Genomic DNA, 56127 nt, shown 5'->3' with positions numbered 1-56127 from the left:
AGTCAACGATGGTTTTGGAAGATAAAACGACTGAAATAAGTAAAGAGCCCGAAAATCCACGTCCGATGTTAGTAGCATTTGGCAATAAATTTTTAAATTTCAATTCATTAAAAGAGCGGAATCAATCCGTAAAAGAATATATGACAGAAAAATGCCAAGAAGAGAATGGTATTAATGTGGATTTAGATGCTAAATTTCGCAGTGTAGGAAAAATTGTCAAAGTGTTTCAAGATACAAATAGTGAAAAGCAATATGCATTATTGGGTGAAGAAGATAGTCGTGGCGTGAAAAATGAAGTTCTATTTGTTGTTCAACTGATTGAAGAAGAGGGTCAATATAAAATTGACAATTTTCGCTATGAACAACTTCATGTACATTAAGTTCTTAATTTAAACAATTTTTATGTTCATTTATTTTCTATAACCAAAACGTTGACGGACGTTTAAGCGTACGTTATAATCAGGGGTGAATAAATAAAAAAGGATGTGAACATAATGGAAGTCACTACACCGACAAATGCTCGTAATAATATTTATGGGTTGATTAGGCACGTTGTTTCTGATAATCAACCTGTAGAAATTATCAATACAAAAAATGAGGATGAGAGTGTCGTTATGATCAGTAAATCTGATTGGAATGCTATTCAAGAAACATTATATTTACAAAATACAGGGGTTCTTGATCAAATTAAACGTCACGAAAATGAAGGCACAGAAGAGCTAGGTGAAATTGATTGGGATTCACTATAGAGATTAAGAAAAATGCCAAAAAGGATTTACCAAAATTGAAATCAGCTGGATTGCATAAAAAATTTGATGAACTGATTCAAGTGATTCGAGAAAATCCTTTTCAAACTCCACCACCATATGAAAAATTAGTTGGTGTTCCATATTATTCAAGAAGAATTAATATACAGCACCGATTAGTTTATAGCGTAGATATAAAAGAAAATGTGGTAGTTATCCTTTCTGTTTGGTCACATTATGAACGTGGATTGAATTAGAAAGATATATTAACAACATAGAACTTAAAGAAAGAGGAAAAGGAGGAAAAACGACAAGAACAATTCATTGCAAAAGAAAAAGTACAAGATCACGATTTAGAGTTAGAAAAAATTGAATAGAAAAGGGTACGCCTTTTCTAAGGAGGGGCGTATCCGCTCCTCCTTCTTTTATCTTTATGGGAGGGAAACTATGAATTATCAAAAGTACAAAGAATTAGGAAACTTATTCAAGGAGACATTCCAAACGGTTGTTTCTGATAAGAACAATTTATTTGATTTTTTTAATCAGGTTCAGATGTTTCATAAATACGATATTTATGAGCAAATATTTATTTACGGACAGAAGTCGAATGCTACCCATATCGCTGATTTTGATACGTGGAAAAAATTAGGACGATTTGTTAAAAAAGGAGAAAAATCCATTGCTGTTCTTAGCCAGTCAACAGGGAAAATAAATATAAAACATTATTTTGATTTTTCTCAAACAGATGGAAAGGAACTTGATTTTCCAGATTATACATTAGAAAAGAATGATTGGAATCTTTTAGTTAGCCAAGAGATAGAAGATTTAATTGATGAAATAGTTGATTTTACTGAAGAACCAGATATTCGTAGACTATCTATAGAAATTGGGTTATTCTTGGCAAAAAATAAGAGTATTGGTTCTGAAGTGATTGATATAACTGAACAAGAATTCACTATGTTACAAAGTTTACCTAACTTTTTTAAAGTAATGAATTATGCAAATGAAGTAAACCGACTAATTAGCAAAGAAATTTTAGTTTATAAAAGAGAAAGGATGAATGAACATGAGTTTAAAATATTACGAGAACGAGACAGGACAACTGATACCAGAAGTCGAGTATCCCAATTATCCACTGGGGAGATTCGGGAAAATAGCCGTAGCCAAATTACAGGAAGAGAATCCAGTAGAGTATCAAATCAAACTAGTCGAGGGCGATTTAATGAAGTGGGGACACGAGATCAACAAAAAAGTGTGGAACAGAGTAAGCGAATTGACAGAAGCATTGGAAGAAACCAATCCACTGACACCAGCTCAACAAGCGAATTTCGAGGAAGCGTCGAAGATACGAATGCAATTTCGGGAACAAGCAATCGAACTCGCAATGAGCGAGATTCTATAGATGGAAAATCCAATTCAGATATAAAAGACTTTGAAGAAAAACAATCTTCGGAGTCTTTTTTTGTTGAAAAAAATCCTGATTACGAAGAAATTACTCCGGATTTTACAGAGGAAGAACTAAACAACATATTGAGACGTGGATCAGGCGTTGAAGGTGGAAAAATACGTATTTACCATTTATACCAACGAACTCTCTCCAAAAAGGAAAGAGTTTCTTTTTTAAAAGAAGAATATGGTTGGTCAGGTTCTACTCTAGATATTCAGGGTTCTTCTTTTTCGATGATGGATTGTCGTCCAGGCAAGGGAATTACGGTAATTAAGAAAATCAATAATGAAGACTATGAACGTGTAATGAAATGGTCAGAGGTTGAGGAACGTATCGGTTTGTTAATTCGTCAAAATGAGTATCTAACTGAAGAAGAACTTAAACTTGTGCAATCAAAGAAAGAAGAATCAGTTAAAGAAGCGTTAAGTCAAATGGATACTGAAGCAGAGGAATTAACGCTATTTGATTTAGAAGAGATAGAAACAGAGGAAAAACCTGTTGTAACTGAAGGATATGGAACTGAAGTCGCATTTATTCCGAAAATAGAAGCTAAAAAAGAGATAATCAATCATGGTAAAACAATATTTGAACAAATTTATCGGAATAAAACAAATGGTTTTTCTTTTGAAAATATAGATGTTACTCAATTTTATCCAAGTAAAGCAAGAGAAAAAATCAAAGCTAATCTTGAAGCGATTCGGTTATCGAAAGAAATTAGTCAGACACCTGGGCGAATAACTACTGACAAAGAACGAAAAATTCTTGCTAAATATGTTGGTTGGGGTGGTTTGGCTGCGATTTTTGATGAACGTGATGATCAATATTTAAGTGAACGAAACCAATTAAAAGTGTTGTTATCTGCAGAAGATTACCGAGCAGCTAGAGAAAGCGTATTGACTGCTTATTATACTGATCCACGTATTATCCAAGCAATCTACAAAAAAATTGAAGCCATGGGCTTTAAAGGGGGTACAATTTTAGATCCTTCGACAGGAACAGGGAATTTCTTTTCTGCTATGCCAAAAACAATAAGAGAAAATTCTACGCTTTATGGAGTGGAATTAGATCCAATCACTGGCAAGATTGCGCAACAATTACACCCTGATGCCAACATTGAGATTACAGGGTTTGAAAAGACTCCGTTAAATAAGAATAAATTCGACTTAGTGATTAGTAATATTCCTTTTGATAATTTCAAAATTGAAGATACTAACTATTCTAGAAAATATTCGATTCACGATTACTTTATCAAAAAAGCCCTTGATAGCGTAAAAGAAGGCGGAATTGTGGCGGTTATTACGTCGATGTCGACAATGGATAAATCAGATTCTTCTATTAGACGTGAATATGCCGAAAAAGCTGATTTATTAGGTGCGGTTCGCTTACCAAGCAATGCCTTTAAGAAAATTGCAGGAACAGATGTGGTGACAGATATTCTTTTCTTCCAGAAAAACTCCGAGCGAGAATTAAAGTATTCTCCAAGTTGGGTCTTTGATGGCACAGATCCAGAAATACCAGAAGTGATAATGAATAATTACTTTATTCGTCATAAAGAGATGGTCTTAGGTGATTTAGCTATCAAGAATTTCAGAGGTCAAACGTTAACTGTCAAACCACGTGAAGGAAATTTAATTGATCATTTAAATCAAGCTTTCTTGAATTTTGATGGTCAATTAACTATTTCAACGGAAACAGAAATGATTGATTTAGTTTCTGTAGAAAAAGAAGGGTTAGAGAAAGAAATTCCAATGTTCAATTATGGAGTCATTGGTGACGAAATTTTTTTCAATGATGCAGGAGAATTAGAAAAGTATACGGGTTCTAAAAAGTCCATAGAACAAATGAAAAAATTGATTGAAATTAAAGAAGCTTTGCTTTCTGTCATTGAGTTACAACGAAATACAGAATATACACAGGAAGAATTACAAGCTTCTTTAAATCAGCTTAATGCTTGTTATGATGAATTTGTAGCTACCTATGATTCGATCAATAAAACAGGTAAAATATTTGATCGTGATGAATATTATCCGTTGTTAAAGTCAATCGAAGAAGTTCAGGAAGACGGTACAGTTCGAAAGGGAGATATCTTCTTTCGTGCGACGATTCGAAAAATAGAAGAAATTACTCAAGTGGAAACAGCCCAAGAAGCTTTACAATTATCAATCAATCGTCAAATGAAAGTGGATCTTGATTATATGGTCTCTATTTATCCAAAAGATAAAGAAATAATCATTGACGAATTAGAGGATTCAATTTTTATCAATCCCACGAAGTATCAAGGAGATATTTATGGTGATGTTTGGGAAACACGTGAAGAATATCTCAGTGGAGATGTGAAACAGAAATTAGCAGAAGCAAAATTGGCGATTGAATCGTATCCAGAAATTTTCCAAAAAAATATTTCGGCATTGGAACAATCACAACCAACACCACTAAAAGCTGGAGATATTGACTATTCATTAGGAGCTACATGGATTCCAACTGAAATTTATCAATCGTTTATGTATGAATTATTTGAAACGCCTCAATACATGCAGAGAAATGGAATTATTCAACTAGAGTATGATTCCTATGCTTCTAAGTATTTTATTCGTGGAAAAAGTAGAGACGAAAATGCGTTAACAACTAATAAATATGGAACAAAACGAGCAAATGCGTATTTGATTTTGGAAAATAGTTTAAATCTTTTAAAAGTGGAAGTACGAGATCGAGTGATTGATGATGACGGTAAGAAACGATACGAACTCAATCCAAAAGAAACGATGTATGCACGTACGAAACAAGAAGAGCTACAAGAAACCTTTAAAAGTTGGGTAATGAATCATAGTGAGGTATTGGAAGAATTACATGCAATCTATGAAGAACGGTTCAATCGAATTGTGCCGAGGACTTATGATGGCAGCCAACTAGAATTTCCTGGTCTGAATCAAAAAATCACCTTACGTCCTGCACAACAAAATGTGGTTGCTCGTATCTTACATGAAGGAAGAGCGTTAATGGCACATTCTGTAGGTGCAGGAAAAACACTTTCCATGATTACAGCAGGAATGATGATGAAAGAACATGGACTAATCAAGAAACCATTGTACGTTGTGCCTAATCATTTAGTGGGAGATTTTGGGACAGAATTATTGCGCTTTTATCCTGCCAAAAAAGTATTGATTACCACAAAAAAAGATTTTGAGAAAAGCAAACGCAAAGAGTTTGTTTCTCGAATTGCCGTAGGAGAATATGATGCAGTTATTATCGGTCATAGTCAATTTGAAAAAATCACGCTTTCTCCAGAGCGACAAAAGAAAATGTTGCAAGAAGAAATTGATCGAGTTTCTGAAGCAGTGGCGGAATATCAAATGAATAATGAAGAAGAATCTTGGTCAATCAAACAGATGATTTCTTTTGAAAAACGATTAAACGAAAGACTTGAGAAATTAAATAAACAAGACAAGAAAGACCACATGATTTATTTTGAAGATTTAGGAGTGGACTTCTTATTTGTCGACGAGGCACATGTTTATAAGAACCTTTATTCTTATACGAAATTATCCAATGTGGCAGGAGTGAATGCTTCCAATAGTTTACGTGCCAGTGATATGGAAATGAAGGTCAAATATCTGTTAGAAGAAAATAATCAACGAGGGGTTGTTTTTGCGACAGGGACACCTATTTCTAATTCGATGTCTGAAATGTTTACGATGCAGAAATATCTTCAGCCAGATGTATTAGAAGCATATGGTGTCAGTCATTTCGACGCATGGGCGTCAACTTTTGGCGAGATTATTTCTTCTTTAGAGATTACTCCTGAAGGTAGTGGTTATCAAATGAAAAATCGCTTTGCCAAATTCCATAACTTGCCTGAACTGATGAACATGTTCAACTTGGTTGCGGATATTCAAACGCCTGATATGTTGAAACTTCCTGTGCCTGAAGTAAAAACAGGAAAAGCTCAAATCGTTGTTACTGAGCCAATTCCATATCAAAAAGATAAAGTCGAAGAATTAGGGAATCGGGCAATGGCGATACGAGAAAGAAAAGTGACTCCAGACGTCGATAATATGTTGAAGATCACGAATGAAGCCAAACTTATGGCTTTAGATCCACGTTTGCTTGAAGATTATGATCCAGAAAAATATGATTCTGAAGATTTGAAGAAAACAAAACTGGCTACTTGTGCCAATAAAGTATTTGCGATCTGGAAGGAAACGAAAAACACGCATTCTACACAAATGATTTTCTCTGACTCTGGTACTCCAACTCCTAAAAAATTTAATGTTTACGATGAAATGAAATGGTTGTTGGTGGATAAAGGAATCCCTGAAGAAGAAATTGTATTTATCCATGATGCGAAAAATGACAAGCAACGAGAAGAGATGTTTGAGAAAATGAGAAAAGGCTCGATTCGCATTATGTTGGGAAGCACAAGTAAGGTTGGGACAGGAACGAATGTCCAAAACAAATTAATTGCGGCACACCACATTGATTGTCCTTGGCGTCCTTCAGATATCCAACAACGTGATGGAAGAATCATTCGACAAGGCAATGAAAATAAAGAAATTCAAATCTTCCGTTATGTGACCAAAGGAACATTTGATAGCTTTTTGTGGCAGATCCAGGAACAAAAGCAAACGTATATCTCTCAAGTGATGTCTGGTAAAGCTATTTCTCGAAGTGTTGATGAATTGTCTGAAACGGTACTAGATGCCTCAGAAGTTAAGGCATTAGCAACAGGTAATCCATTGATTGCAGAGAAGATGAAACTGGATAATGAGATTAGTCGTTTGCGGATGTTGCAATCTGCTTTCTTAAATGAACAAGAGAGTCTAAAAAGAAAGGTAGAGCAAAACTATCCGAAAAAAATACAAGAAATAAAACAATCAATCACTCAATTAGAAAAAGATATCGAATTGTCAAAACAACATTCCAGTAATGAATTTCAAGTTCAATTAATGAACATGACTTATGATTCTCGAACGGAAGCTACGCAAAAACTTGAACAGTTGTGTCAAGCTTATAACCGTTCTGAAGAATTTATAGAAGTGGGTGCGTATCAAGGTTTTAGTATTTTCTTAAAACGTAGTGAAATGCAATATGGACAGCTTGAAATGAAGTTGCAGTCTGAAGGTGGACGATATACAACGTTGATTGATCCACAAGCAGGTATTGGCATGGTTCGTCGAATTGAAAATGTTGTCCAAAAATTGCCTGAACAGGTATTAGAAAAACAAGAACAACTAAAGGAAACAGAAGAAAAGTTAGAAATAGCTAAAAAACAACTTGGTCAGCCCTTCCCTCAAGAAGAGGAATTGAAAGAGAAGGTAGCAGAACAAACTCGAATTAATACAGAAATCGAATGTTCACTAAGTAAAAAGACAGATAGGCATTCAACAGATGAAGAAATTATGGAAGACGAAGAAACGAACTACTCTATCGAGGAAAGTAGTGAAGAAGAAATAATGGGAATGTAAATGTATAAAAAGAAGACTGTATTATTTACAGTCTTCTTTTTTATGCATTCTTCTTCTTGTTTTTCCATATTCGATCATTTCTGACTTTAGATATAGTTTGAAGGTAGTTCGTCCATTTTTTTGTTTTGAAAAGAATGGTCGAACGACAGAGTTAAGTTTTGCAGTTGTATCAAAGCTTGCTTGAGTCTGTTGTGTATATATTGGTGCTTCGTCTTTTGTCAGTAAGTTGTCTTGTAAATATTCTCTCAATAATTCAGGATTTTTATCTAAAATATCATAAAATTCTTCTTTTTTCATTGTAGCACCCCCTGTATTCTCTAGAAAAAAGTATACTTTATAAGGTTAAAAAAATCAATCTAACTATTTATAAAGTTAACTTTATAAAGTATAATAAAAATATAAGTTAGTAAGATAATATAAAAATAAAAAGGAGAAAAAGTCCATGAAAGAAAGCTATTCAATAAAAGAAATCTTAAGCAAACTAGAAGCTACAGAAGACGGAATATTGTTGATTCCAAACTCGGATGTAGCAATTGTCGACGAACGTGATTTGGAGGTCTTTGAACTTCCGGAATCATTAGAAACTTCAAAAGTTATCTGTTTTTGGACGACAGATGAAATTAGAAATTATTTTAGTATTACGGATAATAGAATTATCTGGTTTGATAATTTTCTAAGCGAAAGTGCAACAGTTTTTGAAGGGAACGTAAAAGAAGAAATTGAAATTGTGATTGATGAAAGAACATTTGAGCCTAAAATTTTATCCAAAAATATCAAAGAATACGAAGATTTAAATTTTTATCAGGAGACAGGGATAGATCAAACCTTCGAGCTTTGAATTAGTTAAAAAGAAGTATTATGACAAGAAATTTCCCTTCTTGTCATAATATAAAGGAGGAAAATAATTTATGAAAAACTACAAAAAAATCAGTTTAATTTTTGTTTTATATTTAGCTGTTTTTTTCTCAGCAATTCGTATGGATGATTATTTATTTGACGGAAATTTGAATCAGGAGCTATCGACACTAAAAAGGCAACATAAAATTGATGATTTTGAAATAAAAAAATCTACTCAAAGCTTTGTGAAAAAGAAATACTCCATGCAACTTTCATATTCTTCAGAGGATACTCATACTTATCCTCGAACAATTGAACTCATTCGATCCCCATTTTCGAGTCGAAAAGTTTCTATTGAGTTTGAAAAATAGATGAAAGGAGAATATTTATGTTTTCAAATCGAGAGTGTTTTTGGGGAATAGATCTAATCCCCGTTGATCAATTTAATCAGCAATATTGTTGGCCGCCTACTTATATCAAATATGATTGTTCAGAGTTAGCTAAACATATGAAATATGTGAAAGAGAATCATTTTTATGATACGTATGTTTGGGAATGCTCAAAGTGCAGAAAAAGATATGCTTTGGTAAAAGGAACGACACATTTTGAAGAAATAAAAACAGAAGGAGAGTAGCTTTGAAAAGAATTATTTCAGGTATTGTCGTATTTATTGGTGCGATAGGTATTGGAATTGGTGTATTTCAACCGCAAGAAGTGAAGCAAATCACTTCGATGATCGATCAAACATTTAACAAATTATCTGATGAAGAAGATGAACAGTTTTCAAATCAAATAGAAGTAAAAAATCAGAATAAGCCAACTTTTTCTTCTAAAGACTTGTCTTTAGATAAGGGGAATTGGCAAGTATTTTCTGATTTAGATTCGCTAAATCGAGTAGGTGAAGCGAATACGATGTTACACAAAAGTATGATGCCGACTGAAGAAAGGGAACGGTTATATATCAAGCCAACAGGCTGGAAACAAAAGAAGATGAAAAATGGCGATTATTTATATAACCGCTGCCATTTGATTGGTTACCAGTTGACTGGAGAAAATAATAATCCAAGAAATCTAATGACAGGTACACGCTCATTCAACACTCCTGCAATGGTGGAATATGAAAATAAAGTGGCAGAGTATTTACGAAGAACAGGAAATCATGTTCGCTATCGAGTGAGACCAGATTTTCGAGGAAATGAACTGGTCGCTAGAGGTGTACAAATGGAAGCCCAAAGTATAGAAGATAATGGAATTTCTTTCAATGTTTATATTCATAACACGCAGGAAGGCTATGTCATTGATTATCAAACAGGAAATTCTAGGGTTCAAAATTAATCAAGGGCGTAAAAATAGAGGTTACTTCCGCAAAAAGTAACCTCCGAACAATAAAAAAACTACGCCCCATTCTAACAAGATAATGGAGAGAAATCAAGATGAAGAAAATAATTAGCTTTTTATCCATGGAATGGAAAATTATTTTGTCTGCAGGGACAATGATTTACTTATTTTGTTCGTGGGATGTATATGTTGTAGAAGAACTACCGAGAAATTGTAAGAAGTCATTGGAAAATCTTCAGATAAAATATGTAAAATAATAAAAAAGATAGGGACTGCTTAGTGATGAAGTTTTAAGCAATACCTATCTTTTTCATTTGACATATAGATGTTATACTCAAGACGTAGTAAGTTTACGATAGCATTTTTTGTCTGTTTCTAAAGCAATTTTAGAGGTTATGTTTATACATAGTTTTTTCATAGTATATCATTGGAGAAATTGCCAATATAAGAAGTCAATATATTAAATGAAGAGGAAGTGAACTAGTTGTTAGTAGAAGCTGTTCATGTTCAACCAGCACATGGAAGGATAAATGATTCTGTCTACTTAAAAAATAAGATATTTACTTTTCGTGTAGCTGAAAAATTAGAAAAAGAGATTCAAAAGGGAATGCTTGTGTATTCTAAAGATGGTCAATTGGTTTATGTAAAAAATATAATTACAGGTAGATCTGAAGAAGAAGAAAATGAGTATACTGCGATCATTAGTAAAATCTTTAACGAAAATTCTGGCATTCTTCCTGTGCGAAAAGGAGAAGGAGTGCCTAAAATACGATTCATAAATAAAAAGACAATTTTTGAAGGGCTATTTTTGGAGTTAAAAGATAAGACTTTACACAAAACCAAACAAAAGGTTTATTTTAAAGCACCACAAACTGTCTATAAGAAAATTGGCATAGGAGATATTGTGATCTTTTCTGTTAAAGGTAAAAAGTACCATGTATTAATTATTCAAGTCTATAAACCGACAGAATTGAATAAAGAAGTAACTTTCACTCAACCGAAATTTAAACCATTTTTTTTGAAAAAAGTTGCGAAAGGGTTCAAAAAGACAGACTATATCACTATACCAAAGGAAGAGAATATTGTAACTTCTAATCAAAAGAAACAAGAAAATCGTAAACGTCCATTTATAATAAGAAAAACAAGTAAATAAGAAGTTATAGCTATAAACGAATATTTAATTTGTGCATTTGAGGTAGAAATGCTATAATACAATTGCGAAATGTGAAGATTTTGTACAATAGAAGCACAAAGACAAGCCTACTGCGAATAGGCTTGTCTTTTTTTCATTCGTTGCGACTCCGAATGTGTGGGTTAGCGACAACTTGCTCAATTATCGTCTTTCTCATCTAACCAATGAGAAACTAGCTCAATGACTATCCCAACAAAAGTTGGTGCGATAATTAATGTGAAGATTTTGTCTAACAATAGAAGCACCCCCTTTGGGGGCAAGTTGCCAAAAAAAGTATAACATTAAAATATTGGATGTACAAAAGTAGCTTAGAGTCCAATAGAGTATACCTTGTTGGACTTTTTGTGTGTTCGTGTGTCATTTTTCTAGATAAATGGCATAAATTTTCAGCGCTAAGTGACAAAAGCAACTAATTTTTCATGATAGATTTTTAAATGTCTCAATCTATCTCCAAAATTAGTTGCTTTTGTAGCTATAGTTGACTATAAATATGACAAATAATTAGAAAAAACTGTGCCAATTAAATATAAAAATGATAAAAAATGACAGGCTACTTTTCCTACTGTACATTATGTCACCTAATTATTAATATAACATAGTTATCTATTTAGAAACAACTATACCTTTATAACAGAAATGTAAGTTGTTTTGATAGCAGAACATATTGACAAACCTATACCTTTCATTATATGATTTTTATAAAGAAAACGTTTTCTGTTTGTTTTTCTATAACAGGGGGAAGTTCTATGAAAAAATTTACTTTAGGAGTAGCTTTGTTAACTATCGGGTCAATTGTTTTATCGTCAACTACTATAGTTTATGCTTCAGAAAATTCCCAAGTGGTATCATTAAACGAAAACAATACCACTGAAAATGTAGTTATTGAGTATACTGAAGATGGTATGGTCGTAACTAAATATGAGGATGGTTATAGTGCGAAAGATTTTGCAAATTCTTCAGATATCATGACAAGAGCTGCAGTTGCAAGATGGGGCAAAAAGGAATATACAAATATTGCTGTAACCACTGGAGTAGCTGCTAATGCTATTAATGCTGCCTTTTGGGCAGGAGGAAAAGCTAGTACTGCTATGTTTGGTATTCCAGGTTGGGCAATTGGGGGCTTGTTAACAGGTGCAAGTTGGACTAAAAAAGGTGCTTCTCCAGGAAATGCAGTTGCAAAAGTATGGGACAAAAATGGTAATGGCTGGATTGGATTTTATTACCAAAGAGGATATAATGCAGCGGGAAGAGTTGTAGCTACTAGATATTCAACGTTATAAGTTAAGGAGTGATGTTTTTGATACCTAAATCATTAAAATCATTTACTAAAAAGAATCCACAAATAGCTACTATTCGTATTTTTATATTTGCTATAGCTGTTGCTATAATTGTTAATATGCTAAGTGGAGGGCAATTATACAAATCTGGTTTATTTTTAGTGTTAATTTTAGTTGTCTTAGACATAATAAAGTCTAAAAAAAAATAAATTGATATATCTTATAAAAATAGGATTGTTTGAATATTACAAAGTAACAATTTCACCGAAGGTGAAACAAGCGAAACTTTACAAAAAGTGGCTAGCATTTTGCTAGCCTCAGACTGTAGACAAAAAGGAGTTGGCAATTAAGCCACTCCTTTTTGTCTACAGTCTGAACCACCCTTCAAAAGGGTGGGCTATAAGCCCTTAACTGCTAGATAAATGGCATAAATTTTCAGCGCTAAGTGACAAAAGCAACTAATTTTTCATGATAGATTTTTAAATATCTCAATCTATCTCCAAAATTAGTTGCTTTTGTAGCTATAGTTGACTATAAATATGACAAATAATTAGAAAAAACTGTGCCAATTAAATATAAAAATGACATTGGTTCTATAATGGACAATTAAATTGAGCAATATTAAAAGTAGAATAGAATTATTAGTGAGTTTAGGGTAACATACACATTGGGGGAGAAATCATTTAGAAAAAGGAGTTTGGCAATGAGTCATTCGTGCACGTTAGATTCATTTATTTCAATGTATAATTCTAAAAATTCAGATTTTAGAGATTCTTTTTTGAAATTAATAAATAATTCTGAAAAAAGTAGTATATCTAAAGAAGAAGTAAACGATTTTTTCAGCTTATTAATCAATAAAAAACTTTTAGATTCATTAAATATAGAGCAGTCCAAAGGCTATTATTTTAACTATACAATTCAAACAGGTATAAGAGAACAATTCGATATTTTAAGGTTTAGCCTTGATAAGGTATTAAATATAGAATTGAAGAGCCAATTACCTGCTAAAGGATTAGACCAAATCAAAAATCAGTTGGTACGACATAAATTTGTATTAAGTACTTTAAATAAAAAGATAGTTTGCTGTACTTATGTAACCACTGAAAACAAATTGTATTTATTAACAGAAGATAGTAAGCTAGAAGAGATTTCGTCTGAGACGTTGGCTAGCATGATACCTGATGATTATATCAATGAACTTGAAATTGAGAAGATAAATTTTTCTCACTTAATTATTTCTCCGTATTCACAACCTAAATTGTTTAAGGAACATAAATACTTTTTGACTAATGAACAGTTTTCTATACGTACTGAAATTTTAAGTAGTCAAAATAGAGTTTTTCAAATTAAAGGTGGACCTGGAACTGGAAAAACAATGTTACTCTTTGACCTTGCAAGAAAATATGTGAGTGAAAATAAGAAAGTAATAATTATATTCTCAGGTAATAAAGATAATTGTGAAGAGTTGTCAACTATATTAAGTATTGATATTAAACCTATTAAGAACGTTAAAATTCCTGAGTTAGAAGACTATGACGTTGTGTTGATAGATGAAGCACAGCGTCTATGGGAGGAAACTTTTACTGCCATTTTTGGGTTACAAAAACCTAGACTTATTTTTTCTACCGACCATAATCAAACATTAGCTTCTCATGAAAAAAAACGCAATATTCAAAAACGATTATCTGAAGATAAAAATGTTGAAACGAAAAAATTAAAAGAAAAAATTCGAACAGATCCAGCAATGAACTCATTTATACAAAAATTTCTAGACTTAAAAGCTAAAAGAGTCCAAAAATATGAATATTCTAAAGTAACAGCAGAATATTTTTCTACCAAGCAAATGGCAGAAAAATATATAAGAAGTTTAGTTGAAAATGAAAATTTTGTATCCATTGAAGTAACTGATTACACTACAAAATCAACGTCTGTAAAGAAAAGAGAAAAGGTGTACTGGAAATCTCAAACAGCTCATTCAGTTATTGGTGAAGAATACGATAATGTGCTAGTACCTTTAGATAACTATTTTTATTACGATGAAGATAGCAAGCTTGTTTCAAGATATGCTGACCAATTTTACTATCCGTATAATGAAGATAGCTGCATATTTGAAGCTTTAACTAGAACAAAAGATAGATTAGTATTAGTAATCATAAATAATCCTGCCTTATTTATAAACGTACAAAAAATATTGACATGGAAAAAAGATGAGGAAAAAAATTCATAAATCGAATTCGTTTATTACTCTTTAGACGGTTTGTCTGGTAACATTGTAATCTTTCGAAATTTTAGAAATAGCGACTCCATTCTCAAGATCCTGAACGATGCTTTTATAAACTAAGCGACGTTGAGGATTTTTTGTGTCTGCACTGTATAACTTAGGACGTCCCTTGTAGACATCATTCGCTTTAACAATCTTAATGCCTTGCGCCTGGCGTCGTTTAGATTCTGTACGTTCCTGTTCGGCAATCATGGCCAAAATTTTAATGATTAAATCTTTAATGAATTTGTCTAATAAAGGATTACCAATTGCTTCAGCCATGATTGGTAATCTTGTAATGATGAGTTGTACATTTTTCTTTTTTAGATAATTAACAGACGCAATGATCTCATCATAATTCCTTCCAAAACAATCAATGGCTTCTACAATAAAAATATTTTGTTCATGGACAAAATCTAAAGCTTTTTGGAAAATCGGTCGATGAGTAATTGTTGCTCCAGATTGTTTCTCGATGAAAATTTTTTCTGCACCAAACTTTTTCATTTCTTCAATTTGTCGTTGTTCATTTTAATCAATCGATGATACTCGAATATAAGCAACTTTCAAAATTTTTACCTACTTCCTCAAAGTATTTAAAATACACCCTAATTATACATTTAAAAAGAAAAGTTACAGAAGTGTGTCACTTTTCTTTTTAAATGTCATAAATTTTTAGTTCTATTTGACACAAACTATAAATATTTAATCGATCAGAAAATCGTTCAAAATAATCGTGGGATTTTCTTAGTTTTTATTTTAAAACGAAGTGTTCATAAAATCGTCCATTTCTGTACACGTTCTTTTTTACCTTTATTTTTCAAAAAACCATTTCATTTTATGTTCATAAACCCATAACAAAATCTATGTTCACTTAAACATAACGAATAAAGTTATGTTACAATAGAATTTAACAAGGAGTGATTTTTTTGAAAATAGGATATGCTCGAGTATCTACCGGTTTACAAAATTTAGATTTGCAAGAGGATAGTTTAAAAAAATTCGGCTGTGAAAAAATTTTTACCGATCATATAAGTGGGATAAAAAGTAATCGACCAGGATTAGAAATGGCGATCGATTTTGTTCGTTCTGGAGATACATTTGTCGTTTGGCGTTTAGATCGTTTGGGGAGAAACATGGAAGATTTAATTTCAATCGTCAATCGATTGAATGAATGTGGTGTCAGTTTTCATAGTCTTCAAGAAAATATTACAATGGACAAATCTAGCTCTACTGGACAACTCATGTTTCATTTATTTGCAGCGTTTGCCGAGTTTGAACGAAACCTAATCTTGGAACGCTCTGCGGCAGGAAGAGCAGCTGCACGAGCAAGAGGAAGGTTTGGTGGTCGTCCTGAAAAATTGACTAAACAAGACTTGGAATTACTAAAGACTTTAGTGGATAGTGGAACACCGATTAAGACGATTGCGGAACGTTGGCATGTTTCTAGAACAACGATTTATCGTTACTTAGATAAACTGGAGGGAAAATAATGGAAACGAAAACTGTGAAATTGGATAAAAAAACCTCCTTAGAAATAGTTACTTCTAAAGATTTCAAGGATTATATAGTAATTGATGTCAGCTGGAATAAAAAAGATATAGAAAAGCTTTTTACTAACTGACAAGGTGATTTCAAACGCATTATTTTTGAAAAAATACTTGAACTGATTTTTTTATTTTCTAACATAATAAACACACTCTTAAAACTTACAAGTTTGCCGTTTAGAAGCTTTTGTCGTTGTCGTTTGCAAAGGATAGCAATGTTAGGATAGTTTTGAAGAAGTTCAATATGCTATAATTGAGAGGTAGAAAAGTGAAAAGATGGTGGCTAATCTCTTAAAAAGGGGTGATGCCTATGGTTCATAGCTTTATCCCTAGAAGGGAGTAGCACGTGTCAACGTTTGAAGCAATTCAACTGATGATCGCTTTTGCGACGTTAGTTTTGCTGATAATTGACCATAAGGACAAAAAATAACCATCTAACACTTTGACCGAAGAGTAGATGGTTTGAGTAAATCATTTATTTTTAAGTCACCGTCTTTTTAACGGTTCTACAAGGGGCTATGTTAGTGCATAGCCTCTTTTCTTATCCTAAGTATAGCAAAGTAAGGTGAGAGTTGCAAATACGTTGGAACTCTTTATATGAAAAAATGAACTTATGTTATCGCTCGCTTTTTGTTTATGATTTTTTTATGATGTATTTGTATTTAATAAAAAAGGAGTGTTTTTTATGGTGGATTTTGATAAAAAAGAAGAAAAAATTGCGGAAATGATAGAAAAGTTAGATGTAGAATTAGAAAAAATTGACTCTCTTAATGAAAAGAAAGATAAAAAACATGAATTCAAAAAATGGTTTGCAGAGAAAAAAGCTATTCATGAAATTAAACGTTTGTTGCATGAAGTAGATAAATATGACAAATATGATGAAAAAGAAATGGAGAAAATTGAAAAGGCTTTTGATTTTATGTAAGAAATATTGAAACGTCTTTGTTTTTTTTATATACTTTAATTGTCAACGATGTTCTGTCGTTGTTCTCACTCTTAACCATTTAAATATTTTTTGCAGTCTTCTGTTCAATTATGAACAGAAGTTTTTTGCTTTTTCTCATAAATATTGAAGGTCTTTTTTTATTTGAAATAATCTTATTATATGAGTTTCACGATATTTGAGAATATCTATAATGCTCGTAAATATTCAAGTGTAGTTCAACGAAATATAAAAGTATAAGTTATATTGTATAGGTATAACTTATACTTTATTTTTTTAGTTATATTTGTTGCCAAATTGGATTTATAAGAACATAAAAGGTATAAGTTATACATTAAATATAAAAGAATAACTTATACCTTTTTTACGATGCGATCATTGCTATAATTCCGGTATTTTTATTTAAAGTATAAAAAAAATGTTGATTTAAAACTTGGTATAACTTATACTTTAAATATAGAATACGTTGAAAGAGGGTAAACAAATGACAGCAACTACTTATACAGTCGGAAATTTTAAAGGAGGCGTTGGAAAAACTAAAATTGTTACAATGTTGGCTTTTGACAATGCTGTAATTAATAAAAAAAAGACATTAGTAATTGATATTGATCCACAGGCAAATGCTTCTCAAATTTTAGCGCGGACTGTGAACATGGAACATATTGAAAAAACTATTGTAAATGGAATTAATGAAAATGATCTTTCGGTTTGTATTACTCCCATTATGGAAAATTTAGATTTAATTGCATGTGACACAAGTTTTAGATCGTTCTCAAATTATGTAATTACAAATTATGAAGATGAAAAAGATCAAATTATGGTGTTGGAAAAGCTTTTAGCACCGATTAAAGATAGATATGATGCTATTTTTATTGATGTTCCTCCTACTATTAGTGCTTATTCAGATAATGCTATGGCCGCTTCAGATTACAGTATTATTGCTTTTCAAACACAAGAAGAATCTTTAGATGGTATAGGAAAATATATTGGATACCAAAAATTTATGATAAACAAGTATAATATTGATCTTGAAGTTATTTCTATCATTGCATGTATGCTCGAGCCAGATGACGATTTAGATAAGAATGTTTTGTCTGATGCAATAAACTTATATGGAGCTGCTGTTTCTAAAAATATAGTAAATTTTCAGAAACGGCTAAAACGCTATTCAAGAGAAGGAATATCTTTAAAAAAATATAAAAACGGAAATTACGATCAATGGGATTACCGAGCGCATGAAACTTTTATTAAAATATTAGCAGAATTAGAAAATCGCAGAAAAGTTTTTGAAGAATAATTATAGGGATGTGAGTAAAATATGAGCGAAAGAAAAGATTTTGATATTGATATAGATTTTGACACAGAGTATTCCGGATTATTGCAACCTGGAAATAAGAAGAAAAAATCTGTTTCAATAAATCGTGAAAATGATTTTGAACAAACATTATTTAACAAAAAGATAAAGCCATTACCTAATACAAATAAAAAAAGAGGCCGTCCTGTAGAAATAACTGATGACAGATATAAGGTCACAAAGCCGAAAAAAATATCTCCAGCCCTTGAGTCAAAACTTAATGTAATGCAGGATTATGTAGAAGAATTACAATCAGTAAAAGGAAGAATTACATTTGAAAAATTAGTTGATACATTAGCAGAAGCCTATATTACTCAAAAACTTGGAGTTTCTAAGGAAGAACATCTACGTGCCGAAATAAAGGAAGCTTTTGAAAAGCTATAATTTTTTTACAACATTGATATATTAAAGTATAACTTATACCTATTAACTAATATAAAAAGAATAAGTTATACTTTAATGCGTTTTGATTTTGCATGCTCAATGTTAATCTATCAGCTTTTTTATTATAAATAAAAAGTATAAGTTATTCTTTTTATTTAATTAAAGTATAACTTATACTTGATTTATTTGCTTATAACTTATACCTTTATAAAAATTGTACTTGAACAACATTTATAACTTTGTTATATTCAAATAAATTAGACATACAAAAAAAGAGACGGAAATAATTGACTTTGGTCGGATCAATTATTTCTGAATCACATGACACAGACTCATGTGTTCGCGCTCGTCTCAATAAATAATTAAGTGGTCTACCAAACCACTTAGTTGTTTTACAAATGTGCTTAAAGTATAGCACATTTAGAGCGAGCAGTTCAATAGATAAAGCGATATTTTTCTAGGTTTTTCTAGGAATTTAAGCCGAATATTGGAAGAGAACACAGAACCATTTTTAGAATTGGCATGTGTTCTCTTTTTCAATACAATTCGGAGGAAATTTTAGGATGGAAAACTTAGATCAATGCTATGCAGCTTTGTTGAAACAAGGCATTCGTACATACAAATATCGAAACAGCACCATGAAGCCTGTTGGTTATGAGAATACTAGCAGGAATGGTGCAGTCTTTGCGTACCGCAGTAAACAATTGATGAACGCAGGACGTGGCATGGTTATTACGTCTGAAGAAGCGATTTTAGAAAATCAGTCAAAACTGACTCATTGGACACCGAACGTTTATCGTTATGGGACTTATGCAGACGAAAATCGTTCAATCGTTAAAGGGCATTCGGAGAACAACCTTAGTCAAATCAATACTTTTGTAGTAGATATCGATTCTAAAGAAAACCATCAAGGAGAGATTTTCTTAGCTTGTGTGGATGAATTAGGGTATATGCCAACAATGATTTTAGAATCGGATCATGGCTATCAAGTTTACTTTGTGTTAAAAACACCTGCTTATGTGACGAAAAAGAGTAATTTCAAAGTCATTGAAGTGGCAAAACGTATTTCTACAACGATTCGGACACAATTGGCTAATCAGTTACCAGGTATCGATGTAGGTTGTAATCATTTTGGCATTGCTCGATTCCCAAACAAACAAAATATCGTATTTTGTGAGTTAGAAAATCAATATTCTTTTTCTGACTGGTTGAATTGGTCAATGAAAATGGCGTCTAATCAAAAGACTGAAGCAGAAAAAAGTGCGAAATTGATTGTTTTTCCCGAGAAAAAAGAGTATCGCCAAGTCGATGAGCCTTGGTTTGATTTGTTGCTACGAAAAGCAGATATTATCGGGGGAGAAGGTCGTTTAGGACGGAATAACGTGATTTTTACACTCTCTTTGGCTTATTATTCTTCTGGTTACGGACAAGAAACCTGTGAGTATAACATGTTTGAGTTTAACGAACGCTTAAATGAGCCGTTGTCTGAAGGCGAAGTGCGAAAGATTGTCAAAAGTGCGTATTCTGGCAATTATCAAGCAGCCAATCGTGACTTTATTTTGGAATTATGCCAAGAATGGATTGCTTCAGACATTCAAGAAAACGAGTTGTTTATCCAACGTCGTGGATGGTGGAAGTTCAAGAAACCACGAGAGCAACGAGAATATAGTCATAAACATGAGTGGCAAGAAGATATCATGCGCTATTTGAGCGAAAAAAGTGATCTTCGTATGCCTTATTTGAAACTGTCTAAAAAAGAATTGGCAGAACAATTAAATATGCCACTAAGAAGTTTGGATCGTGCATTAAGCGATTTAAAGCAAGAACACAAAGTGTTCTACCATGTCAAAAAAGGGCGTAGCGGCGGACTTTTACTTGCTTCAGTACGTGTGTTAGTCGCAAGTTTGATCCAAGCGAAGAAAGAAGAAAAAGAAGCCTTTATTCAAGGGATCATTGCGCAGTTTAAGCTAACCATCGATGAATGGACAAGCAACATTCAACAGCTAATTCCTGAGAAAGAAGCCCAAGAAATCAGGCTATTCAAGGTCGATACAGGTTGAAAAAATAAAAGACGTCAATTGCCTTTTACAATATATCTTTGATACTTTTCTAGTTTTCTTTTGGGGTTTAGTTGTTTCAGTGCTTCTTGCAGGTATTTTTCTTTCTGTTTATTTGAGGATTCTCTGCTATTATTACGTTTGTAATGATGTTTGTTTATTTGAAGGAGGGATTTTTATGGTTATGAAGTTGTATGTGTACTCTCATGCGGTAAATGTGTATATTTTGCGGTATTTAGCTATGCCTGTCGAACAGTTTTGTGATCTATATGGGTTCAATCAAGGAACTGTAGCTAGTTGGGTATCGAGGGAACGTTCAGTAGAGACATTGCCTGCGTCGTTTATTTATGCTCTGAGTTTAGCTTCTAGTCGGAATATGGGGGAGATTTATGAGGAATTGTTAAAACTACAAGATGATTATTATCGCTATCGGGAACGTGTGGGATTTAAGAAGGGTAAGAAAGTGAAAAAACGCTTAGATTAATTTTTGATAAATTTTATTATGTTACAATTGTTACAAACAAAATTGTTTATTTTATCATAAATTGTAATTAGAAATTCATTAGGGAAAATCATAATCGTTGGGTTTAGTTTCAAAATCGTAGAAAATAACTAATAAGTATATGATTTTGAACATTTGTTCGCTTGACGAGTTTATGTTATTCTATTTTTGTAAAGATTTTTACAAGGAAGACGATTGATGTTTGTTTGTGATTGTTTTTAGAAAAAATCTACTAGCTTCTAGATTTATTAAAATAGCTGTTCAAATTTATTCATGGATAAATTTTTTTGTGAGTAAAGGAGAGTGAAAGTCTGTTGTTATTGACTTTTTAGGAAGGAAAAAATAAAAATGATGAATTTATTTGCAGATTGTGAATGAATATGTTATCGTTTTTTTAGAAATTTTCAATTTAGAATGAATTTAAAAGTGAATATACTTTTTTTGTTGCGATATGTTGTTGTGCAATGTAGAGCCCAGCAAAAAAAGGAGTGGTTTAGAAATCTCGCTGAGAAAGAGTTGGCGCTCTTTCAAAGGTCATAGATTTCTACCCCGACCGTTAGAGAAGATAACGGTGCTGCTCCTTTTTGCCGCAGGGTCTTCCTGCAACGTGAACAATGATACCATAAATTTGTAGTAATGAACAATCATGTTTTTTGACTTGTATTAGTTTTATTAAAAGTTTATGGAGTAGTGTATCTAATTTTATTAGATATAGTGCGTATATTATTCTTCCGTTACGAGGGAGGCTCTGATGGCATAAAGAGAGAGACTGTTATTATCTTTGAAGGTAGTAGCTAGTCTCTCTCTTTTTTGTTTGGTTCTGCATTGTTCAACAACAAGTTGAGCAATAACGCTTAAAAAGGAGTTTAAACATGTCTGAAAGATTTTGTACAGTAGAGGATCTGAAGCGTCAAGCAATTACGATCAAGCTCTATAACAACAGTATTTGGGCTAATTTAGGGGACGGACGGTTTATTAATCGTCAAACAAAGCAAATCCGACCAATTTCCTTGCTTTATCGTTCCACTCGAACAGTTGTGGGCGTGAATCATCAAGTGATTGCAAAACGTAAAAAGAAACAAGAAGGACTCTTGTTTTTGGAGAAACCCTACAGGATAAAACACATGTAAAAACAGAAAGATTTTTCTTGTTTGCAAGTAAATCTTTTTACTTGTGAACACTTTGATCCTTGAAAACTGAATAAAAAGAACACAGTTTAGGGGTGTAAGAAAACCGTCTGTTTTCTAAATGAGGAGGTGCAAAAGGATTTAGAAGGAGATACGAATGTTTTCTTACCAGTCGTAGATATTCTCGCTGTCTAATCTACGGTCGTGTTTGGAAGGACAGTACCTAAAGACGTAGTGAATCTTTGGGATGATTTTGTGAGGGCAAATTGCGGAGAAATAAGTAGCACAGGTAAGAGTTACCTCGGTAAATACCTGTTAGCAGGAGGATTTCTGATACTTGAAACATTTCGAGTGATTTGTGGTTCACAGGTTGAGCATTTACCTAACATGCCAGGTTGTCGTTTTACCTAACAACGAACACTAACTTTTATTTGATTTACTTGTAAACAAGAGGAATTTTTTACTAGGAGGAATCAAAATGACAGAAATTCAACGATTGATTTGTTTTTTAGAATCTGGAAAACGCAAGGAAATTTCAATGACTGAATATGTTTCTTTGCAAAAAAAGAAACATAAATGGTCAGAAAGGCGTTATCGCCAGTTGTTGGCTGAATTATCAAGAAGTCAGGCAATTCCTCCAAATTATGTCACTCAAAACGGACAGGTTGTACGAATATTGAAATTACGAATTGCTTAGGTTTAGAAAAATAGAGGGGACACCTACTAATAGAGAAGGGGACACCTGAATATGGGAACAAAGAAAAAAAGGATCAAGATTGCGCTCAGTGAAGAAACGATTCTAAAACTTCAGTGGATCGTCAAAGAAGACCAGAAGAAAAACAACAAGAGAATTTATCCTTGTGACTCTTTAGAGCGAATAATCGATAACGAATATGTTATACGTCAAGCATTTCGAGACAATTAATTAAGAAAAGGAGTGACTGCCTATGGTAAAGGTTATGGGGAAATATACTGGACGTGTGTATTATTCCTGTTCAAGCAAAGAAGAAGCCAATGAATGGATTCTTGCGAAAAAAATCTTTGAGCCATTAGTACTTCTTGTTCTTTCTAGAAAAGAAGAGATTGTATGAAAACAAGTTATAATTATCACCCTCTAGTCGATGGGTTTAGTCGGAATTTCAATTTACAAGAAGAGCAAAAAATGATTCGTCGTTTCGAAAAAGATATTTTAGCTGAGATCAAGAAGAGGAAGGATCGAAAGCTTCCAGTAAGTCAATATATTGCGAATTTTTCCCCTAAAGAAAAACGTTGTTTTTTCGGTCTTTTGAAACGGTTTGAACGAGTGAAGGTCTATTACCAATTGGAAGAAGGGATGTCGCGCCAATATTTGATTATGGCGTAAGGAGAAAGATAAAAAGGAGGTATTCTTATGTCAGAATATGTGATTTGTCGCCAATTTGAAGGGAATTTATTGACATTAGAAAGCATTAATCAGTTTCCTGATACGACTGAAAAAGAACATTTTTTCACAGTACGTGAAATGCTAGAAAGAGAAGGTTTTGACCCAGATGATTTTCGTATTGGAGAAATTCCTACAGAGTATGTTTATTATTTTGAACGGGCGGTTGAAGAATCGGGTGTAGATTATTTTTCCGTCTATCTGAATGAAAAAGGTACACTCATACCACAATTTACCACGTTGCAGTGTGATGAGAATGGGAGGAATACTTTTGATTGTGCGACAATTCAAGAATCAATTGATCGTCATGAATGTTAAGGAAGAGAGGGAAAGCAAATGAAAAATTATGATCCGAATAGCCAATGGGGAAAACATACCATTAAAGTTTCTTTTCAACGTTGGAATTATAAAGGATTTGTGATGTTTAGAAAAGGCGGCAATTGCAAAGGATTAAGTGTCTTATCGTTAGATGAAGAAGATTTGTATTATCAACCATTGACTGATAACCCAATCGGGTTTGGATTACTTCCTGAAGATGATGAAGGTAATGAGTCGTTCAAAATGACTCTGACAAATGACGAAGGGGACGAATTGTTAGTGGAAGATGTATGGGAAGAGTTAGGTGACTACATTGTAGGTCTTGAAATTATTGCTTTTGTAGCAGATAAAGAACAGTAAACGGAGGAATAGCCAATGAAATTTTTCAAAGTAAAAGCACCATACTATTATGCGTTAATCTCAGCAAGCAATGAAGAAGAATGCGCAGACTTGTATGAACAAGTAGTAACAGATATCGAAGATCGTGAAGAATTTGTACGGTGTTTGCAGGAATTAGATCAAAATGAAGCGATTGAAAAAGATGCAAAAACAATCAGTGAAGAAACGTTAGAACCAATCGGTATGGAAGAAGCTACAAAAGAAATTTTTAGTATTATCAATGAACAAAAATCTTGTGTGTTAAGCATTGACTCTGCACTTGTTTAAGGAGAAGACGATATGAAAATAAATACAGGTAGCACAGTTTCTCTAACTACATTTCGGCTAAAAAAAGGGGATCAAAATGAATTAATTGAAGCGAAAATTCCAAGTTTTGTACAAGAAAGAATTGATTATTATGCGAAGTATCTTTCCAAAGGGTTAACTTATACGGACTTATATCTATTGGTTACAGCCGAGCCAGGAGAAGATGAATTACAAATGATGTTTGAAGTTTGTTTTGGTGGAATCTACTTAGATATGAGTTATGAATTTAGGAAATGGTATCGAGATCCAAACAATTGGAAACAGCGACAAGTCGATTTAGCAAATGCAGTTATCCATATATATCAGCAAAAAACAAGGAAAGAACGGATGATTATATGAATGGGTATTTTTTTATATTTTTAGGACTAGTTGGTTTCGTGATATTTCTTTTGCAAGATCGACAAGAAGTATGTGAGAGAAATTCTGATAGAAAAAATCCATGAAAATGGAAAAAGAGATTTTACTGTTTTTGTGATGTATGGCAAATCTAAAGGAAGGAAAATGAGTGTAAAATTCACTTAAACAGGAAAATAACTAACAAATTTCAGTTACTTTCTTATGGAAGTAATTGAGATTTGCTAGTTATTTACTAGTGGAAACTAATTTCATTTTTACTCCTTTCTTTTCATGAAAAATCTTACGAGGGAACACCCCTCGTAAGTAATAAACGATTATGATCCCAAAACAATATTTTATGAATGAAAGCGTAACATTCTATGGAAAATTTGTTATAATAAGCAATGAAACTATGCTTATTTTTCTTTATATGCGAAATAGGTATTCTCTTTTTTTGCTAAGCCAAAAATATCACCTATTTTCAATGATTTAGGAGCATATTTCAATTCTGGAATTTCAAATAAATTTTTTTCTTTGTCAGTTACTTTTATTGGTAACTGGATTTCTTCTCCTGATTCAGGAGAAAGAACAGCAATATTTTTATCTTGGAAAAGTACAGTAGTAATTTGAGTCTTCCCCAAAATTTGTAAATTATTATCTATCGATTTTGCGCTTAGAAGCGCTTTTAACTCGTCTAGTGAGAGATAATTAGAATCACTAGTCACACTACTTGACGTAGTTGTGATTGTGGAACTACTTGTTTCTGTTTTTCTAAACAGAGAAAAAGCAATGATAAGTACAGATATCAGTACGAAACTGAGTGATAAGATTATGAGGAATTTTTTCTTCATAAATAGTTATTCTCCTAAAATTGTTTTTTCAATAAAGAAGCAGAAACGACTTATTGTTGTTTCTGCTTTTTAGCTTGTAAATTTGCTGCGTAGGCTTCTATTTCTTCTTTTAAATATAAGCGAATAAGTGTAGGCCCAGGTTCTTCTCCTATTTCAATAAAAGGTTTAATTCGACCTAACTGAATAGCACGAGAAAACGCAGCATGACTTTGACCAGTTATTTTTGAAGCTTGTTTTCTATTAAGTAAATTTTCTTCAATCCATTTTTTCTGATCAATCAAATTATACATGAAAGCACTCCTTTCAATAGGTGTTAACTTTAATATATCAGAAATCAAGAAAAAATTCAAAAAGACATAAAAATATAGTTGACAAAAAGGTATTAACTTTGATACTATATTTTTGTAAATAAAACAAATAAATATAAAAAAGAAAGAAGGAATACAAATGAAAATATTACGAGTACTTGCAATTGGAGCGACTATTGGTGGAGTTGCATTAGCAACTGCTCACGAGAAAGTAGCTGCGGCAGAATGGACACCACGCACAGTAGAACAAATCAAAGCAGATATGAAAGGTAACGAATATACGATCGTTTGGGGAGATACACTAAGTGGAATCAGCCAAGCAACAAACATTTCTGTACAAAAATTAGCAGATATGAACAAAATTGCGAATGTAGACTTAATTTACGCAGGCAATAAACTAGTTTTTAATGGAAATGTAGCAACTGTTCAAAACAACAAAGGAGAAACAGTTGCACAATCAGTAATACAAAATGAAGATAAAGTTGTTGCAAACCAACCAGTTGGACAACCAGTACAAGGTACAACAAGTTCAGCAACCCAAAATACAACAACACCTTCAACTGATAACACAGTAACAGGTAATACACAAACTGGCGGTCAAACAACTGGAAATACAGAAACAACAACGCCAAGCACACCAGAAAACAACGGTGGCACAACTCAAACACCAACACAACCAGATAATAATGGAAATCAAACTGGTTCAACAGGTAATACAACAACACCGTCTCAACCAAATACAGGTGGAAATCAAAATAATTCAGGAAATTCCAATGGAGGAACAACGACACCTTCACAACCTACTAAACCAGAAACTGATGGAAATCAAGGTGGTTCAGGTTCAACAGGCGGAACAACTACTCCAAGTAAACCACAAGCGCCAACAATTGTGAGTGGCTATATTGGAAATAGTGGAAAAGTGTTTGATACGGCATCAGAAGCAAATACTTGGGCTACTAATGAGTTATTAGCAAATGATAAGTACGAAAGATATGTTCTTATTTCTATATTCTATAGTGATGGTTCAGAAAAATTCTCAATTGATTTCCGTTAATTGTTTTAAAATTAAATATTAGATATTAAAGAAGAAATAGCTATTAGTTGTTTCTTCTTTTTTTATGTTTATTTTAGAGGGTGATTCAATGAGTTACTAATTATATTGTTGAATTGGTTAAAAATTATAGGGAGGAAAGTATAGATGAAATTTACTCGATTGAAAAACGTACGGAAAAAAATGACTACTTTTATGCTCTTGTTGAGTTTAACAGGAGCTATTAGTCAACCGTTCAGTGTACTAGCTGAAACAGAAATATCAAGTCAAGCGGAAAGTAGTCAGATGGAAAAAAGCAATTCGTCAAACGAAAATAAAAATATACCTAATTTTTCTGTTCAAGAAGACCAACAGAAGGAAGATAAATCTGTAGGCAAAGGTATAGAAGAAAAAACAAAACAATCCATTACTATGGAAACTGAGGATTCTAGATCTGATCATGCGAATGCAAGTAAAGAAGAAACAACATCTGATTCACCAACAGAACAATCAGATCAAGCGAATAACCAATCATTAATGCCTGTTCCTGCGAAAAACGAATATCAATTAAATCAAGAAGTGAAAAACATATTTGCAGATAATGGTTATGAATTGTTAGAAGACGGTTCAATTCGTAGTACGACAGGTACTTCGTATCGTTCTAATTTATTTGAAGTATTACAAAAAGTAGAATTAATTAAAGCACAAAACCAAGCACAAGCAAGAGCAGTATTGGGAAGTGCTTTTTTTGTTATGCCTAGAGGAACAGGAGTTGTTTATGTTGACTCTAATTATGGTGATTCTGCTTTTCATTGGTCACAATCGAATGGAAATGTAGAAACTGGTTATTATGCTAAAAAAGATGGCAATGGCAATATGCTTTGGTGTGTGGAACCAGGAGCGCCTCTAAGCTGGGGTGCTAATCCTGGTTATACTACTTCTGCGGTAACCAAAGCTGAATATATCAAAGCCTCATTAGCTGTATATTGGGGTTGGGAAAAGCAAAAATCTATTGTGAATGCTTTCTATACAGAAAAATTAGTACAAGAAATTACTACAGGTGTAACGACTTCTGGTATTACGGATGTAAGTGGTCAGGGAAGAGTGAGCCAATCTGGGTATGAGGCATTCAAAAGAGCCACTTTAGCTAAAGTTGATACTTTCTATAAAAAGCCGTCATTCGATGGAAAAACGTATACAGTTAAATTAGGAGAGACATTAAGTTTAACTGACTCTAATAATGTTTTAAGTTACTATAAGTTAATGGTTAATAATGCAAATGTAACTACTTCCATCAATGGAAATACATTAAAAATTACTCCAAAAAATAATAGTAATGAATCAGGGAACTTAAAATTTGTGTATGATATTGATGTTTCATATCAAGGTGCTACTATTTTATATAACGCTCCTTGGTTGCAAAATGTTATAAAAGCTAGAGCTGGTGATCCAGCTAAATCAACCGTAAATATTAAGGTTTTAAAAAACGGAAATGCCAAAATAAAGAAAGTAGATGCGGATACAGGTAAAGCTATTTCTGGTGCGAAATTCAAACTTTCTTATGGTGGGAAACAAGTAGAAGTGGTCACGAATGCAAATGGGGAAGCTGATCTGAAAGACGTTCCACATGGGACAAAAGTGACGATTCAGGAAATTCAAGCTTCTAATGGCTATGTAATTAATAAAACACCACAAACAGTCACAATCGAAGCAAATAGAACAATTACAACAACTTTTAAAAATAAAAAGCAAGTGGGTCGTTTAAATCTTGTTAAAGAAGATAAAGAGACAGGAAATCAACCACAAGGTTCAGCTAGATTAGATGGTGCAATTTATGGATTATTTGAAACAAATGGTCAGAAAGTAAAAGAAGTGACATTGAAAAAATCTGGAGAGAAAGTCACTGGTTCTTTTGAAAACATGCAAATTATGCATGACTATTATGTTCAAGAAGTTAAAGCGCCAGAAGGCTATAACCTTGATTCAACAAAATATCCAGTGAATATTGCTTATGCTGGTCAAGAGAAAGAAGTAGCTGTTCAATCAATGACAGTGAAAGACCAAGTAATTAAGGGCGGTATTGAAATTGTTAAGATTGGTGACAAACCACTTGTGAAAAAAGTATTGGATAAAATGACTGATAAGTCTGATAATGTGAAACCTAAACTAGAAGGGGCAGAATTTACAATCACTTCTAAAACGACAGGGAAACCAGTCAAAGTAATCACAACCGATAAAGACGGAAAAGCAGGTACAGGTAAAACATTGCCACATGATTCTTATATCATGAGAGAAACTAAAACGCCCGAAGGATATCTAACGATTGATCCAATTGAATTTACGATTTCTGAAGAAGATCAAAAATTCTTTTGGGTATTGGAAGACAAAATCATTGAAGCTCGGTTACACTTAGTCAAAGTGGACGCAGAAACAGGTAAAACTATTCCATTGAAAGATACTACGTTCAAAATTTGGGATCGATGGGCAAACGATGGAAAAGGAGATTATGTTTCAATGCGTGTTCCTAACTCATTAAAAGTTAGTGACGAGTTTAAAACGAATGATGAAGGGGAATTAGTCACAAGTGATAGTCTAGCGTTCGGGAATGATCGTTATGAAATTCGTGAATTGCGTGCGCCAGAGGGCTATTTACTTGCGACTGAACCAGTTGTTTTTTCTGTAACTGAAGCTGATGCAGGTGGTGTGATTACGATTAAGTTCGAGAACATGCCACAAAAAGGGCAAGTGAAAATTCATAAAACTGGAGAAAAAGGGATTTCTACTGTCGAAAAAGAAGGCGAATATGGTAAATATGTCGATATTCAATACGATCAAGTGGATTTAGCAGGTGTTAAATTCAAAGTTCGTGCGGCAGAAGACATTAAAACTCCAGATGGAACAATTCGATTAGCCAAAGGAGAATATATTCAAAAAGACGGAAAAGATCTTGAATTAGTGACAAATGATTTAGGAGATACTCTTTCTGATCCTAATTTGTATATTGGAAAATATGAAGCAATCGAAACTGAAGCACCAAGTGGTTACGTTATGCAAGAAAAACCAATTCCTTTTGAAATTAAATATAAAGGACAGCTGGTTGAATTATCTTCGACTGATGTAGAAGTTGAAAATCCATTACAAAAAATCAATGTATACGGCTATAAAAAACAAGAAGTCGTAACTGATTGGGAAGATGGAAAACCAACGATTGAGCTTGAAAATGCGAAAAATGGTCAAGTGTTCGGTTTATATGTTGGCGAAGAAGGACTACAAATTGGTTATGATATCTTACCAGAAGGTAATGCTCTTGCGTATGCAAAAGTAGAAGACGGCAAAATTTCATTTGAAGGATTGACCTTACCTAATATTCCAAGTAATTACTACTTACAAGAAGTGAATGCTGGGAAAGATCATGTATTAGATGAAACAAAATATACGTTCCAATATGTTCCATCAAGTAACGAGAAAGAACATAATATTCATGTATTTGCGGACGGATATGCCGAAAATAAAGAAATTCTAACGAAAATGTCTCGTAAAGAGATTGAAAACAAATTAGCATATACTGATGTTGAGCTAATCAAAACGGACAACCTAGGAAACAAACCGCTAGAAGGGGTCGAGTTCCAATTGATTCGTGTAGATGGTAAAAAAGAAACAGTGATCGACACGTATAAGACCGATAAAGACGGAAAAATCGCTGTGAAGAAGTTACCAACTGGAAGCTACAAATTCAAAGAAACAAAACCGTTGGATTGGTACTATCCAAATACAGACGATTTGAGCTTTGAAGTAACGCCAGAAACGAATGGACAATTGATTACGTTAAAAGCGGTCAATAAACGTAAGCCAATGAAAATTACTACACTTTTAGCAACCGTAGACGGTAAAAAAGAAGCTGACCCGACTGTCGATAATACATTGCGTGATAAAGTAGAAATCAAAGGTGCGGAAGTTGGTCATACGTACTATATCGAAACGCCATACGTTGATCCAGCAACGAAAAAGGTGATTACAACTGTTGAGTCTACGTATACGGCAAAATCAGAAAATGAAACAATCCATGTGGATATTCCAATCGCAAAAAATACGATGAAAGACGGTCAAAAAGGTGTTGCAACGCACTATATTTACTACGACAAAGAGAAAACAAAAGAAGTTGGTAAAGAAGACGATTTGAAAAATAAAGATCAAACTGTCACATTCAAAACGCCTAAATTCTTACCAAAAACGAATGAATCAAGCAACGTACTAATAAGTATGATCGGCTTGGTTCTTTTTGTTTGTGCTAGTGTTGTAGTTTTTGTTCGTCGTAAATCACACAAATAATTAATGAAATAGAGATAGTTGAAAGGACTATCTCTATTTTTATTCAAGGAGAGTGAGAAAAATGTTTTCTAAATTTCTGAACAATTATAATAAGAAGAAACAAGTTAGAAATCGATTCAAAAATATCCATGAAAAATGTTACTTGGACATTAACAAAATGAAGAAGAATTCTGTAAATCATGTTGATCAATCAAAGAGAATGAAAAGAAGTGATTGTTTTATACAAGAAGACGCTTCAAACTTTCTTGTTATACCTGAATCGAGAAATCCTAAATGTGGAATAATGCGCTATTATTCTGAAAGTGATTGAATTCTTTTTTTGTTGAAAAAAACTTTATTTTTCCTGGTTTATAAGGATTTGAAATAAAAAAATGAATGTCTGCTAAAAAGAAAAATATATCTCTACAGAATTCATCTAAAAAAACTTCAGGATGTGCTAAAAAAAATGCTTCAGATAATAAATAGCAAGGCACTTTATCTATATTTTTTTCTTTAGCAAAGTGAACTCTATTGTTTCCATCTATTACAGAAGGTCCAAAACTAAAAGATTTTGGATAGAAAATCAATATAGGCATATCTAGGAATTTTGAAGATTTATGTGTTGGCTGATATAAAATTTTAGAAGTAGGTTCTAAGTTGTGTTTAGATAAATGTTCTGAGGTCAGTTTAAATAAGTTAATATTAGCTATTTGAGGAGATATTTGGTCTTTGTAAATAATTTTTTCAATTAAATCAATATTTACACAAGTCCAAGCTAAGAAAGTTGAATAAAAAGTTAATCTTATAGGAAAATGTTCTATTGTTAAATCTAATGTACAAAAATGTTTTTCTGCTTCTTTTTCGCTTTTAATTAATCTTTTTTTCCAAACGTTCAAAAATTCATCTTGAATAGAATTATTGCTGAATATTGTGAATTGGTTGATAAATTCAAAGTATCTATCCCAGTCAATATAAAAAGTGTCATAATCTTGTTTTGCGTAGTTTATTGGCATAAGTATCAACTTCTTTCTATATTTTTTCACTTTTTATATATAACAAGATAAATAATGTTTCTCAAATATTCAATAATTTTTTAAGAGATAGTAAAAAAATATATGAAGGTTCTTTATTGTTGAAATATTTTGGTTAAAATGAAGGATAACTACCATGAATTTTCTTTAAGTATATCCGTTGTTTTAAATTGTTTGTTTATTGCAGAAAAAGAAGGGTATGTTCCCCGACTACCAGATTCTTGGTGGATTCAAATCCGACAAAAGATTCCTGCAGAAACTATATCGAAAGAAGGAAAGGAAGAAGATTTGTAGATGAAGAAAACAAGTAAACTATTGTCTGCTTTGTTGTTATTAGGACAAGTTGTTGGTTATACACCAGCTGTTTTAGCAGACGAAGAACAATCAACTGTATCGACAGAACAATCAACGGTAGTGAATACTGACAATTCTACAACAGCTAGTACAGATACAACTAAGGAAGAAGATACAACGGATTCTTCCATTGAACAACCCGAGCAAAAACCAAGTGAATCAACCGATCAATCTACTGATTCGACGACAGATAGTTCACAGACAACAGAGTCCAAACCAGAAACAACTACTCCTGGTACGCCAGACTCCAGTCAACCAGAAAATCATACGCAAGATACGACTAAGCCTTCAGAAACGAAGCCTGTGGAACAGCCAACTACCAAACCAAGTGAATCAGTGAATCAAGAAGTGACACAACCAACAAAACCTGCGGAAGTCACTCCTTCACAATCAGTTGTGGCACAGCCTTCAACCGTTGGACAAAATACACAACCAAAAGCAGAAACAAAGGCACAAATTCAACAAACTGTGCAAGAAGAATCAAAAGCTTACCATCAAGCACCAACTGCGCCCATTCAAGAATTAGTTCCTTCTAGCAAACAGGATAATGAAGGAAACATTCATTTTGAAAAAGACGAGTCTGTCGAAAGTTTTATTCGTAAAATTGGCGAATCTGCTCGTAAAATTGGACAAGAAAATGATTTGTATGCTTCCGTCATGATTGCCCAGGCGATTTTAGAATCAGCTAGTGGTCAAAGTCAATTAGCCCAAGCACCGAATTACAATTTATTTGGAATCAAGGGCACACATAACGGAAAAGGCGTCTCTTTTGCGACACAAGAAGATTTAGGGGACGGAACACTCTACACTACCCAAGCTACTTTCAGACAGTATGAGAACTATGAGGATAGCTTAAATGACTATGCTCAACTATTAAAAGAGGGCTTAACAGGAAATAGCCATTTCTACGATGGGGTTTGGAAGACCAATGCAAAAACCTATCAAGAAGCAACGAAGTTTCTAACAGGTCGTTATGCAACAGACACTAGCTACGATAAAAAATTGAATGGATTGATCGAAACCTATGACTTAACCAAGTATGATAAAGAAGTAGCGGGTCCACAACTAAGCAAAGAAGGTTATATCGTACCAGTAAAAAACTACACGATTTCTAGTTCATTTGGAACACGTGGTGGAGAATTTCATCGAGGAATCGATTTAGCAGCACCACAAGGCGAGCCAATCTATGCCAGCAAAGCAGGAACAGTCGTTAAAGCAGAGTTTCACCCTTCATGGGGGAATGTGGTAGCTATTGAGCATGAAGACGGTACAACAGCTTTATATGCCCACCAACAAGAATATCAAGTCAAAGTTGGTGATAAAGTGGAACAAAATCAAATTATTGGCTATGTCGGTTCAACTGGAAACAGTACAGGTAGCCATTTGCATTTTGAATTATGTTTAGATCACAGTTTAAATCAATCACAATTGGTTGATCCAGAAACAGTCTTATTCTAAGGAATAGGGCTGTTTTTTTAGGAGGAATAACATGCGATTATATATTGTTCAAAAATTTTTTGATAATGAATATCTTGAAGATCATATTATCTTTTATGACGAAGACATGATGATTCAGTATTTAAGAGAGGTTAATCAATCTAGTTTCTTTATTTATAGAGGAATCGATGTTGATCCGTTTTTTAAAGATATAGAACCCCCTTTTTTTGATCCTCATAAAAGTATTTCAGAACTTTTTGATGAATTTAGAAAAAATATTAAGCCAGAATATCAATTTTTGGCACAAGAATTGTTTTATAGATCCTGCCCTTTTACTGTTAAAAGTAATTAGAAACAAAGGAGAGATATATTGATAGTAGAAGAAAAATTACGAATTTGTGTAGTTGATGAGGGAAAAATCAGTCGGAAAATTCCAGAAGACTTTGGGCGTCTATTTTTACAACATTACATGAAATCCAATGGTTGGACAGTATCGGGAGCTGCTTTTGCTAGTAGAAATAATATTCTTGTTTGGAAAAAAGAAAAGGAAAATAAATCACTTCAGGATTTGTTGCCAATTCATATAATAGATTCTAAAATCTATGAACTTCTTGAAAATAAAGCGAATTGGCTAGATATCAAAGTTTCACTCGTAGTGAAAACTATTGTTCAATGAACTTGAGTTTATAGGAGGATTATTGATTGTGGATAATAAACAACTGAATATTAACAAAGACAATACAAATGAAGTAATAAATAAACTATTGCCAGTATCAGAGTCAACAAAACAACAGATTTATATTGGATATCAACGTTTATTGCTTAATGCGATTATTCAATATATTTTTTATGTTTATCCCAGCGAGAAACATACTATTTTGCAATGTTCGTATATTTTGAGTCAAGAAAACTTAAATCAAGTATTTTTGCATTTGGCTAGCTCTCATCCAGCAAGAGTAAGTTATGAAAAGTTTTTAGAACAAATTTCATTTGCAAAAGAAGGTGAAAATATCAACAGTATTGAAAATAATAAACTATTTCAACAAACTAAAATTGGTTTAGAAACAATTGTAAGAGGATTTGATCTAGAGACAGTTTTATTCTGATGAATAAGGCTGTTTTTGTTTGATATAAATAAAAGAAGGGAGAATTTATATGTTATTTTGTGCAGGTCTATTTGTGGGTGCTATGTTTGGAATAGGAATCATGGCACTATTAGTTGCAGGAAAGCAAGAAGATCAACAATTTAAAAGAGGATAAAAAACAGATTTATCTAATTTTTAGGAGGAAGTTTTATTTTGGAAAACCAAAAATCAAATTTATATCCTGTGAAGGATTTATTATTAGAAGAGAAAGATTATAATTTTTATGCCTATAGTAGAGACGTTATCAAATCTCGTGTTTCAAGAAAATTGAGAAAGAAAAAGAATGGCATAATTGAAACTGAATATTGTTATTGCTTACCTGACAATGCTATTAAGAATCAACCAATTTATCAAAAACAGTTACCAAATGCTCGATATATTAAGAATTTGTGTATTTTAGATGATCGAAGAAATGTCATTCAAGAAGTACCTATTTTGAGAGTGATTCAATCTCGAAGTGGGGCATTAAATTTTGGAATTGATCGACAAGCTTTTACGGAAAATTTGATGAAACAAACTATAAAAGAATAAATAGGTATTATTTGATTTTTAGAATTTTAGTTAGGAGGATGTTTCATTTGGAGAAACCAGATGAATTCAAATTGTTAATAGAAGAATTGCGAGAAATAGTTAGTGAAGTACAACAATTGCCAGATTTTATTAGGAATTTGGAAAATCAACGAATAATCGGCAACAAATATAATGATTTAATGGTAGATAAGGAAACAAATTATTTTGAGCTAATTGCGCATTTGTTGGCATTTTTTGTTCCAGAGTTAGATCCTTCAGGCGAATCTCCAAATCAGACAAAAGAAGAACGAATCAAAGAAATGGATATAATTTGTTCTAAATTGAATCAGTATTTCATACGAAATGTCCTATTTCGCCTTCAGACGACATTGGATTCAAAGGAATTTTTACAATATATGACAGTGTGTGAGAATTTCTGTCTTCAAAGTGAAAAATTAATAGGTAAGAAGAGTTAAATGAAAAGAGGTGATCATGTTGTTATTAGAACATGTATTGAAACAAGTCATTCAAGAGACCTATCCAGATAAGAAAATCTATCAGGACTTTACAATTAGGATCGTTCCTAAAGAACTAAAATCAAAACATGGACAATACATTCAAAATGATCGAAAAATCGAAATATATAATTTGAGTCGGGCACCTGGCGCAAACTTTTTAACTGCTTTGCATGAAGTGGCTCATCATATAGAAGCTATGGATCTCGGCGAAACAGCACATAAAGAAACGTTCTATGCTCGTTTCTATCCTTTAGTCTGTACAGCGTTAAATAAAGGATATCTCAATCAAGAAGATCTTTTAATGGATAGTCAGGACTCTTCTGATTATAAGAAACTCTGTCAGTATTATGGCAATTCTTTTGCAAAGGAGTTTACAGAGTCAAAAGAAAAAGATACGGTGGTTGTTTTGGGTGCTTATCATGCACGTGCCTTATTAAAAAGACGTGATTTTTCTTACTTATCTAGTCAACATATGTGGGTAAGAAAATTTGAAAACGAAGCACAAGCCATGAGAGAACGACAAATTTTGGAAAGTTTTCACCAAGATTTTGAGTTGAAAGTCGTTTCCTTCTTAGAGCCAATTTTCGTTCAAACGTATTATATTGCTGTTCCTGGTGCTTATCAATATCGTGAAATTTTACGAAAAGAAGGTTTTATCTGGAATGGGTATGGCTACAAAAATGCGTGGATAAAGAAAATTCCGAGTATAGAATACCATAAAGTACGTGATTTTCTAAAAGAACAACGATTGTCAGGAAAACGAGTACCCGAATTACAAAAATAATTGAATCAAGTGTTTTTCAGATAGAAGATTTTGTATCTTCTATTTTTTTTATAAAAAAATAAAGGAGAAATGAATATGGCATTATCTGTAGAACAACGAAAAACAAAAGAGGTCGCAATGGCAGTTTTAGAAGCCAACGGCCAAGACTATGATACGGCATTAGATCAGTTCCACCAGAAAATTATTTCCGAAAATCAAGAACTGATTTTAAAAAGCTTGAAAAAACAAGCAAATAACAATCAATTTCAGAAAGGAAAATACAATGGAAAATAATCAAATGAATCTTTTAGGGCAAAGGAAAACATATGGAATTTCTTCATGGATGAAATTTAGTTTAAGTGCATTAGTGGTTATATTGCTCTTTCAACTATTATTTCCGATTGAAGCATTTGCTGATATACAAAGTTCAGTAAACCATGCTGGTGATTCAATCACAAAATTAGTACGAAATATCACTGCTGCAATTGGAACAGCAATTATTGCAGGTGGATTTTTAGCTAACATGATGCCAATTATGGAAGTTAGTCAAAAAGCAAAGATGATTATTATTCGTGCTGGAGTTTCTATTCTAGGTATTTCATTTGCGGCACAATTAGTGGATTGGATTATGTCCATTAAATAGTTTGAAAATGAAAGTTGGTGAGAATGTTGATTGAAGTTAAGATTGAAGAATCTAATGCCGTACGAATTAGAAAAGAACGCTATTCGTATGTGGAATTTGAACAACTTTCAGAAGAATTACGTCCAGAAAATTCGGTGACTTATCTCTTGGTACAAGATAAAAAAGTCTTGTATCAAGGAAAATATCAATGTGTTTCAGGTTTATCATTTCATGAATCCATTCATTATAGTATTGAACAAATGATTCAAGCAGGTACATTAAAACAGCGTAAAGGACAGAAATTGTTGGAGTTGTTAGATCAAGAATTAGCTTTTCCTGGTGGAACACAACCTTCGTCTACTTCAGTTTCTTTCACACCGTCTTCTGAAAAGAAGAACAAAAAGTACTTTTCTCTCAACCTTGATTCTTTGCAATCTTTTTTTAAGATTCATTGGAAAAAAATAGGTATAGGAGGAAGTATTTTTTTTCTTCTTTTTATTGGTATTTTGTGGAGTTCAACTCAAAAAATCAAGACGAATCCAATCGATTCTTATCAAACATTGGTTGATAAGAAAGAATATATTGTAGCGTTGAAAGAATACCCACAAAAAGAAGAAGTGTTAGTAAAGCAACTTTATCAGGAAAAAAATAAAAAAGAGTTATCTAAGCTATCAAAAGAAGGAAAATCAACTCTTGCTTTCTTTTATTTACTCTTTTTAGAACACCAGTGGAAAAAAATCACAGAAATGACTGATTTGCCTGTGAATGAAGAAACACAAGGTATGCTTGGTTTTGCCTATTTAAAGCAAGGAAAAATCGAAGAAGCAGAATTGATCAATCAAGAAATCAAAAGTGACATTTTGAAGGAACAGATCGATTTAGTAAAAAGAGAGGAAGCTTATCAAGCCATTCATGACAAAGATCTCAAAAAAGCAGAAAAAATCAATCAAGAGATTCATGACGAAACCTTGGCGGAGGATATTTCTGTGGCTAAAAGTATTGTGAATCTACTTGAAAAATATCAAAAAGACAAAGAGAATACGACACTTTCTGAATCTGAACGTAAGGAAGCAGAAGAAAACTATAAACTTTGGGAAGAAAAATTACAACAATTAGGAGGAGTTTCAAATGACGAATCAAACAACGAACAATAAAGGGAATGGGTTTCAATCGATTCCGAAAAAATGGTGGTTAATTGGATTATGTTCTTTTTCTATTTTTGGAGGTCTAGTAACCTATGGTTATCAAGCTGTGAATCAACCAGAAAAATCTGTTACAAAATCAGAAACGGTTTCTTCTAGTTCAAAGGAACCTCCAGTAAAAATATGGGAAGATCAAATTAAAAAAGAGAGTAAGAAAGAAAAGTCATCTGAAAAGAAGGAAAAAAATACGGTAGATAAGATTTTAGGGATTCTTACAGGAGAAAATAACGAAGATGATTTAAGTATTTTTGGATTTAAAGTGTCAGATAATGACAAGAAAGATCGAACAAATCTCATTGGGGAATTAGCTAAAGCATTAGATGTACAAGAAAGCAAGGAACAAAAACGAGAAACTAAACCAAATAGTGAAAATAAGAAAGAACCTTTATTCTTACTGACAGATAAACAACAATCGTCCAAAGAAGAAATGATTGATTTATCGAAACCTATTTTGCCAGATAAAAAACCAGAAGTCGTTTTACCTGAGAAACCTGAAAATCCAGGAATAGACGAAGAAAAACCAGTCATTCCAGATATACCTGTTTTACCAGATGATCCCAATGTACCCGTCATACCAGATATTCCTGATATTCCAGTAGATCCTACTCCCGAGCCAACACCTGATCCAGAACCAGTGCCGCCAGTTACACCAGAAGAACCAGATCACACATTAGATCAACTCATTACTACGAATAAGCTTGCTTTAACCACTGTTAAAAATAAAGCAGAACAATTGAATCAATCATTGAATCAAGTAAAGAAAGAGTTAGAAAACTTAACTATGATTGAAGAAAAAACTGCACAAACTGCAGAACAAGCAACGAATGAATGGCAAACAGTTTCTGATCTAGTCAATGAATACAATCGTCTATCACAAGAAATCAAAAAATTGATTGAAGTCGATGGACAAGTATTGCCAATCAATTATGAGTTATATCGTGAAACGTATGAACAATTGACTCAAAAAGTAACTGAAATCAAAGAAGCACAGAACAAAGCCAATCAAACGACCACACAAATGAGTGAATCAGTTCAACAAGCACAAGAAACAGCCAATCGTTTGCCAGAAATGAATCAACAATATCAAGAGTTACAGACACAAGTTTCGACAACTAAGGATGAGATCCAAGCGACAGTATCTAATGCGCAGTCGAATGAACAAGTGAGCCATGCAGTACAGAATGAAATCACCCAAGCGACACAAGCTTCAGAAGCATTAACTACAACAAATCAAGTGGTAGGCAGTCAAATAGAAGAGAGCCAACAAACCGATTATCAACCTGTTTTGGAACAAGCAAGCCAAACTGTCGAAACAGTAACGAATGAAGCGAATCAACAAAATAGCGCTGTAGATTCCGTTTTAAATGATTTTCAATCATTGCCTACTGTAGAAGAGGTAGAAACTCCTTCTACGCCTGAAACAGCTCCAGAAACGCCAGAAATGACTGATTCATCGTTGAATGAACAAAATCAATCGGAATCCTTCCTGAATACAGATCCAAGTGATCAATCTACCAATTTGTCAGAAGGATCTTCTTCAGATAGCGGTACTCAAATAGGAAATGGAGGAATCGTATAATGAGTAAAAATGATTATTATTCGTTAGTTATTCGTCGATACATGCAAGAATTTCTGGTTCTTGCATGTATTTGGTTTTCTTTACCAGTGATTTTTTCTGGTTATGATCATTTGAAATCTTATAAAATTTTTTTTAGAGGATTAGGATCTGGTGACTTAGGCAGTTTGTTTCTGCTTGTTGGAATCTATTACGGGATCTTTTTGATAGTAAAAGTATTTTTTTATTATCTAAGAGGGAAATATCATTTATTTTCTTTTATTCGACGCCAATTTTTAAAATGGTGGGGGTTCTATTTACTGACAGGTACATTCGGTTATTTTGATGGTTTTATTGCAGGAGATCGTTCTATTTCTGCTTTTCGTTCCTTCTTGATTTTATTTGTTTTTACATTTTTAGAAATTCGTTTAAATCAAGTATACGATCAATCCATTATTACAAATTATGATTTACCTAAAAAGCAGAAATCATTGAACTATCTGACTTATATAGGTTTTGAAAAAGTAACAGAAGATTTGATTATGACCACTCATGAAAATATATCTGTTGAAAATATTTTTGATCATTATCGTGTCAAACGTACGCCTTTTACTTTGGTTGTTTCAAGAGGTTTGTCTAAATGGACTTTCTTTTATCGATGTGTGTGGAATTTACTATTTAGTTTGATGGTTGTTTGTTTGAGTATCAATGGAATGATTGAAGAGAAGAATGTTTTACGGTACACAGGGCTTATTATAATAAGTCTTTTGGTGGTTTTGTCTGAAATTCCAACTTTATATGAAATCGTTGAGAATTTGAAACAATGGTTTAGAGAATATCGCAAGGGAGGAAAAAACTAATATGGTTTTAAGTAAAGAAGAAGTACAAGAAGAACTTCGTAAGATGGACTTACGAGAAGTTTATCGGCGCTATTGTGAGCGTACAGGATTAACTGAAGAAGAATGTCATATGATCAAAAATTATGATAAAACGCATACTATTGAAGAAGCGATTCAACTTCGCATTGAAAGTTTGAAGGAATACCAACAAATTCGTCAAGAAAAATGTAAAGAGATAGAAATGAATCAGTTGATTGATTTACTAGAACATGAAGAATTGGCAGATAAATATTTAACAAAAGAATATGAACAGATGGAACGAGAGATAAATAATACAGTGGATGAAACAGTTTTATCACAACCCTATACTTTTGATTTATGTTCTCAAAAAGAGAGGGAACAACTATGGGATTACTAAATAATTGGAAAAAAGATTTGGTTGGCACTCGATTATGGCGTGATCCTGCACGAACACCATATAAATATATGGAGCGTTATCTAGGACAAAAACGTGTTTTAGTCCCTTTGTTTGTAGGACTGGTTGTTTTCCTTTTTTTCTTTTCCAATTATCTCGTTTCTTTACCAACTATTCTAACAGAAGTTTTTTCAAACGGACTTTTTGGAGAGTGTGATTGGAGTCGAGCTTTTCAATGGAAATTTTTCTTTCAACTTCCAACTACAAGAACAGGATGGATCTATTTTTTTCTCCTGTTCTTTTTTTGTACGTTCTTATTTGGTCTGAAACTATATCGTATTCGAAAGAGTTTTATGCCATTGGAAGACGTGATGACTGCGGCAACGTCTCGTTGGGCCGATGGAAAAAGCGAACTCGATTATCAGTATCCAGTCATGCCTACAGATGATATGGAAGCCTATGATGGCCCATCAGGAATGGTCGTGGGAACGTCTCCTCGAACAAATGAAGATCGAGAGTGTCATCGAGTTCGAGAATATATTTCTAGTGAGCCAACGAATGTGGCTATCGTTGGGGAAACTCGTGTTGGTAAAGGGGTTTTTGGAGTTGAAAAAGCGATCGATGGCTACAGTCGGACAACAGACATGAAGGAAAAACGTTCAATGAATATTCATGATCCTTCTGGAGAACTTTATTTGAAATGGAAAAAATTACTAGAAAAAAGAAAGTATAAGGTCAAGCTGTTAAATTTAAATGATACAGCTGTTTCAGATACCACAAATCCTTTATCTTTGGTTGTTCATTACTATAAACAATATCTTTTTGGAAAAACAACAATTGAGAGAGATCGAGGACTCGACCAAGCCCAATCTGAATTGGCTACGTTATGTTATACCTATTTTCATGATCCACATGCGAAAGAACCGTTTTGGCAAAATGCGGCAACTGCTTTATTCACTGCTGGATCTTTGGCATTGATTGAAGAATCTTTATTGATTCAACGAGAAGAACTTTCCAATATGTATACAATTGTGAATATGATTGCGGAAATGAACAGTGATCAAATTACTACTGAATCTCATTCCGTCATTCAAAACTATACAGATGATTTAAGAAAAAGAAAACAATTATTCAGTAAATACAAAGGAAAGTCAGTATTAGACTTCTATTTCCAAGAATTGCCTTTAGATCACCCTGCGCATTTGGCTTATTTAGATATTTTAGCTTCAGCACCTGCAAAATCAACCATTGGGAATGTGGTAACACATATGTTAACGAATTTAAAAGCATTTCGTAGAACAGGAAATGCCAAGTTAATGGCTCAAAATTCAATCAATTACATGGATTTAGGGTTTGGCGAACAACCAATGGCTGTCTTTGTAGTTGTTTCTGACCAAGACAAATCGAATCACGAGATTGCGGCTAATTATTTCGATCAAAGCTTTAAAGAATTAACAAAAGCAGGGTTAAAACAGCCGAATCGTAAGTTGCCACGACAAGTGGTGTTTCTTTATGAAGAAGCAGGAAATATGGTAAAAATCCCTGAATTAGCAACGAAAATGACCGATGGGTTAAAAGTAGGACTTAGTCATGTGATTGTTCTACAAAACTATGAACAATTAGATAAGTATGGTGATGATGCGAATACGATTATTGCCAACTGCGGAAATACCATTGTAGTGAAAACCAAATCAAAGAAAACAAGAGAAATGATTGTCGAAGACTTAGGGAATCGAGCAAACCTTTCCCTTTCACGTCAAGGAAAAGTCGCAGACAGTGAAAAAACACTCACCGATTCCATGGAACGTATTCCTATGTTAACGAAAGATGAATTGTCTCGTTTACCTTTTGGACAAACGGTAGTAATTCGAAGCATGAAAACTCATGATTTAAAAGGGAATGTCATTGAAAATATGTATCCTATTTACAATCGTGGGGAAACTAAAATGCTAGAATCATGGAAATATCTTCCGTATGAAGAAAGTACTTGGGAGGAAATCGAAGAAGAGTATCGCCATGCACCACATACTCAAATCAACTTAAGTCATTTACTTTATATGGTTGATCCTTTCATGATTGAAGAAAAAGAAGAAAGAAGACAAGCGATTCTTGAAGGAAGAGATTTTGAAGCAGAGAAAGCTTCAAAAAATGAAGGAGGAAATCAGTCAGAAAAAGAAGATTCTGTACGTGTTCCGCAAGAAAACCATGTCGAACCACAAGTTGAAAACTTACGTTTGAAAGAATTAGATACCATTTTTGACGACTATTTTACGGAAGACGTTCAACAACAACGCATACAAGAATTGGATTCAGCTAGTCCATTAAGTTATTTCTTTAAACAGAAATTGAAAAAGGACGTACGAATCTTTTGTGAATCACAGGAAAATCCACAACGAATAGAGGAAGAATATGAACAATTGCTTCAATCAGGGACGATCAAAGATATAAAAAAATGGTTAGCCAATGTTGGTAGAGAGCCTCTTTATGAACGGATGATTCAAAGCGTTGAAAAAAATGGTTTTACTCAAATAGGAGGGGAGGAAAAATAAATGCTGTTTATTCTAGCCAATGTTGTGACTAATTTTCTCTCTGGAAATGGTGTAACAGTGATGTCTAATGAACAATTGTTAAAGCTGTTAAATCATTACTCTGATTATTTAACACAAGGAAATATAGGTTGGGATTTTTTACGACCAATAGCCATGAAAATTGCGGAAGGTGGTGCTTGGGTTTTAGATGGACTGTATGGTGTGATGGAGAACCTTTTAAAGTTGTTAAATATTTTTGACAATCCAGCTTTCAATGAGTTAATGCACAAAATCGATCCACTAAAAGGATTTCTTTTGTTAATGGCAGTAGTGGGCTTTTTTATTTTATTAATGTTTAACAAAGTCAATGGCGCAACACAAGCACCATTAAATTTGTTTTTGATCCTTTGTTTAACATTGATGGCTCCTACGTTATGGTCAACGGCTTCAACCATGACACAGGGTGTATTCAAATCCATTAATAAGGTAGATCAAAGTCCAGGTGAGTCGATTATTTTGGAAAATACCACCGATTTGTTAGCTATGGCAGAAGAAGGATGGAATTTAAAAAAGGGTGAAAATCTGAACCATTATAAGCATGCCAAGCAAATCGATATGAAAGAAAAAATTGATGAGCCTGATGATGTGAAAAATGGAGAGGTTTTTAAGAAAAAAATCAAAACAGACTCTAAAGGAAAGGATTCAGTGGTGGATATTGAACAACCAAGTGGTTTTGCGGCTTGGTTAATGTCTGAATTCTTTTCGCCAAATTATTATCGCAACAAAGTACGTTTTTTTAATATTTATCTAACAGAATTGGTAATGATTGTGGCTTTAGCAATTACTTCTTTTAAATTTGCGATAATCATTGCCAAAATGTATGGCGATTATGTTTTATTAGTCAAAGGTGGATTGGCAGATTTCATGGGTATGCAACGAGTGAAAGCTGTTTTTTCTGAACTAGTTGGTAGTTTTGCTTTATTAGTCTATGTGCCGATCCTTTTTCAAATCTATATTGTTGCGACGGTTTATATCAAGTCGATGAATTTTGATTTCTTTACTTATATTATTGCGATGGCAGGTGCTGCATGGGCATTGATCGATGGGCCAAATGGATTCCAACGTGTGACAGGAATCGACGCAGGTTTGAAAGGAACTGCTGGTGTGATGATGGCAGCCTTCAGTGGGTCAAAACTTGTACGAGGGATCAAAGACTTTGGTGTGAGTGCAGCGAAGTCCGCAGGTGGGGCATTAGCCGACGTTGGTGCTTTTGGTTTAGGAATGACTCTAGCTACTGCAGGCGCAGGAAATAATGGCAATGGAAAAGGAATGAAGGGAATTAACGATATGATGAATGGTGGTTCTAACTCAGAAAATAACGAACAGGAAGAAGACGATTCTCAATCGAATAAAGGGTTTAATGAACAAGAACGAGAGAAAGAACAACAAAAAGATCCAAATGATTTACAAAATCAAGAATCCTCTGAGAATGAAGAATCGTCTACAGAATCAGAAGACGTGGGAGAACATACGCAAGAATCTCAAGAGACTTCAGAAGAGAATTCAGGATATTCCCCTGAATCTTCAGATTTTGATAGTTTGGAATCGCTCGAACCAACTGAAGAAACGATTGATTCTGATTTCCCACTAGGATTCAATGAAATGGCACGCCAAGAGTCTGAGAAACCGGAAGAAATGACCAATTCAGATGATTTCAATTCTTATTCATCTGAAAATGAAGAAGCTCATTCATCAGCTACTAGTGAAAAAGAGGCTGGGTTCAATCAAGCATCTGACAACCCTAAATCTTCTAATACTGAAGAAAAACCAAAACGAACATTTTCTGCGAAGTCTGATCGATTAAACCAAGAGTTGTCTCAACATAAGAAAAGTAATCCATTAAAACAAGCAACTAAGAATAAAGTATTTGGCTATGGAAAAGAAGACCCTAGACGTTATCATACTCCTTCTTTTATAGAAAAACGTCAAGATGCCTATGAATTAGGGAAAGACTACGGAGAATATCGTCGAGAAAAGAAACGAATCAAAGGTGAATTGAAAGAAGCTAAAAAAGATTTGGAAAACGAAGAATAAGAATGGAAATTTTTAATAGAAGAACCTTCTGATAAGAAGGTTCTTCTTTTTACACCATTAGAAAGAAGGAATGAATATGTTTACTCGACCTAACCGAATCACGGATACGATGCGTGTCGGAGGTGTATACACTCTAATGGATGCCGCGGTATTTTTTGGTGTATTGCTTTATGGTTGGAATTATATTGCAGCTTTAGTTTATCCTCCTTTACGCTTGTGGTTTCGTCTATTTCTTGTATTGGTAACTATTTTTTGGATGTTGCCGTCTCCAATGAAACCAAGTCAAAAGAATATTACCACACTTGTGGATCTTTTAAGAAAAGATCTGACTATTTATCACCCAGATACGATCTATCTTTCGCAACAAGAAGCGTTTGAAGAGAATCAACAACTAATGGAGGCAGAAAAATGATTATCGATGATTCCTTAAAAAAAGAAACAAAGAAGAAAAAGAAACACAAACCAAATTACAAAATCTCAAACAGCGTCTTAAAACTGATGAACCATATTTCTATGATTGAAGAAGATTGTATTGTCACAAGAAATGGATTTACAGATTATTTATTATTAGAAAACTATTCGATTCGTAAAGAACCAACAGAAATTCAGCGCCAAGGGATTCAAAGTTATGTAGATTTTTTCCGAAGTACTACGTCAGACATTAAATTAATTTTTATGGGGTATGCGGCGGATACAACCCAACAAATTGACTATTTGTATGATCGATTTCCAAAAGAGGGGAGTGAGTACCTGAAAGAACAGCGTGAACACAAAGTATGGGAACTCGAACAGTCACAATCATTGTTAGAAGATATCGTATATATCCAAATTTTTGGAGAAACAAGAGAAGCGTTGGAGAATGCTCGTTCCGAAGTGTTACACAGCGTGAATAAATATATTCATATTCATCCAATCTCAGTGGCGCAAAAGAAAAGTTTACTTTATCAGTTATACAATTTAGGCGATCGCCCTCCGCAATTTGATGATTCTTTATCTGATCCAGATTATTGTAATAAAGCAAAAGAAGATTGGAAGTTTATGAGTGAGATCATGCCACAAACAGGAATTACTTTTAAGGGAAATTGGTTTAGTCAAACAGGAAGAAATTATATCGGTGTCTCTCATTTATATAAATACGCAAAGAAAGAATTTTTTTATTGGGGAGAACAAATTTTTCGTCAACCTGGTGTGATTACCACAGTTGATATTTCTCATTTGGGTTTATCCAAAATCAAAAAAGAGTTGAATAAATCCATTGGAGAGAGTCGTGATAATGCGAGAAAGGGATTCTCAGAGGATATTCGACAAGAAGCGGGGATTGAGTATCAATTATTAAAAGAATTGATGGAGGACATGATCACAGGAAATGAGAGTGTCAAAGAAGTGACGACACGTTACTATATTTCAGGAAAAACGAAAGATGAAGTTCAACAACAAGCAGATAAAATCAATCAACGACTTTCTATTAGAGGTTATAAAGCTTCTTTCTTTTTGGGAGAAGAAGATACAGAGTTATTGGCACTTTATCGCTCCCATAAAGAACAAAAGCAAGCAAAAAATCGTCAAGGGAAAGAGTTGACGACGAATGATTTAGGGGCAAGTTATCCATTGAATTATAGCCAATTAATTGATCCGAGAGGTCTTTATTTTGGTCGAACCAATACAGGGGGATTGGTTATTTTAGATATGTGGCACAAGGATTATATGCGACTTTCTTATAATTTTGTGTTGATCGGTATTCCTGGTTCTGGTAAAAGTTCAACGTTGAAAAAGATCGGTAGTCACAATCATTTATTAGGCAACTATACGTATTATTTTATGGCAAATGCCGAGAATAATCGGTTCATGAAAGCTTATGGTGGTTTGTCGTTAGACGCTTCTGGTCGTGATGGAACAGTCAATCCTTTCCAAATATTTGCGACAGTGATTAATGAGTTGACTGGCGAAGTAGATGAACAAGAGAGCTACAACGTTAGTAAGAATAAATTGAAAATTATCTTCGCAAATATTCATGGAGAAAATGATCCTGAGCTAAATACGTCATTGGATATGTATATTGATTTGTTTTATGAAAAATGGTTTTCTGATCACCAAATGGTATTGGAAAATGCCACGCAATATGAAGCGATTCAATATCCTTTATTGGAAGATTTTTCTCGGTTTATTCACAATGAATTGTTTGAAGAGGAAAGGAAATTTCACTCTTCCCTATCAGAGTTTGAAGCAAAAAGATTAGATAAAATCTATTCAGTTAGCCAAGCCATGTTGCGATCAGATGGAAAAATTTTTAATCGACATACGACTTTAAATTTTGAAGATTATTACTCCGTCTCATTTGATTTGAGTAGTTTGTTAAATAAAGGAAAAGCTGTATTCAATGCTCAATTTTATAATCTTCTTTTCTTAGTATGGAATCTTGCGATGACACGAGGAATGAGAGAAAAATATTTTGTAGATAATCATTTGAAACGTCCAGAAGAAGCGATACGAAATTTGTTAGTGATCGATGAATTTCATAATATTACCCGACAAGAAAACATGGACGCCATTGATTTACTTGATCGGTATGAACGAGAAGCACGTAAAGCTTTTGGAGGTTTAGGCTTAGCTACGCATGATATTTCAGATTTATTTTCTAAAGGGGCGTCCGACAACTTTAAGGAGAAAGTACGTAAACTTTTGAAGCTGTCGACCTATACTTTTATCATGAAACAAGACCCAAGTTCGATTGATGAATTAAAAGATTCATTCAAAGAAACACTACGTGAAAGCGAACTAGAAAGTATTCCTAATCTCAATCAAGGGCAAGCCATTTTAGCCATCAAAGGAAAAGGAAATTTCCAATTGAATATAGATTTATCGAAAGAAGAAATCGAAATTTTTGCCGGTGGGCATTAGTTTAGACGCTTATTTTTTGAGAGGAAGGTGAAACTTTATCGTTACTTTTATTCAAAAAAAATGGAAGAAAACGAAACGATTTTTTGTCGAGCATGCGGATCAATTTTATCGTATAGCTCTTTTTTTAACGTTAGGAATGGTCGTATTTTTTGCAGTACCTTCCATTCTTTTAGGAACAGAAAAAGATTTGGCGGACACACCTATCGGTGTAAATCATAGTCTTTCTTTGAATGATCTAACCCTTACACAATTGGAACGAGGCTATAACGAAAAGACACATTATGCTGAAATACTATTGAAAGCAGATGGAACAATGCCAGAGGGTGGAAAGCTAGAAATGATTGCTTCTGAATCAAAAACAGAACAAGAAATTCCGCATCATTTGATCCGTTTAACAGAGAACTATTATTTGATTCAGCTCTTTCAGATTCCAGAAAATTGGAAATCAATCGTCATTGATATTGGGATTGTTTCTCCAACAAATCCTGATTTCGATCCAAAAAGTATTCAAGATTTATTTGAAAACTATGGTCGAAAAGAAGTCGATCCAGATGAAGAAACCGTACAAGGTGCTTTGTTTATGAATCGAAAAAAAGTACCAGAAGATCCACAGGCAAAACCACAAAATGAGGACAAGTATTTGGCAAAATGTTTAGAGTTACAAATCAAAGAATCAGAAAAATTGATCCAAACAAATAAGGATTTGATTCGTCAAAGTCAAAAATTTATTGAAGGAATCGAGAGGGAAATCAATGAATTAGAAAGCGAAAAGAAATACGAGACGAAGACAGAAATTGAAGAAACCAATCAAGAAATCCAAACGAAACAATCACAAATTAGTGAGTATGAGACAAAAATTACTGAAGCAGAATCTAACAATGAGGAATTGCAGGAGAAGATCCAAAAGCTTCATGAACAAATTCAAGATTATCGTAAAAAAGAGGATTGAGTTTTGTCGATTTATCTCAAAGTATAGCTCACAAATAATGTTAAACTGCTCACAAAAATTGTTTTTTGGTTAACAAAAATTGTGTAACCCTCACAAAAATTGTGAAAACGGCTATTTTTGTGACACACGCAAAAAGCCCGACACTGTCGGGTTGGGGACGATTTTGTCCCCCTTTTTGTCTTATGCTCTTGCATTAGTAATGGCAAATTACATTTTAGAACGAAAGAGAGGGAGATCATTGATTCGATTCGTGTTGTGTTTATTGATCCTTTTTGTTTTTATAGGTTGCATTTTTTATGGAATCTATTATTTTTTATCGAACAAAGGAGAAAATTTGAAACAATTAATTTCCATTTTAAAAAATAAACGGAGGTAAGAAAGTGACAGAAGTTCGATTGAGAAATGTAAATGATTTAGAGTGGGAACAATTTAAAATCTATTGTAAAAAAAATAAAAAAAGTCCTTCCGAACAACTGAAAAAATACATTCGAGAAGCTGGACGATTTGAAGCAGTACTCGAAACAGAATTACGAATGAAGGCGATAATAGATGATGTGATTGCCCACTTAGACTTAAACACACAAGCGTATTTATTAAATGTTCAACAAGGACTAATCCCTTTAGTCCAAGAACCAATAAGGGAGGAAAACATCAATGACATTTTCAATTAATCCTAATCATCGTACAGAAGATTTATTAAATGAGCTGTTAGGGAAATTTGGTGGAACGAAAACTGGTGTGGTGAATATTTTAGCGGATCGTTACTTAGCACAAGAAAAAATGATCGAACAACTACAAGAAGAATTAGATGAAGAACGTCGCTTGCGAAAAAGTTTGTTGCGAAATTTAGAAAACAAAATGAATGTGGTGTACGAAATTGAAAACACACGACTTCATTACGAAGATTTTCCCAAAATGAAATCGTCTGATCAAGAGCCCAATCATATTTTAAGAGAAGCAGAAAATCATTTAGAGATGAAACGGAATCAAGAGATTTTTCATCATTTTGAACAGCGAGTGAATGATTGATGGGGGCGTCTCCTGGGATTATTATGACTGGAAAATTTGCTCGACCAGGTTCGTCTGCATTTCAGTCTTACATCGATTATATGGATCGAGAAGAAGCTGTTCGGAATGAAGCTTATGAAGCCTATTCTGCTTTTACGAATAGAGAAGGGACGAGTGCGGCGTATGAAGGAGACGAAGACGAAACATTAGAAGGGTACATTCATTATATGGCGAATCCTGTCAAAACGTCTCGTTTATTTTCCGCAGATAAACACCAATTAAATGAAGAAGATTTAAAAAGAATGAAAGAACAATTTACCGCCGCCGCTAAAAATGGAAGTGTCATGTGGCAAGATGTTTTTTCATTTGATAATCAATGGCTGGTTCAACATGGTTACTTAGATGAACGAACGAATCAATTAAAAGAAGAAAAAATTCATGAAGCCATTCGATTAGCGATGGCTACGATGTTATCAGAAGAAGGAATGACAGATTCCGCTGTTTGGACAGCTTCTATCCATTACAATACAGATAATATTCATGTCCATGTAGCGACTGTCGAACCTTATCCGACTCGAGAGAAGAAAAGGTTTGTCGATCCAGAAACAGGTGAGTTGGTTACTGAGGTCAAAGGATATCGTTCACGTAAGACCATGCGTAAAATGAAATCAGTTTTTGCCAATCAATTGTTAGGGTTACAAAAAGAACGTGCGAAAATTGATGCGTTGCGTAAAGTAATGATTGAGGGAATACGTTCCGAACAAGGACAAGAACAAATAAACCATATGGTTATGGATTTACAACGTGTGGCAGAAAAACTACCCGAACAAAAAGGTTACCAGAAATATGGTTACGCAGAAAAATATGGATTTAAAAAAGAATTAGACAAAGTGATCCAGTCTTTTATCGACCAAAATTTTCCTGAGTTGTATCAAGAAATGATGGATCGACAAGCATATATTCAGTCAGAAGAAGAGTCTGCATTTGGAGAAGGTCGGAATAGTTCTGAAAATAAATTGCATACCTTATACACACGTCTAGGAAACCATATTTTAAAAGAAATTCAAGCGATGGATCTCGTTCCTAAAAAAAGACAAGTCAACGGTTCATTAGGAGAGATGATGATGGAGGATCAGTCAATTGATCGTGACAAAATCATAGAAGAAAATCAGAAAAAACCGACTGAAGCTTTTCAACTTGCACTTGAACGAATTGTAAATAATCCTGCACGACACCGAGCCAACGAGCCTCCAGTTTTGGAAAGTTTGTTGGCTTATATTCGTACGGAAGAAGAAAAAATAAATGTAATTGAGGAAGAACTCGATGAACGTGAACAATACAAACTAGAATTAAAAAATGAATGGAAACTTCGCACAAGTAATAACCAAAGAATGACCATTCAGGAAGTGGAAGAAAGCAATTTTCCTCCGGTGTTGAAAAAAATGATTTTAACAAGTTCGAGACAAGGAACGATCACAGAAGAAGTATTCGATGAACAAACCGAATACTTTATCGATCAGTGTTTACCAAAAAGTTCTGAAGTATCAGAATACCAAAAGGAATTTGTAAAAAGTTTGAAAGAATCAGTGAAGAAAATTGAAAATAATCCTTTCCAACATAAAGAAAATAAACCACCAACAGCGGAAGAATGGCACCGTTATTTTCAATCATTGGAACAATCCATACCAACAGAAGATTCTTATAACCATTTATTCCAAGATCAGGCTGAAGAGGTGCGTTCCATGTATCAACGAACAAAAGAATCATCTGAAAAACAAGCGAAATGGACGAAGAAACGGCGTTTTCCATTATCCAAAAAAGAACGTGCCATGTTACAAAAGCAATGGCAGAAAGAAGTAGCCAAACGAAAACAAGTGTATCAACTGCAACGTGTATTGCGAGAGAATACAGAACAATGGCGAAATGAACGCTTTTATGAACGAAACATTTTAGATCTATCCGTTTGACGAGTGAACAACTTTTATTGAAGTTGTTCTTTTTTTATTACTAAAGGAGGATGTTAGATGAGTTATTATTCACCAAATCAAATAAAAGAAGCACGTAATTCAGATATTTTAGAATATATGATCTCAAAAGGAGAAACTTTTCAACGCCAAGGCAACTATTATCGTCATACAGAACATTCTAGTTGGGTATATGATAGTCGTCGAAAAGTGATGTTTTTCAATAAAGAGATCGATCAACCTGCGGTCGATAACTGTATCATATTAGCGATGAAACTTTATGATTTTTCTTTTGAAGAAGCCATTGGCGATATTTTAGGCAGTGAAGTCAAGGTGTTGTCTGAAGCTGATTATCAAGTGAAGGAGAATGAACCGTTAAACTATCAACGAGACATTAAAGAACAGTCCAATTTTTCAGAAGTGTTTTCTTATTTGACCAAAGAACGAGAAATCGACCCAACGATTGTGACCTTATTTAATCAAGCCAATCTAATTGGTGAAGATCGCTATCAAAATATTATTTTCAAATTTTTTGATCGAACCCAAATCATGAATCCTACAGTGGTGGGCGTGGAATTAAGAGGAACACGTTATTTACCAGAAGAAAAACGGTTGATCAAGGATCGTCCTTATTTTCTTTTCCAACACCCAGGGAATCAAAAAGATGCGATGTTTTTTGCTAGTTTAAACTCGAAAATTCCTACTGGAGAATTAAAAGTATTTGAAGCACCGATTGAAGTGATGAGTTATCTTTCTTTATATAAAGAAAATTATTTTGGTGCGAAAAAAGTATTGGTAAATACTGATTTTTGTGCTATGTCAGGGTTGAAGCACCAAGTCGTAGAATCCTATTTTAGAAAAGTATTAGAATCCAATCGGAAGATGGCAGAAGGGAAGAAAACGATCGTCCCACGTATTTCATTGTGTGTGAATAATGATGAAGCAGGAAGAGATTTTGTCGATCGTTTTAAGAAGTATTTGGCACAAAAGGGATATTCAGAAACATTTATCAACTATAATGTTCGTCAAGAATTGCCGGTATCACAATTGGGGAAGTCTGAATCCTTTGACTACAATGATCTATTAAAAGAAACCAATCATTTGAAAACTGTCGATCAATCCATGATGGTTCAAGAAGACAACTTGATGGAACGATCTATATTGGCTAAAGAAGACAACGTGGTGGAACGATCCATAGTAACTAAAGAAGATAACATAGTAGAACAATCTATGATAGCCAAAGAAGATAATGTGATGGAACAGGCGTAGAGGTATCTGAATGAAATGGAAATTAATGGTGTTTGGTTCAGGTCTTCTTCTATTGCTTTTTCCTTTTTTTATTATGCTAAATATGATGATACAAATGATTGGTTCAGTAGGAGCAACAGAGGAAACAAGTTCTTACTCAGAAGGAATGTTTACAGGAGAGTATACGGAAGATTTACCTATTTTTGAAGAAATCAAAGGAAGAGGGCCTATTACAGATGAACATGCGAGATATGCGGTAGGAGCGGCAGTTAAATACAAACTATTACCTTCAGTCATTCTTTCGCAATTCGGATGGGAAAGTGCTTATGGACAATCTTATTCTGGAAAAAATGACCACAATTATTTTGGGATAACCTGGTATTTAGGTTGTCCTTACCCTAAAGGAAGTGCAAGAGGTGTCGGAGGAAGTGAAGGGGGAAACTACATGAAGTTTCCTAATGCAAAGGCATGTTATGCATATTATGGGTATATGGTGGCTACTCAATCCAATTTCAATGCGTGTGTGGGAAATAAAGACCCTGGACAATGCCTTTTAATTCTAGGAAGAGGTGGGTATGCAACGGCAGGAATTACCGAAGGAAGTGCTTATTATCAAGGAGCTATGGGGATCATTAAATCTTATCATTTAACAGAGTATGATGAATTTGCGATCAAAAAATGGGGAAGTATTAGCTCAACTCCTAGTGGTGGAAGTACTGGTAGCTTAGGTGGCGGATGGTACAATCCATTTCCTGGTTCAAGTTTAGAACGAAGTTCATTCTTGGGAGGACAACTTTTTGGAAAAAATCCTGGTGGAGAATTTCGTGTGAATGGTTTTCACAATGGATTAGATTTTGGATCGGTTGATCACCCTGGAAATGAGATCCATGCGGTTCATGCAGGAACTGTCGTATTTGTTGGTAATCCAAGTATTGCGGCACTGGGTTCATGTGTCATTGTGATAAAGGATGGTGATTTAAGCATGGTGTATCAGGAATTTGGTTCTTCTCCTTCAAATGCACGTGTGAAAGTGGGAGATAAAGTCAAAGCAGGACAAGTAATAGGAATAAGAGATACGGCACATTTACACTTAGGATTTACTAAGAGCGATTGGTATGCCGCACAAGCTTCAGCATTTAAAAATGACGGTGTTTGGTTAGATCCATTACCTTATTTACAACAAAGTGGAAAGTAGGAGAGAAGATTGAAAAAAGTGATATTACTCAGTTTACTAACGGTTCTTTTTCTTTCGGGCTGTCATAAAAAAGAAGAAAAGACAGTAGAAGAAACAACTACCAGTC

At 33.6% G+C, this 56127-nt stretch carries 62 protein-coding genes; 56 read left to right on the top strand and 6 right to left on the bottom strand.

Annotated elements, in window-relative coordinates; all coding sequences use genetic code 11:
* The 5 genes from AB3H90_RS13920 to AB3H90_RS13900 form a co-directional block, all read left to right on the top strand.
* Positions 1-380 (top strand): EF0163 family protein (locus tag AB3H90_RS13920; protein ID WP_368016898.1); only part of this gene is annotated, 380 nt, incomplete at its 5' end.
* 114 nt (positions 381-494) lie between these two features.
* Positions 495-749 carry a type II toxin-antitoxin system Phd/YefM family antitoxin gene (locus AB3H90_RS13915; RefSeq protein ID WP_034865939.1) on the top strand — a complete coding sequence of 85 codons (255 nt, stop codon included), beginning with the start codon at positions 495-497 and terminating at the stop codon, positions 747-749.
* The gene (locus AB3H90_RS13910) at positions 734-1003 is read left to right on the top strand and encodes a Txe/YoeB family addiction module toxin (RefSeq protein WP_010720566.1); all 270 of its coding nucleotides are present in this window, start codon (positions 734-736) and stop codon (positions 1001-1003) included. The genes AB3H90_RS13915 and AB3H90_RS13910 overlap by 16 nt, the downstream gene beginning before the upstream one ends.
* Before the next feature lie 803 nt (positions 1004-1806).
* Positions 1807-2148, top strand: a complete 342-nt coding sequence (locus AB3H90_RS13905) for a TnpV protein (protein ID WP_353885179.1) — start codon at positions 1807-1809, stop codon at positions 2146-2148.
* A 278-nt stretch (positions 2149-2426) separates the two neighbouring features.
* On the top strand, positions 2427-7655 hold the full coding sequence (locus tag AB3H90_RS13900; protein WP_368016899.1) for a helicase-related protein: 5229 nt from the start codon (positions 2427-2429) through the stop codon (positions 7653-7655).
* Positions 7656-7676: 21 nt separating this feature from the next.
* Here the strand turns inward: AB3H90_RS13900 and AB3H90_RS13895 are convergent, their stop codons facing one another.
* Entirely contained in the window at positions 7677-7952 is a 276-nt protein-coding gene (locus AB3H90_RS13895; RefSeq protein WP_034865936.1) for a hypothetical protein, read from the bottom strand.
* Positions 7953-8097: 145 nt separating this feature from the next.
* On the opposite strand from AB3H90_RS13895, the gene AB3H90_RS13890 reads away from it, so the two are divergent.
* The 5 genes from AB3H90_RS13890 (at position 8098) to AB3H90_RS13870 (ending at position 10983) form a co-directional block, all read left to right on the top strand.
* A complete protein-coding gene (locus tag AB3H90_RS13890) occupies positions 8098-8493 on the top strand; it encodes a hypothetical protein (RefSeq protein ID WP_368016897.1) in 396 nt (131 codons plus the stop codon).
* 70 nt (positions 8494-8563) lie between these two features.
* Positions 8564-8863, top strand: a complete 300-nt coding sequence (locus AB3H90_RS13885) for a hypothetical protein (RefSeq protein WP_368016896.1) — start codon at positions 8564-8566, stop codon at positions 8861-8863.
* A gap of 17 nt (positions 8864-8880) precedes the next feature.
* A complete protein-coding gene (locus tag AB3H90_RS13880; protein ID WP_368016895.1) occupies positions 8881-9126 on the top strand; it encodes a hypothetical protein in 246 nt (81 codons plus the stop codon).
* A 2-nt stretch (positions 9127-9128) separates the two neighbouring features.
* Positions 9129-9827 (top strand): DNA/RNA non-specific endonuclease, encoded by a 699-nt coding sequence (locus AB3H90_RS13875; protein WP_368016894.1) that lies wholly within the window; start codon positions 9129-9131, stop codon positions 9825-9827.
* Between the two features lie 487 nt (positions 9828-10314).
* Complete coding sequence (locus AB3H90_RS13870; RefSeq protein ID WP_071856354.1) at positions 10315-10983, top strand: hypothetical protein; 669 nt, start codon at positions 10315-10317, stop codon at positions 10981-10983.
* 176 nt (positions 10984-11159) lie between these two features.
* Here the strand turns inward: AB3H90_RS13870 and AB3H90_RS13865 are convergent, their stop codons facing one another.
* The gene (locus AB3H90_RS13865) at positions 11160-11258 is read right to left on the bottom strand and encodes a type I toxin-antitoxin system Fst family toxin (RefSeq protein ID WP_122957539.1); all 99 of its coding nucleotides are present in this window, start codon (positions 11256-11258) and stop codon (positions 11160-11162) included.
* Positions 11259-11768: 510 nt separating this feature from the next.
* Here AB3H90_RS13865 and AB3H90_RS13860 point away from each other — a divergent pair.
* Positions 11769-12302 carry a hypothetical protein gene (locus AB3H90_RS13860; protein ID WP_367010252.1) on the top strand — a complete coding sequence of 178 codons (534 nt, stop codon included), beginning with the start codon at positions 11769-11771 and terminating at the stop codon, positions 12300-12302.
* A gap of 700 nt (positions 12303-13002) precedes the next feature.
* Positions 13003-14526: a DNA/RNA helicase domain-containing protein gene (locus tag AB3H90_RS13855; RefSeq protein ID WP_367010253.1), complete on the top strand. Its 1524-nt coding sequence runs from the start codon at positions 13003-13005 to the stop codon at positions 14524-14526.
* Positions 14527-14547: 21 nt separating this feature from the next.
* Here AB3H90_RS13855 and AB3H90_RS13850 read toward each other — a convergent pair whose 3' ends face one another.
* Positions 14548-15072: a recombinase family protein gene (locus tag AB3H90_RS13850; RefSeq protein WP_367010293.1), complete on the bottom strand. Its 525-nt coding sequence runs from the start codon at positions 15070-15072 to the stop codon at positions 14548-14550.
* A gap of 413 nt (positions 15073-15485) precedes the next feature.
* Here AB3H90_RS13850 and AB3H90_RS13845 point away from each other — a divergent pair, with 413 nt between their 5' ends.
* The 17 genes from AB3H90_RS13845 to AB3H90_RS13765 all read left to right on the top strand — a co-directional run bounded on the left by AB3H90_RS13845 (position 15486) and on the right by AB3H90_RS13765 (position 25252).
* Positions 15486-16049 carry a recombinase family protein gene (locus AB3H90_RS13845; RefSeq protein ID WP_368016893.1) on the top strand — a complete coding sequence of 188 codons (564 nt, stop codon included), beginning with the start codon at positions 15486-15488 and terminating at the stop codon, positions 16047-16049.
* Positions 16049-16180, top strand: coding sequence for a hypothetical protein (locus AB3H90_RS13840; RefSeq protein WP_257007741.1), 132 nt, complete (start codon positions 16049-16051; stop codon positions 16178-16180). Before AB3H90_RS13845 ends, AB3H90_RS13840 begins: the two co-directional genes overlap by 1 nt.
* Positions 16181-16449: 269 nt before the next feature.
* Entirely contained in the window at positions 16450-16533 is an 84-nt protein-coding gene (locus tag AB3H90_RS13835) for a putative holin-like toxin (RefSeq protein ID WP_219336905.1), read from the top strand.
* Positions 16534-16788: 255 nt separating this feature from the next.
* Positions 16789-17028 carry a hypothetical protein gene (locus AB3H90_RS13830; RefSeq protein WP_368016892.1) on the top strand — a complete coding sequence of 80 codons (240 nt, stop codon included), beginning with the start codon at positions 16789-16791 and terminating at the stop codon, positions 17026-17028.
* 502 nt (positions 17029-17530) lie between these two features.
* The gene (locus AB3H90_RS13825; protein WP_002326619.1) at positions 17531-18343 is read left to right on the top strand and encodes a ParA family protein; all 813 of its coding nucleotides are present in this window, start codon (positions 17531-17533) and stop codon (positions 18341-18343) included.
* A 21-nt stretch (positions 18344-18364) separates the two neighbouring features.
* A complete protein-coding gene (locus tag AB3H90_RS13820; RefSeq protein ID WP_002326620.1) occupies positions 18365-18784 on the top strand; it encodes a hypothetical protein in 420 nt (139 codons plus the stop codon).
* A gap of 563 nt (positions 18785-19347) precedes the next feature.
* Positions 19348-20844, top strand: coding sequence for a primase C-terminal domain-containing protein (locus AB3H90_RS13815; RefSeq protein WP_368016891.1), 1497 nt, complete (start codon positions 19348-19350; stop codon positions 20842-20844).
* Positions 20845-21019: 175 nt separating this feature from the next.
* Complete coding sequence (locus AB3H90_RS13810; RefSeq protein WP_306690595.1) at positions 21020-21325, top strand: type III secretion system protein PrgN; 306 nt, start codon at positions 21020-21022, stop codon at positions 21323-21325.
* Positions 21326-22215: 890 nt separating this feature from the next.
* On the top strand, positions 22216-22473 hold the full coding sequence (locus AB3H90_RS13805) for a hypothetical protein (protein WP_071856381.1): 258 nt from the start codon (positions 22216-22218) through the stop codon (positions 22471-22473).
* 475 nt (positions 22474-22948) lie between these two features.
* A complete protein-coding gene (locus AB3H90_RS13800; protein ID WP_104775402.1) occupies positions 22949-23167 on the top strand; it encodes a hypothetical protein in 219 nt (72 codons plus the stop codon).
* Positions 23168-23218: 51 nt separating this feature from the next.
* The gene (locus AB3H90_RS13795; protein ID WP_096710523.1) at positions 23219-23395 is read left to right on the top strand and encodes a hypothetical protein; all 177 of its coding nucleotides are present in this window, start codon (positions 23219-23221) and stop codon (positions 23393-23395) included.
* A gap of 22 nt (positions 23396-23417) precedes the next feature.
* Positions 23418-23561: a hypothetical protein gene (locus tag AB3H90_RS13790; protein ID WP_164907418.1), complete on the top strand. Its 144-nt coding sequence runs from the start codon at positions 23418-23420 to the stop codon at positions 23559-23561.
* Complete coding sequence (locus AB3H90_RS13785; protein WP_096710524.1) at positions 23558-23833, top strand: hypothetical protein; 276 nt, start codon at positions 23558-23560, stop codon at positions 23831-23833. Before AB3H90_RS13790 ends, AB3H90_RS13785 begins: the two co-directional genes overlap by 4 nt.
* A 27-nt stretch (positions 23834-23860) precedes the next feature.
* The gene (locus AB3H90_RS13780) at positions 23861-24208 is read left to right on the top strand and encodes a hypothetical protein (protein WP_096710525.1); all 348 of its coding nucleotides are present in this window, start codon (positions 23861-23863) and stop codon (positions 24206-24208) included.
* Positions 24209-24226: 18 nt separating this feature from the next.
* Positions 24227-24568, top strand: a complete 342-nt coding sequence (locus AB3H90_RS13775) for a DUF5406 family protein (RefSeq protein WP_096710526.1) — start codon at positions 24227-24229, stop codon at positions 24566-24568.
* A gap of 15 nt (positions 24569-24583) precedes the next feature.
* A complete protein-coding gene (locus tag AB3H90_RS13770; RefSeq protein ID WP_368016890.1) occupies positions 24584-24874 on the top strand; it encodes a hypothetical protein in 291 nt (96 codons plus the stop codon).
* Between the two features lie 12 nt (positions 24875-24886).
* Positions 24887-25252: a hypothetical protein gene (locus AB3H90_RS13765; RefSeq protein WP_002326627.1), complete on the top strand. Its 366-nt coding sequence runs from the start codon at positions 24887-24889 to the stop codon at positions 25250-25252.
* 413 nt (positions 25253-25665) lie between these two features.
* On the opposite strand, the gene AB3H90_RS13760 is transcribed toward AB3H90_RS13765, so the two are convergent.
* Both AB3H90_RS13760 and AB3H90_RS13755 read right to left on the bottom strand, forming a co-directional pair.
* A complete protein-coding gene (locus AB3H90_RS13760; protein ID WP_192211827.1) occupies positions 25666-26100 on the bottom strand; it encodes a hypothetical protein in 435 nt (144 codons plus the stop codon).
* A 50-nt stretch (positions 26101-26150) separates the two neighbouring features.
* Positions 26151-26390 carry a hypothetical protein gene (locus AB3H90_RS13755; protein WP_368016889.1) on the bottom strand — a complete coding sequence of 80 codons (240 nt, stop codon included), beginning with the start codon at positions 26388-26390 and terminating at the stop codon, positions 26151-26153.
* Between the two features lie 157 nt (positions 26391-26547).
* Here AB3H90_RS13755 and AB3H90_RS13750 point away from each other — a divergent pair, with 157 nt between their 5' ends.
* Both AB3H90_RS13750 and AB3H90_RS13745 read left to right on the top strand, forming a co-directional pair.
* Positions 26548-27462, top strand: a complete 915-nt coding sequence (locus tag AB3H90_RS13750; RefSeq protein ID WP_368016888.1) for a LysM peptidoglycan-binding domain-containing protein — start codon at positions 26548-26550, stop codon at positions 27460-27462.
* A gap of 144 nt (positions 27463-27606) precedes the next feature.
* Complete coding sequence (locus AB3H90_RS13745; RefSeq protein ID WP_368016887.1) at positions 27607-31767, top strand: SpaA isopeptide-forming pilin-related protein; 4161 nt, start codon at positions 27607-27609, stop codon at positions 31765-31767.
* A 269-nt stretch (positions 31768-32036) separates the two neighbouring features.
* Here AB3H90_RS13745 and AB3H90_RS13740 read toward each other — a convergent pair whose 3' ends face one another.
* Positions 32037-32759 carry a hypothetical protein gene (locus tag AB3H90_RS13740; protein ID WP_368016886.1) on the bottom strand — a complete coding sequence of 241 codons (723 nt, stop codon included), beginning with the start codon at positions 32757-32759 and terminating at the stop codon, positions 32037-32039.
* Positions 32760-32888: 129 nt separating this feature from the next.
* Between AB3H90_RS13740 and AB3H90_RS13735 the strand changes: the two genes are divergently transcribed.
* From AB3H90_RS13735 to AB3H90_RS13615, 25 genes are all read left to right on the top strand, one after another.
* Positions 32889-33071, top strand: a complete 183-nt coding sequence (locus AB3H90_RS13735; RefSeq protein WP_368016885.1) for a hypothetical protein — start codon at positions 32889-32891, stop codon at positions 33069-33071.
* Entirely contained in the window at positions 33072-34589 is a 1518-nt protein-coding gene (locus AB3H90_RS13730) for a peptidoglycan DD-metalloendopeptidase family protein (protein ID WP_368016884.1), read from the top strand.
* A gap of 31 nt (positions 34590-34620) precedes the next feature.
* Positions 34621-34920: a hypothetical protein gene (locus AB3H90_RS13725; protein ID WP_325822032.1), complete on the top strand. Its 300-nt coding sequence runs from the start codon at positions 34621-34623 to the stop codon at positions 34918-34920.
* Positions 34921-34938: 18 nt separating this feature from the next.
* Positions 34939-35244 carry a hypothetical protein gene (locus AB3H90_RS13720; RefSeq protein WP_128479640.1) on the top strand — a complete coding sequence of 102 codons (306 nt, stop codon included), beginning with the start codon at positions 34939-34941 and terminating at the stop codon, positions 35242-35244.
* 28 nt (positions 35245-35272) lie between these two features.
* Positions 35273-35674: a hypothetical protein gene (locus tag AB3H90_RS13715; RefSeq protein ID WP_226062796.1), complete on the top strand. Its 402-nt coding sequence runs from the start codon at positions 35273-35275 to the stop codon at positions 35672-35674.
* A 49-nt stretch (positions 35675-35723) separates the two neighbouring features.
* Positions 35724-35828 carry a DUF3789 domain-containing protein gene (locus AB3H90_RS13710; protein ID WP_226062797.1) on the top strand — a complete coding sequence of 35 codons (105 nt, stop codon included), beginning with the start codon at positions 35724-35726 and terminating at the stop codon, positions 35826-35828.
* Between the two features lie 38 nt (positions 35829-35866).
* Complete coding sequence (locus tag AB3H90_RS13705) at positions 35867-36244, top strand: hypothetical protein (protein WP_368016883.1); 378 nt, start codon at positions 35867-35869, stop codon at positions 36242-36244.
* A 47-nt stretch (positions 36245-36291) separates the two neighbouring features.
* A complete protein-coding gene (locus tag AB3H90_RS13700; protein ID WP_368016882.1) occupies positions 36292-36699 on the top strand; it encodes a hypothetical protein in 408 nt (135 codons plus the stop codon).
* Positions 36700-36718: 19 nt separating this feature from the next.
* Positions 36719-37525 carry a hypothetical protein gene (locus tag AB3H90_RS13695; protein WP_368016881.1) on the top strand — a complete coding sequence of 269 codons (807 nt, stop codon included), beginning with the start codon at positions 36719-36721 and terminating at the stop codon, positions 37523-37525.
* A gap of 75 nt (positions 37526-37600) precedes the next feature.
* A complete protein-coding gene (locus AB3H90_RS13690; protein ID WP_325810443.1) occupies positions 37601-37798 on the top strand; it encodes a hypothetical protein in 198 nt (65 codons plus the stop codon).
* Entirely contained in the window at positions 37788-38147 is a 360-nt protein-coding gene (locus AB3H90_RS13685; protein ID WP_368016880.1) for a hypothetical protein, read from the top strand. Before AB3H90_RS13690 ends, AB3H90_RS13685 begins: the two co-directional genes overlap by 11 nt.
* Before the next feature lie 26 nt (positions 38148-38173).
* The gene (locus tag AB3H90_RS13680) at positions 38174-39280 is read left to right on the top strand and encodes a hypothetical protein (RefSeq protein WP_368016879.1); all 1107 of its coding nucleotides are present in this window, start codon (positions 38174-38176) and stop codon (positions 39278-39280) included.
* Entirely contained in the window at positions 39255-40907 is a 1653-nt protein-coding gene (locus tag AB3H90_RS13675; protein WP_368016878.1) for a hypothetical protein, read from the top strand. The genes AB3H90_RS13680 and AB3H90_RS13675 overlap by 26 nt, the downstream gene beginning before the upstream one ends.
* Positions 40907-41743, top strand: coding sequence for a hypothetical protein (locus tag AB3H90_RS13670; RefSeq protein WP_368016877.1), 837 nt, complete (start codon positions 40907-40909; stop codon positions 41741-41743). The genes AB3H90_RS13675 and AB3H90_RS13670 overlap by 1 nt, the downstream gene beginning before the upstream one ends.
* A gap of 1 nt (position 41744) precedes the next feature.
* A complete protein-coding gene (locus AB3H90_RS13665; protein ID WP_368016876.1) occupies positions 41745-42140 on the top strand; it encodes a hypothetical protein in 396 nt (131 codons plus the stop codon).
* On the top strand, positions 42128-44686 hold the full coding sequence (locus tag AB3H90_RS13660; protein ID WP_368016875.1) for a type IV secretory system conjugative DNA transfer family protein: 2559 nt from the start codon (positions 42128-42130) through the stop codon (positions 44684-44686). The genes AB3H90_RS13665 and AB3H90_RS13660 overlap by 13 nt, the downstream gene beginning before the upstream one ends.
* Positions 44687-46759 (top strand): pLS20_p028 family conjugation system transmembrane protein, encoded by a 2073-nt coding sequence (locus AB3H90_RS13655; protein WP_368016874.1) that lies wholly within the window; start codon positions 44687-44689, stop codon positions 46757-46759.
* Positions 46760-46829: 70 nt separating this feature from the next.
* Positions 46830-47171 carry a DUF5592 family protein gene (locus AB3H90_RS13650; RefSeq protein ID WP_195645456.1) on the top strand — a complete coding sequence of 114 codons (342 nt, stop codon included), beginning with the start codon at positions 46830-46832 and terminating at the stop codon, positions 47169-47171.
* A complete protein-coding gene (locus AB3H90_RS13645) occupies positions 47168-49657 on the top strand; it encodes a VirB4 family type IV secretion system protein (RefSeq protein WP_368016873.1) in 2490 nt (829 codons plus the stop codon). The genes AB3H90_RS13650 and AB3H90_RS13645 overlap by 4 nt, the downstream gene beginning before the upstream one ends.
* A 136-nt stretch (positions 49658-49793) precedes the next feature.
* Positions 49794-50606 carry a hypothetical protein gene (locus AB3H90_RS13640; protein ID WP_368016872.1) on the top strand — a complete coding sequence of 271 codons (813 nt, stop codon included), beginning with the start codon at positions 49794-49796 and terminating at the stop codon, positions 50604-50606.
* Positions 50607-50986: 380 nt separating this feature from the next.
* A complete protein-coding gene (locus tag AB3H90_RS13635) occupies positions 50987-51277 on the top strand; it encodes a hypothetical protein (protein ID WP_002334430.1) in 291 nt (96 codons plus the stop codon).
* A complete protein-coding gene (locus AB3H90_RS13630; protein ID WP_002334431.1) occupies positions 51261-51635 on the top strand; it encodes a hypothetical protein in 375 nt (124 codons plus the stop codon). Before AB3H90_RS13635 ends, AB3H90_RS13630 begins: the two co-directional genes overlap by 17 nt.
* Positions 51635-53581, top strand: a complete 1947-nt coding sequence (gene mobP2, locus AB3H90_RS13625) for a MobP2 family relaxase (RefSeq protein WP_368016871.1) — start codon at positions 51635-51637, stop codon at positions 53579-53581. Before AB3H90_RS13630 ends, mobP2 begins: the two co-directional genes overlap by 1 nt.
* Before the next feature lie 57 nt (positions 53582-53638).
* Positions 53639-54847 (top strand): DUF3991 domain-containing protein, encoded by a 1209-nt coding sequence (locus AB3H90_RS13620; RefSeq protein WP_052096285.1) that lies wholly within the window; start codon positions 53639-53641, stop codon positions 54845-54847.
* 10 nt (positions 54848-54857) lie between these two features.
* Positions 54858-56021 (top strand): glucosaminidase domain-containing protein, encoded by a 1164-nt coding sequence (locus tag AB3H90_RS13615; protein ID WP_368016870.1) that lies wholly within the window; start codon positions 54858-54860, stop codon positions 56019-56021.
* The last annotated feature ends 106 nt before the right edge of the window (positions 56022-56127 follow it).

Source organism: Enterococcus sp. C63 (genome assembly GCF_040887215.1).
GTDB lineage: Bacteria > Bacillota > Bacilli > Lactobacillales > Enterococcaceae > Enterococcus_B > Enterococcus_B hirae.
The sequence above is the reverse complement of the archived record's forward strand: the minus strand, read 5'-3'. Positions and strand labels throughout refer to the sequence as shown.

Coding starts and splice junctions, on each gene's coding strand:
- AB3H90_RS13690 (WP_325810443.1), top strand. CDS start 37,601: ATGGCATTATCTGTAGAACAACGAAAAACAAAAGAGGTCGCAATGGCA.
- AB3H90_RS13675 (WP_368016878.1), top strand. CDS start 39,255: ATGACGAATCAAACAACGAACAATAAAGGGAATGGGTTTCAATCGATT.
- AB3H90_RS13685 (WP_368016880.1), top strand. CDS start 37,788: ATGGAAAATAATCAAATGAATCTTTTAGGGCAAAGGAAAACATATGGA.
- AB3H90_RS13670 (WP_368016877.1), top strand. CDS start 40,907: ATGAGTAAAAATGATTATTATTCGTTAGTTATTCGTCGATACATGCAA.
- AB3H90_RS13710 (WP_226062797.1), top strand. CDS start 35,724: ATGTTATTTTGTGCAGGTCTATTTGTGGGTGCTATGTTTGGAATAGGA.
- AB3H90_RS13820 (WP_002326620.1), top strand. CDS start 18,365: ATGAGCGAAAGAAAAGATTTTGATATTGATATAGATTTTGACACAGAG.
- AB3H90_RS13785 (WP_096710524.1), top strand. CDS start 23,558: ATGAAAACAAGTTATAATTATCACCCTCTAGTCGATGGGTTTAGTCGG.
- AB3H90_RS13775 (WP_096710526.1), top strand. CDS start 24,227: ATGAAAAATTATGATCCGAATAGCCAATGGGGAAAACATACCATTAAA.
- AB3H90_RS13855 (WP_367010253.1), top strand. CDS start 13,003: ATGAGTCATTCGTGCACGTTAGATTCATTTATTTCAATGTATAATTCT.
- AB3H90_RS13880 (WP_368016895.1), top strand. CDS start 8,881: ATGTTTTCAAATCGAGAGTGTTTTTGGGGAATAGATCTAATCCCCGTT.
- AB3H90_RS13750 (WP_368016888.1), top strand. CDS start 26,548: ATGAAAATATTACGAGTACTTGCAATTGGAGCGACTATTGGTGGAGTT.
- AB3H90_RS13615 (WP_368016870.1), top strand. CDS start 54,858: ATGAAATGGAAATTAATGGTGTTTGGTTCAGGTCTTCTTCTATTGCTT.
- AB3H90_RS13765 (WP_002326627.1), top strand. CDS start 24,887: ATGAAAATAAATACAGGTAGCACAGTTTCTCTAACTACATTTCGGCTA.
- AB3H90_RS13900 (WP_368016899.1), top strand. CDS start 2,427: ATGATGGATTGTCGTCCAGGCAAGGGAATTACGGTAATTAAGAAAATC.
- AB3H90_RS13790 (WP_164907418.1), top strand. CDS start 23,418: ATGGTAAAGGTTATGGGGAAATATACTGGACGTGTGTATTATTCCTGT.
- AB3H90_RS13895 (WP_034865936.1), bottom strand. CDS start 7,952: ATGAAAAAAGAAGAATTTTATGATATTTTAGATAAAAATCCTGAATTA.
- AB3H90_RS13655 (WP_368016874.1), top strand. CDS start 44,687: ATGCTGTTTATTCTAGCCAATGTTGTGACTAATTTTCTCTCTGGAAAT.
- AB3H90_RS13810 (WP_306690595.1), top strand. CDS start 21,020: ATGGTTATGAAGTTGTATGTGTACTCTCATGCGGTAAATGTGTATATT.
- AB3H90_RS13890 (WP_368016897.1), top strand. CDS start 8,098: ATGAAAGAAAGCTATTCAATAAAAGAAATCTTAAGCAAACTAGAAGCT.
- AB3H90_RS13805 (WP_071856381.1), top strand. CDS start 22,216: ATGTCTGAAAGATTTTGTACAGTAGAGGATCTGAAGCGTCAAGCAATT.
- AB3H90_RS13660 (WP_368016875.1), top strand. CDS start 42,128: ATGGGATTACTAAATAATTGGAAAAAAGATTTGGTTGGCACTCGATTA.
- AB3H90_RS13760 (WP_192211827.1), bottom strand. CDS start 26,100: ATGAAGAAAAAATTCCTCATAATCTTATCACTCAGTTTCGTACTGATA.
- AB3H90_RS13800 (WP_104775402.1), top strand. CDS start 22,949: ATGACAGAAATTCAACGATTGATTTGTTTTTTAGAATCTGGAAAACGC.
- AB3H90_RS13840 (WP_257007741.1), top strand. CDS start 16,049: ATGGAAACGAAAACTGTGAAATTGGATAAAAAAACCTCCTTAGAAATA.
- AB3H90_RS13915 (WP_034865939.1), top strand. CDS start 495: ATGGAAGTCACTACACCGACAAATGCTCGTAATAATATTTATGGGTTG.
- mobP2 (WP_368016871.1), top strand. CDS start 51,635: ATGGGGGCGTCTCCTGGGATTATTATGACTGGAAAATTTGCTCGACCA.
- AB3H90_RS13725 (WP_325822032.1), top strand. CDS start 34,621: ATGCGATTATATATTGTTCAAAAATTTTTTGATAATGAATATCTTGAA.
- AB3H90_RS13740 (WP_368016886.1), bottom strand. CDS start 32,759: ATGCCAATAAACTACGCAAAACAAGATTATGACACTTTTTATATTGAC.
- AB3H90_RS13860 (WP_367010252.1), top strand. CDS start 11,769: ATGAAAAAATTTACTTTAGGAGTAGCTTTGTTAACTATCGGGTCAATT.
- AB3H90_RS13780 (WP_096710525.1), top strand. CDS start 23,861: ATGTCAGAATATGTGATTTGTCGCCAATTTGAAGGGAATTTATTGACA.
- AB3H90_RS13620 (WP_052096285.1), top strand. CDS start 53,639: ATGAGTTATTATTCACCAAATCAAATAAAAGAAGCACGTAATTCAGAT.
- AB3H90_RS13815 (WP_368016891.1), top strand. CDS start 19,348: ATGGAAAACTTAGATCAATGCTATGCAGCTTTGTTGAAACAAGGCATT.
- AB3H90_RS13640 (WP_368016872.1), top strand. CDS start 49,794: ATGGTCGTATTTTTTGCAGTACCTTCCATTCTTTTAGGAACAGAAAAA.
- AB3H90_RS13905 (WP_353885179.1), top strand. CDS start 1,807: ATGAACATGAGTTTAAAATATTACGAGAACGAGACAGGACAACTGATA.
- AB3H90_RS13730 (WP_368016884.1), top strand. CDS start 33,072: ATGAAGAAAACAAGTAAACTATTGTCTGCTTTGTTGTTATTAGGACAA.
- AB3H90_RS13770 (WP_368016890.1), top strand. CDS start 24,584: ATGAAATTTTTCAAAGTAAAAGCACCATACTATTATGCGTTAATCTCA.
- AB3H90_RS13645 (WP_368016873.1), top strand. CDS start 47,168: ATGATTATCGATGATTCCTTAAAAAAAGAAACAAAGAAGAAAAAGAAA.
- AB3H90_RS13885 (WP_368016896.1), top strand. CDS start 8,564: ATGAAAAACTACAAAAAAATCAGTTTAATTTTTGTTTTATATTTAGCT.
- AB3H90_RS13830 (WP_368016892.1), top strand. CDS start 16,789: ATGGTGGATTTTGATAAAAAAGAAGAAAAAATTGCGGAAATGATAGAA.
- AB3H90_RS13630 (WP_002334431.1), top strand. CDS start 51,261: ATGACATTTTCAATTAATCCTAATCATCGTACAGAAGATTTATTAAAT.
- AB3H90_RS13825 (WP_002326619.1), top strand. CDS start 17,531: ATGACAGCAACTACTTATACAGTCGGAAATTTTAAAGGAGGCGTTGGA.
- AB3H90_RS13665 (WP_368016876.1), top strand. CDS start 41,745: ATGGTTTTAAGTAAAGAAGAAGTACAAGAAGAACTTCGTAAGATGGAC.
- AB3H90_RS13755 (WP_368016889.1), bottom strand. CDS start 26,390: ATGTATAATTTGATTGATCAGAAAAAATGGATTGAAGAAAATTTACTT.
- AB3H90_RS13650 (WP_195645456.1), top strand. CDS start 46,830: ATGAATATGTTTACTCGACCTAACCGAATCACGGATACGATGCGTGTC.
- AB3H90_RS13745 (WP_368016887.1), top strand. CDS start 27,607: ATGAAATTTACTCGATTGAAAAACGTACGGAAAAAAATGACTACTTTT.
- AB3H90_RS13795 (WP_096710523.1), top strand. CDS start 23,219: ATGGGAACAAAGAAAAAAAGGATCAAGATTGCGCTCAGTGAAGAAACG.